The organism is Bacteroidales bacterium (genome assembly GCA_023228145.1).
Classification (GTDB): Bacteria; Bacteroidota; Bacteroidia; order Bacteroidales; family CAIWKO01; genus CAIWKO01.
This window is the reverse complement of record JALOBU010000014.1, coordinates 1-57,671: the sequence shown is the minus strand read 5'-3', so window position 1 is coordinate 57,671 and position 57,671 is coordinate 1. Positions and strand designations below refer to the sequence as shown.

At 37.2% G+C, this 57,671-nt stretch carries 53 protein-coding genes (1 of these 53 running past the window's edge); 31 read left to right on the top strand and 22 right to left on the bottom strand.

The genetic code is table 11. The annotated features are described in order from the left end of the window. Nucleotides 1–709, bottom strand: partial view of a sulfatase-like hydrolase/transferase gene (locus M0R16_08515; GenBank protein MCK9612930.1) — the start only. It extends 1,172 nt beyond the left edge of the window; 709 of the gene's 1,881 nt are visible here — the first part of the coding sequence; it begins with the start codon at nt 707–709; the stop codon falls past the left edge of the window. Nucleotides 710–823: 114 nt separating this feature from the next. Between M0R16_08515 and M0R16_08510 the strand changes: the two genes are divergently transcribed. Further along, nucleotides 824–4,024, top strand: coding sequence for a M4 family metallopeptidase (locus M0R16_08510; GenBank protein MCK9612929.1), 3,201 nt, complete (start codon nt 824–826; stop codon nt 4,022–4,024). Between the two features lie 3 nt (nt 4,025–4,027). On the opposite strand, the gene M0R16_08505 is transcribed toward M0R16_08510, so the two are convergent. After that, the gene (locus M0R16_08505; protein MCK9612928.1) at nt 4,028–4,435 is read right to left on the bottom strand and encodes a hypothetical protein; all 408 of its coding nucleotides are present in this window, start codon (nt 4,433–4,435) and stop codon (nt 4,028–4,030) included. Nucleotides 4,436–4,492: 57 nt separating this feature from the next. Next, on the bottom strand, nt 4,493–6,283 hold the full coding sequence (argS, locus tag M0R16_08500) for an arginine--tRNA ligase (GenBank protein ID MCK9612927.1): 1,791 nt from the start codon (nt 6,281–6,283) through the stop codon (nt 4,493–4,495). Between the two features lie 257 nt (nt 6,284–6,540). Between argS and M0R16_08495 the strand changes: the two genes are divergently transcribed. Next, nucleotides 6,541–8,019, top strand: coding sequence for an ankyrin repeat domain-containing protein (locus M0R16_08495; protein ID MCK9612926.1), 1,479 nt, complete (start codon nt 6,541–6,543; stop codon nt 8,017–8,019). A gap of 176 nt (nt 8,020–8,195) precedes the next feature. On the opposite strand, the gene M0R16_08490 is transcribed toward M0R16_08495, so the two are convergent. Continuing rightward, the gene (locus M0R16_08490; protein MCK9612925.1) at nt 8,196–9,602 is read right to left on the bottom strand and encodes an amidophosphoribosyltransferase; all 1,407 of its coding nucleotides are present in this window, start codon (nt 9,600–9,602) and stop codon (nt 8,196–8,198) included. A 430-nt stretch (nt 9,603–10,032) separates the two neighbouring features. On the opposite strand from M0R16_08490, the gene M0R16_08485 reads away from it, so the two are divergent. From M0R16_08485 to M0R16_08465, 5 genes are all read left to right on the top strand, one after another. Next, nucleotides 10,033–12,384 (top strand): tetratricopeptide repeat protein, encoded by a 2,352-nt coding sequence (locus M0R16_08485; protein MCK9612924.1) that lies wholly within the window; start codon nt 10,033–10,035, stop codon nt 12,382–12,384. Between the two features lie 243 nt (nt 12,385–12,627). Then, nucleotides 12,628–13,983 carry a cyclic 2,3-diphosphoglycerate synthase gene (locus tag M0R16_08480; GenBank protein MCK9612923.1) on the top strand — a complete coding sequence of 452 codons (1,356 nt, stop codon included), beginning with the start codon at nt 12,628–12,630 and terminating at the stop codon, nt 13,981–13,983. Nucleotides 13,984–14,072: 89 nt separating this feature from the next. After that, the gene (pyrB, locus tag M0R16_08475) at nt 14,073–14,978 is read left to right on the top strand and encodes an aspartate carbamoyltransferase (GenBank protein MCK9612922.1); all 906 of its coding nucleotides are present in this window, start codon (nt 14,073–14,075) and stop codon (nt 14,976–14,978) included. A gap of 4 nt (nt 14,979–14,982) precedes the next feature. Continuing rightward, nucleotides 14,983–15,453 (top strand): aspartate carbamoyltransferase regulatory subunit, encoded by a 471-nt coding sequence (gene pyrI, locus M0R16_08470; protein ID MCK9612921.1) that lies wholly within the window; start codon nt 14,983–14,985, stop codon nt 15,451–15,453. Between the two features lie 63 nt (nt 15,454–15,516). Further along, nucleotides 15,517–16,029 (top strand): hypothetical protein, encoded by a 513-nt coding sequence (locus M0R16_08465; GenBank protein ID MCK9612920.1) that lies wholly within the window; start codon nt 15,517–15,519, stop codon nt 16,027–16,029. 19 nt (nt 16,030–16,048) lie between these two features. On the opposite strand, the gene M0R16_08460 is transcribed toward M0R16_08465, so the two are convergent. Beyond that, the gene (locus tag M0R16_08460) at nt 16,049–18,865 is read right to left on the bottom strand and encodes a prolyl oligopeptidase family serine peptidase (GenBank protein ID MCK9612919.1); all 2,817 of its coding nucleotides are present in this window, start codon (nt 18,863–18,865) and stop codon (nt 16,049–16,051) included. Between the two features lie 52 nt (nt 18,866–18,917). Further along, complete coding sequence (locus M0R16_08455; protein ID MCK9612918.1) at nt 18,918–20,366, bottom strand: DUF5106 domain-containing protein; 1,449 nt, start codon at nt 20,364–20,366, stop codon at nt 18,918–18,920. Between the two features lie 395 nt (nt 20,367–20,761). Between M0R16_08455 and M0R16_08450 the strand changes: the two genes are divergently transcribed. The 5 genes from M0R16_08450 (at nt 20,762) to M0R16_08430 (ending at nt 25,752) form a co-directional block, all read left to right on the top strand. Continuing rightward, nucleotides 20,762–22,180, top strand: coding sequence for a T9SS type A sorting domain-containing protein (locus M0R16_08450; protein ID MCK9612917.1), 1,419 nt, complete (start codon nt 20,762–20,764; stop codon nt 22,178–22,180). A gap of 11 nt (nt 22,181–22,191) precedes the next feature. Then, on the top strand, nt 22,192–22,545 hold the full coding sequence (locus M0R16_08445) for a hypothetical protein (GenBank protein MCK9612916.1): 354 nt from the start codon (nt 22,192–22,194) through the stop codon (nt 22,543–22,545). A 23-nt stretch (nt 22,546–22,568) separates the two neighbouring features. Beyond that, complete coding sequence (locus M0R16_08440; protein ID MCK9612915.1) at nt 22,569–23,981, top strand: T9SS type A sorting domain-containing protein; 1,413 nt, start codon at nt 22,569–22,571, stop codon at nt 23,979–23,981. A 71-nt stretch (nt 23,982–24,052) separates the two neighbouring features. Continuing rightward, nucleotides 24,053–24,772, top strand: coding sequence for a sulfotransferase family protein (locus M0R16_08435; GenBank protein MCK9612914.1), 720 nt, complete (start codon nt 24,053–24,055; stop codon nt 24,770–24,772). Between the two features lie 146 nt (nt 24,773–24,918). Then, a complete protein-coding gene (locus M0R16_08430; GenBank protein MCK9612913.1) occupies nt 24,919–25,752 on the top strand; it encodes a PorT family protein in 834 nt (277 codons plus the stop codon). Nucleotides 25,753–25,783: 31 nt separating this feature from the next. Here the strand turns inward: M0R16_08430 and M0R16_08425 are convergent, their stop codons facing one another. Further along, nucleotides 25,784–26,803: an FAD:protein FMN transferase gene (locus M0R16_08425; GenBank protein MCK9612912.1), complete on the bottom strand. Its 1,020-nt coding sequence runs from the start codon at nt 26,801–26,803 to the stop codon at nt 25,784–25,786. A 105-nt stretch (nt 26,804–26,908) separates the two neighbouring features. On the opposite strand from M0R16_08425, the gene M0R16_08420 reads away from it, so the two are divergent. Further along, nucleotides 26,909–27,811, top strand: a complete 903-nt coding sequence (locus M0R16_08420; protein MCK9612911.1) for an SH3 domain-containing protein — start codon at nt 26,909–26,911, stop codon at nt 27,809–27,811. Nucleotides 27,812–27,824: 13 nt separating this feature from the next. Here the strand turns inward: M0R16_08420 and M0R16_08415 are convergent, their stop codons facing one another. Further along, nucleotides 27,825–28,289: a SoxR reducing system RseC family protein gene (locus M0R16_08415; protein ID MCK9612910.1), complete on the bottom strand. Its 465-nt coding sequence runs from the start codon at nt 28,287–28,289 to the stop codon at nt 27,825–27,827. A gap of 141 nt (nt 28,290–28,430) precedes the next feature. Here M0R16_08415 and M0R16_08410 point away from each other — a divergent pair, with 141 nt between their 5' ends. The 16 genes from M0R16_08410 (at nt 28,431) to M0R16_08335 (ending at nt 42,780) form a co-directional block, all read left to right on the top strand. Continuing rightward, nucleotides 28,431–29,417, top strand: coding sequence for a dihydroorotate dehydrogenase-like protein (locus M0R16_08410; GenBank protein MCK9612909.1), 987 nt, complete (start codon nt 28,431–28,433; stop codon nt 29,415–29,417). 29 nt (nt 29,418–29,446) lie between these two features. Continuing rightward, nucleotides 29,447–30,316: an RnfABCDGE type electron transport complex subunit B gene (locus tag M0R16_08405; protein MCK9612908.1), complete on the top strand. Its 870-nt coding sequence runs from the start codon at nt 29,447–29,449 to the stop codon at nt 30,314–30,316. Between the two features lie 81 nt (nt 30,317–30,397). Continuing rightward, on the top strand, nt 30,398–30,763 hold the full coding sequence (locus tag M0R16_08400) for a four helix bundle protein (protein ID MCK9612907.1): 366 nt from the start codon (nt 30,398–30,400) through the stop codon (nt 30,761–30,763). A gap of 111 nt (nt 30,764–30,874) precedes the next feature. Beyond that, nucleotides 30,875–32,203, top strand: coding sequence for an electron transport complex subunit RsxC (rsxC, locus tag M0R16_08395; GenBank protein ID MCK9612906.1), 1,329 nt, complete (start codon nt 30,875–30,877; stop codon nt 32,201–32,203). Nucleotides 32,204–32,209: 6 nt separating this feature from the next. After that, nucleotides 32,210–33,211: an RnfABCDGE type electron transport complex subunit D gene (locus tag M0R16_08390; GenBank protein ID MCK9612905.1), complete on the top strand. Its 1,002-nt coding sequence runs from the start codon at nt 32,210–32,212 to the stop codon at nt 33,209–33,211. Then, the gene (locus tag M0R16_08385; GenBank protein ID MCK9612904.1) at nt 33,204–33,779 is read left to right on the top strand and encodes an RnfABCDGE type electron transport complex subunit G; all 576 of its coding nucleotides are present in this window, start codon (nt 33,204–33,206) and stop codon (nt 33,777–33,779) included. The genes M0R16_08390 and M0R16_08385 overlap by 8 nt, the downstream gene beginning before the upstream one ends. Continuing rightward, entirely contained in the window at nt 33,776–34,366 is a 591-nt protein-coding gene (locus tag M0R16_08380; protein MCK9612903.1) for an electron transport complex subunit E, read from the top strand. The genes M0R16_08385 and M0R16_08380 overlap by 4 nt, the downstream gene beginning before the upstream one ends. A 13-nt stretch (nt 34,367–34,379) precedes the next feature. Then, the gene (locus M0R16_08375; GenBank protein ID MCK9612902.1) at nt 34,380–34,955 is read left to right on the top strand and encodes an RnfABCDGE type electron transport complex subunit A; all 576 of its coding nucleotides are present in this window, start codon (nt 34,380–34,382) and stop codon (nt 34,953–34,955) included. Between the two features lie 25 nt (nt 34,956–34,980). After that, on the top strand, nt 34,981–36,384 hold the full coding sequence (locus M0R16_08370) for a hypothetical protein (protein ID MCK9612901.1): 1,404 nt from the start codon (nt 34,981–34,983) through the stop codon (nt 36,382–36,384). Between the two features lie 51 nt (nt 36,385–36,435). Beyond that, a complete protein-coding gene (locus tag M0R16_08365; protein MCK9612900.1) occupies nt 36,436–36,864 on the top strand; it encodes a hypothetical protein in 429 nt (142 codons plus the stop codon). A 127-nt stretch (nt 36,865–36,991) separates the two neighbouring features. Further along, nucleotides 36,992–38,431, top strand: a complete 1,440-nt coding sequence (locus tag M0R16_08360) for a hypothetical protein (protein MCK9612899.1) — start codon at nt 36,992–36,994, stop codon at nt 38,429–38,431. Between the two features lie 67 nt (nt 38,432–38,498). Then, the gene (locus M0R16_08355) at nt 38,499–38,870 is read left to right on the top strand and encodes a hypothetical protein (protein MCK9612898.1); all 372 of its coding nucleotides are present in this window, start codon (nt 38,499–38,501) and stop codon (nt 38,868–38,870) included. A gap of 85 nt (nt 38,871–38,955) precedes the next feature. Further along, entirely contained in the window at nt 38,956–39,447 is a 492-nt protein-coding gene (locus M0R16_08350) for a hypothetical protein (GenBank protein MCK9612897.1), read from the top strand. A 423-nt stretch (nt 39,448–39,870) separates the two neighbouring features. Then, the gene (locus M0R16_08345; protein MCK9612896.1) at nt 39,871–40,521 is read left to right on the top strand and encodes an START domain-containing protein; all 651 of its coding nucleotides are present in this window, start codon (nt 39,871–39,873) and stop codon (nt 40,519–40,521) included. Nucleotides 40,522–40,805: 284 nt separating this feature from the next. Then, nucleotides 40,806–42,620 carry a sodium-dependent transporter gene (locus M0R16_08340; protein ID MCK9612895.1) on the top strand — a complete coding sequence of 605 codons (1,815 nt, stop codon included), beginning with the start codon at nt 40,806–40,808 and terminating at the stop codon, nt 42,618–42,620. A gap of 1 nt (nt 42,621) precedes the next feature. Then, nucleotides 42,622–42,780 carry a hypothetical protein gene (locus tag M0R16_08335; GenBank protein ID MCK9612894.1) on the top strand — a complete coding sequence of 53 codons (159 nt, stop codon included), beginning with the start codon at nt 42,622–42,624 and terminating at the stop codon, nt 42,778–42,780. A 154-nt stretch (nt 42,781–42,934) separates the two neighbouring features. Here the strand turns inward: M0R16_08335 and M0R16_08330 are convergent, their stop codons facing one another. From M0R16_08330 to M0R16_08290, 9 genes are all read right to left on the bottom strand, one after another. Next, on the bottom strand, nt 42,935–43,573 hold the full coding sequence (locus M0R16_08330) for a SagB/ThcOx family dehydrogenase (protein ID MCK9612893.1): 639 nt from the start codon (nt 43,571–43,573) through the stop codon (nt 42,935–42,937). Nucleotides 43,574–43,599: 26 nt separating this feature from the next. Further along, nucleotides 43,600–44,181 (bottom strand): dephospho-CoA kinase, encoded by a 582-nt coding sequence (gene coaE / locus M0R16_08325; GenBank protein ID MCK9612892.1) that lies wholly within the window; start codon nt 44,179–44,181, stop codon nt 43,600–43,602. Further along, entirely contained in the window at nt 44,178–45,191 is a 1,014-nt protein-coding gene (locus tag M0R16_08320; protein ID MCK9612891.1) for a CdaR family protein, read from the bottom strand. Before M0R16_08320 ends, coaE begins: the two co-directional genes overlap by 4 nt. 22 nt (nt 45,192–45,213) lie before the next feature. After that, the gene (gene yajC, locus M0R16_08315) at nt 45,214–45,537 is read right to left on the bottom strand and encodes a preprotein translocase subunit YajC (GenBank protein MCK9612890.1); all 324 of its coding nucleotides are present in this window, start codon (nt 45,535–45,537) and stop codon (nt 45,214–45,216) included. A 13-nt stretch (nt 45,538–45,550) separates the two neighbouring features. Next, nucleotides 45,551–45,994: a DUF1573 domain-containing protein gene (locus M0R16_08310; protein ID MCK9612889.1), complete on the bottom strand. Its 444-nt coding sequence runs from the start codon at nt 45,992–45,994 to the stop codon at nt 45,551–45,553. Nucleotides 45,995–46,040: 46 nt separating this feature from the next. Beyond that, nucleotides 46,041–47,003: a transcription antitermination factor NusB gene (gene nusB, locus M0R16_08305; GenBank protein ID MCK9612888.1), complete on the bottom strand. Its 963-nt coding sequence runs from the start codon at nt 47,001–47,003 to the stop codon at nt 46,041–46,043. Nucleotides 47,004–47,093: 90 nt separating this feature from the next. After that, the gene (locus M0R16_08300) at nt 47,094–48,359 is read right to left on the bottom strand and encodes an alkaline phosphatase (GenBank protein ID MCK9612887.1); all 1,266 of its coding nucleotides are present in this window, start codon (nt 48,357–48,359) and stop codon (nt 47,094–47,096) included. Between the two features lie 150 nt (nt 48,360–48,509). Next, nucleotides 48,510–48,839, bottom strand: coding sequence for a cupin domain-containing protein (locus M0R16_08295; protein ID MCK9612886.1), 330 nt, complete (start codon nt 48,837–48,839; stop codon nt 48,510–48,512). A gap of 3 nt (nt 48,840–48,842) precedes the next feature. Then, nucleotides 48,843–50,909 carry an oligopeptide transporter, OPT family gene (locus M0R16_08290; GenBank protein MCK9612885.1) on the bottom strand — a complete coding sequence of 689 codons (2,067 nt, stop codon included), beginning with the start codon at nt 50,907–50,909 and terminating at the stop codon, nt 48,843–48,845. 93 nt (nt 50,910–51,002) lie between these two features. Between M0R16_08290 and M0R16_08285 the strand changes: the two genes are divergently transcribed. Further along, nucleotides 51,003–52,232, top strand: a complete 1,230-nt coding sequence (locus M0R16_08285; protein ID MCK9612884.1) for a hypothetical protein — start codon at nt 51,003–51,005, stop codon at nt 52,230–52,232. A 97-nt stretch (nt 52,233–52,329) separates the two neighbouring features. Here the strand turns inward: M0R16_08285 and M0R16_08280 are convergent, their stop codons facing one another. The 4 genes from M0R16_08280 to M0R16_08265 are packed head-to-tail and all read right to left on the bottom strand — an operon-like array spanning nt 52,330 to nt 55,928. Continuing rightward, nucleotides 52,330–52,980, bottom strand: coding sequence for a hypothetical protein (locus M0R16_08280; GenBank protein MCK9612883.1), 651 nt, complete (start codon nt 52,978–52,980; stop codon nt 52,330–52,332). Between the two features lie 56 nt (nt 52,981–53,036). Then, nucleotides 53,037–54,329, bottom strand: coding sequence for an FKBP-type peptidyl-prolyl cis-trans isomerase (locus tag M0R16_08275; GenBank protein ID MCK9612882.1), 1,293 nt, complete (start codon nt 54,327–54,329; stop codon nt 53,037–53,039). 52 nt (nt 54,330–54,381) lie between these two features. Next, nucleotides 54,382–54,912 carry an FKBP-type peptidyl-prolyl cis-trans isomerase gene (locus M0R16_08270; protein MCK9612881.1) on the bottom strand — a complete coding sequence of 177 codons (531 nt, stop codon included), beginning with the start codon at nt 54,910–54,912 and terminating at the stop codon, nt 54,382–54,384. Nucleotides 54,913–54,914: 2 nt separating this feature from the next. Next, nucleotides 54,915–55,928, bottom strand: coding sequence for a DHH family phosphoesterase (locus M0R16_08265; protein MCK9612880.1), 1,014 nt, complete (start codon nt 55,926–55,928; stop codon nt 54,915–54,917). Nucleotides 55,929–56,011: 83 nt separating this feature from the next. Between M0R16_08265 and ndk the strand changes: the two genes are divergently transcribed. Then, on the top strand, nt 56,012–56,443 hold the full coding sequence (gene ndk / locus M0R16_08260; protein MCK9612879.1) for a nucleoside-diphosphate kinase: 432 nt from the start codon (nt 56,012–56,014) through the stop codon (nt 56,441–56,443). Here ndk and M0R16_08255 read toward each other — a convergent pair. Next, the gene (locus M0R16_08255) at nt 56,428–56,934 is read right to left on the bottom strand and encodes a helix-turn-helix domain-containing protein (GenBank protein MCK9612878.1); all 507 of its coding nucleotides are present in this window, start codon (nt 56,932–56,934) and stop codon (nt 56,428–56,430) included. The genes ndk and M0R16_08255 overlap by 16 nt on opposite strands. Nucleotides 56,935–57,671: the final 737 nt, after the last annotated feature.

Here is a 57,671-nt window from a genome sequence, read left to right as displayed (position 1 = left end):
GAATCAAATTGTAATTATCTATTATACTACGACCGAGATTCCATAAAGAATTTACGGAAATATTGTTTAATATTTCATGATGAGAATAATATGACTGGCTCTGGTTTATTGGTATCTGCTTCGCCCCTCCTCTTAAACCAAGAAATAATAAACCAGGCATAAGAATAATAAATAAAAAAGAAAAAAGGTGATTTTTTGTTGTGGCTTGAATTTTTTTATAAAAAACTTTCAAATAAAGTAAGTAAAACAATATTTGTTGAACAGGTAAGGCAATAGCAAATACAATAAGTTGCCAGGTTTGAGCTGTACCAATAATTTCTTTGGGATTTATCAGATACATCAATGCTTTATAATGAAGTTTGGTTTTCCATTCACCGTAAACTCCGCTTTCAGCAATTGCAATAAAAATCACCAAAAATAAAACAATAAATACATAAATTTTATTAAGTATCTCTATCCAACGTGTTTGATAAAAACTTTGTATAATAAGTATAATAAAAGGCAACCCCATAATATAACATATTGCAGAAATATCAAGAGGCAGAGAATGCCAAAAAACGCCAATGTATTCGATGAAAGTTACTCCTTTCAGAAAATTTATATTGTAGAAAGAAAAAATTACGCGTAAAATGTTAAAAATAACAAGCCAAAACAGGAACTGTTTCAGAAAAGAAATGATTATCTGCCGTTGTAAAGTCTTTTTAGGCATAGCTTCTGCAAAATTATAATATTACGTTATAAGTTAAAAATTTTTATGTAAAACAATTCTTCTTATTTTTGTAGTTATTCTTTTAATTAATATAAACTAAAAAATGATTTTATCATGAGAAAAATTTCTTTTGCTTTTATTATTTCGTTGTTTTTGGCCATCGTTACTGCCAGTGCTCAAATCAGTAAAAATATTACTAAAATAGCAACTATTACAGCACCTTCCGGATGGATACAATTTCATGAAGATAAAAACATTAATCCGTCAAATGTTTTTAATGTTTATAAAGGGGAGTTCGGCTTAACAAACAACGAACAGATGATTGCTGTCAGAACAGAAAGCGATAAACTTGGTTTTACACACCAACGTTATCAGCAATATTGTCAAAATATTCCTATTGAAGGAGCTGAATTTATTATTCACAGCAAAAATGGAAAAGCCGTTAGTGGAAATGGAAATATCATATATGGTATTAATACGGTATCCACCCCTTCATTATCTCCGCAAGATGCTATTAACAAGGCTATTTCTTTTACTAATGCAGAAACCTATATGTGGGAATCTCAGGAAAATGAAGCATTGATAAAAAGGGCAAAAAAAGACCCACAAGCCACATATTATCCCAAAGCCCAATTAGTTTATATTGATAAAAATTTCAGCAAAGATGCTTCCAAATATATATTAGCATATAAAGTAAATATTTACGCATCTCAACCCTTATCTCATAAATATGTTTATGTTGATGCGCTCAACGGAAATATTTACCACACTCTTGAACGTATCCATGTAACGGATGTTCCTGCTGTTGCTCACACTAAGTTCAGCGGAGTTCAGAATATAACAGTTGACTCTACAGGACCAGGCGCTTATCGCCTAAGAGAAACCAGCCGTAGTGGTGTTGAAACATATGACCTTAACACCGGGACAAACTACGGTGCAGCCGTTGATTTCACTCATCCTGATACTGATTGGGACCTTACTAATACAGAATTAGATGAAGTGGCTCTTGACGCACATTTTGGTGCAGAGCAAACTTACGATTATTACCAGAATATGCATGGCCGGAACAGCTATGATGATAATGGCTCCATACTATTAAGCTATGTGCATTATGATGAGGATTATGCTAATGCATTTTGGGATGGTACACGCATGACTTATGGAGATGGTGACGGGACATCACAAGGGCCTTTTACTGCATTGGATGTTTGTGCACATGAGCTTACACATGGAGTGACCGAATATACTGCCAACCTTGTTTATCAAAATGAGCCCGGTGCATTAAACGAGGCTTTCAGCGATATTTTTTCGGCTGCTGTTGAATTCTATGCCACACCTGCTCTGGCTGACTGGTTTGTTGGAGAAGATTTCGACCTTTCAGGAGGCAATGGCTTCAGAAACATGTCAGACCCCAACGAAGATGACCAGCCGGATACTTACCATGGCACACATTGGTATTCAGGCACCATGGATAATGGCGGAGTTCACTTAAATAACAGCATTGGCAATTTCTGGTTTTATTTGCTTACCGAAGGTGGAAGCGGAATTAATGACTTTGGTAATGCATATAATGTTCATGGCATCGGATTTGGAAAATCCGATTCTATTGCCTACAGAGCTCTTTCAGTATATCTGACAAGCACATCCGAGTTTTACGATGCCCGCCTTGCAACCATACAGGCTGCTATTGATATTTTTGGTAACTGCTCGGAAGAAATGATGCAAACAGCCAATGCTTGGTACGCAGTAGGATTGGGGATGATGGTAGCAGATAACGACCTGTATGCTAACCGAGTTACCCAACCCGTTACTGCCTGTGGAATGACAAACGAAACTGTCTCTGTAAGGACGATTTACAATGGCTGCATGTTACCTCTTTTGGCTAACGATACTGTATTTTTCGGGTATCAGGCTGATGGCGGTGTTCTTGTTAATGACACATTGATACTTACTGCTGACCTTAATGGAGGTGATACCCTAAATTTTACCTTTTCGGAACAAGCAGATGTTCATGTTATAGGAACGCATCACATTAAATGCTGGGTAAGTTATAAAAACGATACCATTAGCATGAATGATACTATTCAGGACTATTCATTTATTAATAAGATTTATCAAAACAGCGACGTAGGCGTTACAGGTATTCTTGAACCCGCTTCAAAATGTTTTATGTCAAATGATGAAGACCTAACCATTCAGGTTAGCTTTTTCGGATGTGAATTCCTGGGCGCTGGCAATGAAATACCTGTGGCATATACTGTTGATAACGGGGTTACCTGGGTAAATGATACAATTACTACTACCTACGACTTTTTCCCGGATTCTGTTATTTATCATACTTTTTCCACACCTGTAGATTTATCAGAACCTAATATTTATACCATCAGGGCAAAGACAAATTTTGAGATTGACAGTATGAACAACAACGACCTTTACAGTATGGCAAATATTAAAAATCCTTTTGCACTGGCCGACACCATGATAACTTTTGAAGAAGCAAACACCATCAGAAATTTTCTTGTTACACTCGGTTCACAAGCACATGCCGGTGTAGCTTCTGCAGCCAGTAACCCAAATTCCGGAACAAAAGGTTTCCGAATGACAGGTGGAAATGCGATGGAATACTATACCCTGCTTGAATTCCCCGATGGTGGAAACAACTGGGAAATAAATGAGTTCCTGTCTGCGAAAATAACTTTCTGTGTTGATGCTACTGCCTGGAGCCACGCATACCTTAACTTCGACCTGAAGCAGACTTTCGGGAAGACGGCCTATGAAATGTTTCTTGGCGATGGAATGGACTTTAGTATGGCAAGTAATTTCAGGGTGCTTGTTAATGACTCTATTCAAATAGGCGGGACATACAATCCCACTTCAGCAAGCACCGACCCATTTGTTACCTATTGGATTAACATGGATTCTTATGCGGGTACACAGTTTACCGTTACTTTTGAATCCCGCAATATTTCAAAAGACACACTTCTTTTTGTTATGGATAACGCTTATTTGGATAATGTTGGGTTCCATCAGCTTTCCTATGAAGGCTTCCAGGATATCAGCCTTGATAATTATATTAATGTATATCCCAATCCCGTAAGTGAGCAAGTTCATATTGACCTTTTCTCAAACACTGAACAACAGATTGCAATAGCACTTTTTGATATACAAGGAAAGTTGGTATCTATGAAAAACGAAAATGCAATAAACGGACAGAACCTTTACAAAATGAATCTTAAAGAGCTACCAGATGGATTATATTTTATAAGGGTAACAGCAGGGACGGGGATTTATAACAGCAAGGTAATAAAACAATAAAGTTTATTTCAACTTAATTATATCCCAAACTTTATTAAAAAAACTTATAACATCTTGGGGAGGTTCATAACCGGGGCCTCCCCATTTTATTTCATAAGTTTTTCCATCGCTTTCATATCGGATAAAAGAGGTCATATTCCCGGGATGTGAAATATTCTTTTCAGAAATATTTAAGTTGTTAAATTCATTAAATATTTCTGCTGTTACTTTTTTATTCATCTTTTTAATGAAATCTTTTGGATATTCTTTATTATACCTTAAGATTTCTCCATTTTTTTTTACTAGAAAAACATCATATTTCCCCGTAATGCCCCCTCCCTTGCCTATCGTAAAAGAATGTTGGGGATATGTCGTTTTGCAAGAATTTGAAACTAATAATACCATGATAATCAAAATATTAATTGTCTTCATTTATGGTTTTTGTTTAATATAATTAATTGATAAGTTTATTAATACTAAGATTACCACCTACATCCTTCGGGGTACTTCTATTCCGAGTAATTCCATTGAATTTTTAATAAGAATGCCTGAAAACAATGACAATGCAAGCCTAAAATTCTTCCTGTTTTCTTCTGTTTCTTTCAACACCGGAATACATTGATAAAACTGGTTGTACAGCTTTGCGAGCTCGTAAACATAATTTGCTATTAGCGCAGGGCTTAACTCTTCAGCAGCTAAAGTAAGAACCCGTTTGAAATCGTAGCATGATAATATAAGTTCACGTTCCTCTTCGAGCAAAATAGGTATTTCAGAATATTTGAACGTTTCTGATTTTCTTTCAGCTTTTCTCAGCAGAGATTGTATTCGTGCATAGGTATATTGAATAAAAGGCCCTGTATTTCCCTCAAAGTCAACAGATTCAGCGGGGTTATAAAGTATATTTTTAACAGGGTCCACTTTCAGAATAAAATATTTCAATCCGCCTAAACCTATTATTTTAAAGAGATTTTCAGCTTCTTCACTTTCAAAATTTTCAATTTTTCCAAGCTGCATAGTAATTTGCCTTGCTGTTTCAGTAACTTCATCTATCAAATCGTCAGCATCCACTACGGTTCCTTCACGTGATTTCATTTTTCCTTCGGGAAGTTCTACCATACCGTATGAAAAATGTATTATGTTTTCCGCCCAATTGTAGCCAGCTTTTAATAAAACTTTTTTCAATACTTCAAAATGATAGTTTTGCTCGTTTCCTACCACATAAATCATTCTTTCAGGAGCAAAATCATCATATCGCAAACAGGCAGTGCCCAGATCTTGTGTCATGTACACAGAAGTGCCATCGGCACGCAGCAAAAGTTTTTCATCCAATCCATCGCTGGTTAAATCAACCCAAACGGAGCCATCTTCTTTTTGTTTAAATACACCGGCAGCAAGCCCTTTATTCACAATTTCTTTTCCAAGAAGATAAGTTTGCGATTCGTAATAGGTTTTATCGAAAGCAATACCCAGCTGTTTATAAGTCTTTTTAAATCCCTCATATACCCATGAATTCATTTTCTTCCATACAGCTCTTACTACAATATCATTTTGCTCCCATTTTCTTAACATTTCCTGTGCTTCCAGCATCAGAGGTGCTTTTTTTTCAGCATCTTCTTCAGTGATGCCTTCACTTTTTAACTTCTCAATTTCAGATTTATAATGTTTATCGAACTCCACATAATACTTACCCACCAGTTTGTCACCTTTCAGCCCTGTGCTTTCCGGGGTTTCACCTCTGCCCCATTTCAACCATGCCAGCATAGATTTGCAAATATGAATGCCGCGGTCGTTAACCAGGTTAACTTGTACCACATTCTTCCCGTTGGCTTTCAGTATTCGTGAAACCGAATCACCTAAAAGATTGTTGCGTATATGTCCCAAGTGCAGTGGTTTATTTGTATTGGGCGATGAAAATTCAACAAGTACCGGGGGCATTGAAGCATCCGGTTGATTGATTCCGTATGAAGCATCACAATAATTATTTTTTAAAAAAACCTGCCAGTATATATCGCTTATTTTTATGTTTAAAAAACCTTTTACTACGCTGTAATTTTGAACAAAGTCTAGATGTGCTTTCAGGTAATCGCCTAAATCGTTAGCAGTCAGTTCTGGTGTTTTTTTTGAAAAGCGCACTAAAGGAAAAACCATGATGGTAAAGTCGGCCTGATTACGAAACTGAAGGTTAGTCCTCTGGACATTAATAGTAGATTTATCAATCTTTTGCCTGTAAAGAATTTCAATGGCATCAGTCGTAGTATTTATCAGTTTGTTTTCGAGCATCAATTTTTTTTAAGCAAACTTACATAAAATTTTTTTTAAAAAGCCATACTAAAAAATGAACATATCTGCATAGATAAAAATAAATAATCTTTTACTTGCATAAATTATTTTTAGCTGTTATTTTTGTCAAATAATTTTAAATATCATTAAAATAAGTGGAACCCAGAAACCACAAAAAACCACCTGCCCCGGCAGGATGAATCGGGGGGCATAAGTTGAAAAGCCAAAAGAGTAAACATCATTAAATTTTTTATTTTATGAAACAAGTAGTAAAATTTTTCTCGAGCGTTCTGCTGTTTTTTGCCATGATACAAATCAGTGTGGCAGGCCCTCAGGAAGACCTGATTACAGCATGCAAACAAGGCAATCTGGATGGCGTGAAGGCAGCCATCAGTGCGGGCGCCAATGTGAACCAGATGGATGCTGCCGGACAGGTTCCGATGGGATATGCCGTTATGTGGCCTGAAGTTGTTACCTATCTTCTTGACAACGGCGCCGACCCTAACCAGGGTAATACCAGTGCATTATACAATGCAGTAGTCTATTATTCCGTTGACGTTATTAAATTATTACTTGCCAAAGGGGCAGATGTCAATAAAGGGACTATCATCCCGGGTAATGCAGCTGTCAAAATTTACCAGAAACTGTTAGACGATGAAAAGGCAAAAGGCAAGAAAGCAAATAAACTGATGATAAAATCATACGAAGACCTCATTGCACAAGCAGGACCTGCAACACCGGATAAAACTGAAACACCATTGCAATATGCTGTTGCAAATTCTAATTGCGTGGAGTGCGTGAAATTATTGCTTGATGCAGGCGCAAAAACAGATGTTAAAGATGCCGAAAACGGCAACTTAATCTATTCGTTCGCATCTTCTGCCCAAGAACCGAAAGTGAGGATCGATGGTTGGAAATCACAACACCAGACCTTTGAAACTACTTATGGAATGAAATTGCCAGATTGGTTCAAAAACCTTGATGAAACACGCTGCGGAAAAGCTGAAGATATTTTAATGCTTATATTAAAAAAAGGATTAGATGTAAATGACGCAAATACTACATACGGGTTTAACGCTCTCGGAAGGGCATTATATTACAAGAAAATTTCCATTGCAAAAGTCCTTTTACAAAACGGAGCAGATCCAAAAATTCCAATTAAGTACCACTCCGGAGATAAATCTTTAGCCGAAATATTTCCTATTTGCCAGGCAGCAGAGGTAGGTAATCTGGAACTGATGAAATTGATTGTGGAAAAAGGTGCCGACATTAACACCAAGGCCAAAGGCATGTCATTGATGAATGTGCAAAACTTAACAGGAGGCGAAAACTACACACCTTTGAATCTCTCATTAGGAAATAAAAAACCTGACATTGCTGCCTATCTGATCGAAAAAGGCGCAGACATAAATATTGGAGTTGAGGGTTATGTTGCAGTAAGGCCACAAAACATTCCCGACAACGTGAATTTAAATTGCCTGGTTTCCGTTACAAAGAAAACACCAATATATTGGGCAATTGAAGCCGGCTCCATGGAGGTTGTGAAATTATTAGCCGAAAAAATGTTATGGAAATTTAACCCGGACTATACTGTTAAAACATTGGGTGGAAGTGTTACATCTGGGGCATTTACCTACGAATGTATAAAATACAAAGATCAATATAACCCTTCTGCATGGGCTTTGGAAGTCGGGCAAAAAGAAATAGCAGGATTTCTATTATCAAAGGGTATGTAATTGTTTCTTACAAAACTCTGTTCATTATCAGATAGAGAAGAGGCTATCTCAAAACCGAAACAGCCTCTTCTAATTTATTACTGAGAAAAAATTTGTTTTATATTATATCAAATAATTCAGTGTCTATCTGCAATTGTCCAATAGTGCGTTAAACTGTTTATTAAATCCCCAAGAAATTAAAAGTAACTGCTGCCGTCCCAGCAATGAGTACAAAGTTTCTCTTTTGGAAGGCCAATGGCATCAACAAGAGCATTGAGTTTCTGGAATGCAAGTGATGTGAATCCCATATTCCGCTTTATTTGCTCCACCATTGCTTTATAATCTTCGGTAGTGCAATTCGAAAATGCTGTCATATCCGTGTTTTCTTTCCCGAGCAATTGTTTTACGGCAGTATGTGTTGCCAGGTCAAGGTTGGAACGGGAACGGCTGAAATTCAAAAACAGGCAGGGGTATGTCAGCGGCGGGCAAGCGATGCGCATGTGCACTTCACTAATTCCTGCTATACATAAAGCACGTACATTATCTTTTAGTTGGGTACCCCTTACAATTGAATCATCCAGAAATACTCCTCCTTTCCCTTTAATTATAGAATTATTTGCAATAAGTTTCATTTTTGCTACAAGGTCTCTTGTAACTTGATTTTGTGGCATAAAACTACGCGGCCATGTGGGTGTATATTTGATGTACGGCCTCTTTAAGGGTAGTTGTCTTTGATTGCTGTAACCATAAGCATGGCCGATTCCAGAATCGGGTATTCCTGCAACAAAGTCGGCTTCCACAGTATCATCTTTTCCCAGCGCTTTCCCACAATTATAACGGCACTCATCAACATTGATGCCTTCGTAATACGAGGGAGGATAGCCATAATAGACCCATAAAAAAGAGCATACTTGCATTTTATCATTAGGTTTACGGAGTTGTTCACAACCTTCGGCAGTTATCTTAACAATTTCGCCCGGACCCAGATATTTATCTATTTCAAAACCTAGGTTCGGGAAAGCAATGGTCTCAAAACTGGCAGCAAAAGCGTTGTCCGTTTTTCCAATTACTATAGGTGTTCGGCCAAGTTTGTCCCTTGCCGCATAAATACCATCCGAAGTGATTATCAGCATGGAACAGGATCCTTTAACAGTTTCATACACATGTTCTATCCCTGACACAAAATCATCTTTATCAGCTATCAGCATAGCCACAAGTTCAGTTGAATTTATAGCTCCCTGGCTTATTTCAGTGAACAAACGGTGCTGCTTCATAAAACGCGCCTGCAGCTCATCGATATTCGCAATTTTGGCTACCGTAGCAACTGCAAACCATCCCAGATGTGAAGAAACTATTATTGGTTGCGACTCTGTATCACTGATGACACCAATTCCAATATTGCCTTTAAAATTTTTTAGATTTTCTTCAAATTTATTTCTGAAATAACCATCCTCAAGACTGTGAATGGCACGCTGAAAACCTTTTTCTTTAGAATAAAAAACCATCCCCGCTCTTTTTGTGCCGAGGTGACTGTGGTAATCAGTACCGTAATATACATCTTTAACACAATCTTCTTTTGAAACACATCCAAAAAAACCACTCATATTTTTTAATTTATAAATTGAGGTCAAAAATAATTATTATCCGTCTTTAAAAATAAGAAAGTTATTAGTTTTTTTTAACTCTTTTATAATGGCCTGTTTAAGATTTTTCCCTAAACTAGCAGATTATACATTATTAAAGACAAATTCCTCGGGCATAACTGTCATCAAATTACATAAATTGAAACTGCCCTAAAAGTTATCACAATAATAACTTTAAAGGCAGCCTCATTTTTAATTCGTTACACCTTATCAAGACTTCAAAGATAAATGTCAACAATGAGTCTTATTAATCTGCTATTTAACAATTATTTTGTAAAACATAAACATTGTTTCTGTTTGTAACTTAAGTGTGTAAATCCTGTATGCTTATATAAAACAACTTCTGTTAAAATTGCTATTTTTGCAATAGAAAACATTACAAAACCTTGATATGAAAATACGCATTTTACTGCTAATGCTCATTTGTTATTGCTTCAATGCAGGAGCACAAACACAGATATTATTCCAGTCGGATCAGACTAAGTCATACCTGCTTTCATATATCAATAATAACGAAGAAAGCCAACAGGTTATCAACGAGTTTATAGACGTTATCGCAAAATTTATCCCCAAACCCGTACATCAAACGAAGATAACTTTTACTATAGATGAAAATGTAAAAATAACCCGGGAAAAAAACACTGTAAAAATATTTGTTGAATATCAAAACATCCTGTTTAACGGCGATATTTTTTACAAAGGTTTTAACATGTCAGAGGTAGTGTTTCCTTCAAAATACGAATTTACTTCCACGCTGAGTCGTAAAAACGGCCCTGCCATCGCCGAGTTCACACAGCCCAGAACCAATTTCTCTCCTGCATATAACGAAACGGTATTGTTTTATAATGACTCCATTTTTGCAAACTCATATAACTTCCTTGTGCACACCACCAAGTTCTATTATGACAATGAGTCGCGCAACCGTTTTAGAACAAAAGCCGTGCTTGTGGACGAATATTATCTTGCAGACCTTGACCTTGATAATATAAGTAAGCAACTATCTACCATCAACTCCAATGATTTTGAGAATCTTGAAAAAACGCAAGCACTGATGAACAGCCTGAAAGCTAAAACAGACAATATCGCCGGCGCAGCTTTTTGGAAAGCACTTCATATTGAATCTTTCGACCCCCTGAAACTTAGTAGTAAACTTTTTGACATCGCTAAAAACCATCAGCAGATTCAAAGCCAGCTTGACTACACCAAATCTGTAATTCATGAAGCATATTACAATAAAGGAGTAAATTTATACAACAATAAAAAGATTCAGGAAGCAAAAAATGCTTTTGAAAAATCGTTGGCTTATAATCCTGTGTTTGGGCCATCACAATTTTATATAGCACTGATTGCATACGAAAACAATAAAGTGGAAGACGCCAAAAAAGAACTTCAGAAATTGTTTTCTTTTAAAAATTTTGACAATGCCACACTCCGTGCAGCATACGATCTGGCGAATGCCATACAGTGGTATGACATGAATATTGCTGCAGGGCTGCTGTTGGACAACAAATATACCGAGGCACTCACTGCTGTGGGTAAAGCAGAAACATTCTGCAACAGCATTTCATCCGTCACCTGTAATGATACCATTGAGCTAATCAAAAGGGACTGCCATAAAGGGATTTATGCGTCCTATATCACAACAGCCGAAAATCTTTTTAATAAAAAAAATTATGACGAAGCGGAATCCGAAACATCAAAGGCTTTAAATTACAAGCAAAAATATTCAACTTATATTACAGAGAATCAGGATGCACTGGAGCTGATGCAAAAAGTACGCATTGAACAATATTACCTTGCAATGCGAAGGGGAAAAGAAAAAATGATAGCCAAAAACTTTCGGGAAGCTTTTAAAGAGTTTTTATACGCAAAATCTATTGAAGATGAATACCCTGTAAAAAAAGACCGCCTGCTTCCCGAACTGCTTAAAAATTCAAAGAAGGAAGTGATGTTGCTCGACCTTGACATAGCAGAAAAAGATGTGACTGACAATAACCTCAAAAAAGCCAGAAATATATTAAAACAAGTGATTGATGAGCAAAAAAATTATGAGTTGCAGAACGATGAAACACTATCCCTGCGGATAGAAAACCTTAAAAAAGCCATATTCAGCCAGGAATGTGCGAATGCCCAAAAAGAATACGACACCAAAATTGCTTCGGCAATAAAAGATGAAAACGCCAACAATTACATTACAGCACTATCATTATATTCTGAAGCCCTTAAAGTCATTGAAAACAACCTTGATTGCGGCATCAGCGATATGCTTGCCAAAAAAGGCTTAGCTAATGCGGAAAAACCTGCAAATTATCAAATACAGTATAATCAATGTCATGAGTTTGTTAAAAACAATAATTATCTGAAAGCCATTGAAACATACAATAAGCTAACGGCTTATTTTAATGAAAATGAAATCAGTGATTATGGTATCTCTCATTTGCCGCTGCATCTGTACATTTCCAATTATGAATCTGCTTTTGTTTCTTATGGGCTCACATGGCTGACGGATAAGGGAGAAATTGAAAATGCCTTGTTTTTGCTTAAAATGCTGAAGCAACGTAATACTGTAAAATCAGCAACAAAATTTCAGCAAGTGGCGTTGGGAAATGCTTATGCCATCAGGGATTTTAAAGCCGGAAATACCTTAAATCCCAAACTTACTGTTGCCGAATATACCAACAACGACAAATGGTACAGCTTTTTTACCAAGGAATATCTGAAAAGAATAAAAAAGTTGAAATAAAATTCTTTGCATCTATAAATATAAATTATTTCTTTTAGAGAATAAATAAGGTATTAATCTAAATATCTAACAAATTTTTATTTTAAAATGATATTTTATTGATTATTACCTATACTTTGCCCCTGCTGACTTATAAGGTTTATTAACCGTTACAGAATAAAAAAATTTTCAATCTCTTTAATTTCTTAATACTTAAAGCTATATCTTTGCATAAAACATTATATACAAACCAAAAAAATATATATGAACCGAAAAAATGTTATTATTATTGGAGCTGCGGGTAGGGATTTTCATAATTTCAACACCTACTTCAGGGGAAACGAAGCATACAATGTTGTTGCCTTTACAGCCGCACAAATTCCTGACATTGCAGGAAGAAAGTATCCCAAAGAACTTGCCGGAAACCTCTATCCTGATGGCATTCCAATATATCTGGAAAATGATTTGCCCAAACTGATAAAAGAGCTCAATGCAGATATCTGCGTATTTGCATACAGCGATGTTACTTACCAGAAAGTTATGGGCATTAGCGCCATTGTAAATACTGCCGGCGCTGATTTTATGTTGCTTGGACCGAAACAAACTCAGGTAAAAAGCAGCAAACCTATGATTGCCGTTTGTGCTGTGCGCACAGGTTGTGGCAAAAGCCAGACATCACGCCGCGTTATTGAGATTTTGATGGATATGGGGCTTAAGGTTGTTGCCATTCGTCACCCCATGCCTTATGGAGACCTCAACGCACAAAAAGTACAACGTTTTGCCACAGTGGAAGACCTCAAAAAACACAAATGCACCATCGAAGAAATGGAAGAATACGAACCACATGTGGTCCGTGGTAATGTGATTTATTCCGGCGTTGATTACGAAGCCATTTTACGTGAAGCTGAAAAAGAAGCCGATGTGATATTATGGGATGGTGGCAACAATGATTTTTCATTTTACAAAACGGATTTATTCATCACTGTTGTTGACCCGCATCGTCCCGGGCATGAGTTAAAATATTATCCTGGTGAAACTACCCTACGCCTGTCTGACGTAGTTGTAATTAACAAAATGGACAGCGCAGCTCCCGAGAATATTCAAACTGTTCGCGAAAGCATCAGCAAGGTAAATCCAAAAGCTGTTGTAATTGACGGTGCCTCGCCACTGACGGTAGATAAGCCTGAACTGATTAAAGGTAAAAAAGTTCTTGTTGTAGAAGACGGCCCTACCCTCACCCACGGTGAAATGAAAATCGGTGCAGGCACAGTGGCAGCTATGAAATTCGGTGCTGCCGAACTGGTTGACCCAAGAGCCTATGCCGTTGGCAAACTGGCAGAAACATTTAAAATTTATCCCAACATTGGAACACTTTTGCCAGCCATGGGGTACGGTGAACAACAAATAGCAGACCTGGAAAAGACCATAGCCGCCACACCATGCGACGCTGTTGTGATTGCCACACCCATTGACCTGAACCGTATCGTAAAAATTAACAAACCTACGGTGAAAGTTGGTTATGACCTGCAGGAAATAGGACGCCCCAACCTCGAAGATGTTATCGGAGATTTTCTGGTAAAACACAACCTGGTTAAGAGCGGATGCTCATGCTGTCAGTAAAATTCAGGCGACGAAAGTCGCCTTTTTTTTTTATCTTTATATTAAAAAAAAGTATTTTTGAAAACCCACAATAACGTAAACACCAAATAATGAAAAACAGAAGCTTAATATCCATTGATGACTTCACCAAAGAAGATTACATTAATGTGCTCGACACAGCCGAGACCTTTGAACGTGAACCCGTTCAGAACATTCTCAACGGCAAAGTGGTCGCTACTTTATTCTTTGAACCCTCCACACGCACACGCCTAAGCTTTGAAAGCGCTGTGAATTACCTTGGCGGAAAAGTCATTGGTTTTTCTGATGCCTCCAGCTCAAGCGTTAAAAAAGGCGAATCCCTGAAAGACACTATTCTTACCGTTTGCAACTATTCCGACCTGATAGTAATGAGACACCCAAAGGAAGGCAGCGCCAGATATGCGAGCGAAGTAGGGTCCAAACCTATCATCAATGCTGGCGACGGAGCCAACCAGCACCCGACACAATGCCTGCTCGACCTTTATTCAATTCGAAAAACACAGGGCAAACTCGATAAGCTCGACATCGTGTTTGTTGGCGACCTGAAATATGGGCGCACTGTGCATTCTCTGGTTATTGCCATGACCAACTTCAATTGCCGTTATCATCTGGTTTCCCCGCTGGAACTGAAACTTCCCAGCTCGGTCAAAATGCACATCAAAGAAAAAAAACTGGAGTATTACCAATACACCGAACTGAGTGAAGCGATTCCTAAAGCTGATATTATTTATATGACGCGCATACAACGCGAACGTTTTTCCGACCCCATTGAATATGAAAAAGTTAAGAATTCTTATGTTTTAAGTAAAAGTCTGTTAACAGACACAAAACCAAATTTAAAAATACTGCATCCCCTGCCGCGTGTGAATGAAATAGATGAAGATGTGGACAAAATGCCACAGGCATATTATTTCCAGCAGGCATTAAACGGCTTGTTTGTACGCCAGGCATTGTTAAAATTAATCTTAGGAGTTTAAAAAAATGGAAGCAAATAATAAACCAAGAAAAGAGCTTGTGGTTTCTGCCATAGAAAACGGAACCGTTATTGACCACATCCCGACTCAGAGTGTTTTTCAGGTTATCAGAATCCTTAATCTTGACCTGATAGACCAGCAAATCCTTTTCGGCACCAACCTCGATAGTAGCAAATACGGAAAAAAAGGCATCATCAAAGTAAGCAATAAGTTTTTTGAACCCATTGAAATCAACAAAATAGCTCTGGTGGCCCCCTCTGCAACCCTCATTGTTATCAAAGACTATCATGTTGTTGAAAAAAAGAAAGTTGAAATTCCGGATGATATCAACGAATTTGTAAAATGTGTAAACCCTAACTGCATCACAAATGTTGAAGATGTCCCTACAAAATTTAAAGTGATAAATAAGGATGAATCCAAACTGAAATGCCATTATTGCGAGAAGATTACTGAGAAGAAAAATATGGTGTTTAAATAGTTAACAGTAAACAGTAAACAGTTAAGAGTTAGAGTTTTAAGTTTGGATAAAAAAACAAATAAGTTGCCTGATTTTGCTTCGGGTTTGTATGATTCGGGGAGAAATACAGCAGATATGGCTGTGGAAGCCGTAGGCAATAATCCCGAACATTTTGCTTTTGTGTTAAATCTCTGTTTTAATGAACCCTATCCCCTCTGCATGAGAGCTGCACGCGTGGTTCAATTGTGTTGTGAGAAAAATCCTTCATTGATTTTATCATACCTTGAGGAAGTAATTGAAAAAACTGTAAAGTCGGAAGTTGATGGCGTTAAAAGAAATTTTCTAAAGATAATTACAGAATTAATTGACTTCAACCTTGTAAAAGATAATGCAATGCTCTTACAGACATGTTTTGACTGGCTTATCTCCCCCAAAGAAGCAATTGCAATAAGGTATTACTGCATCGCTATTATTGAAAAGTTTTGTAAGTATGAGCCGGAGTTAAAACCAGAATTTAGAGCATCATTGGAGTTTAGCATGGACGAGGCTTCTGCTGGCTTTCGCAACAGGGCGATGAAAGCGCTCAAAAAGTTATAAAGACGAAATATTCTGTTCTTTAGTAACCAAGTGTTTTTCCTTTTTCCAAAGCAGGTATTCCGTTTTTCATCCACTCTGGCATAGGTTCTCCTTTAAGGTAATGGTCAAAAAATTGTTTCATTCTTATGCTTAGGTCAATACGGTTTGGCCACTTTTCGAGGTTGTGTGCATCGTTGTTATAATTGAGCATCCACACAGGCTTATCGAGGCGGCGCAGGGCGCTGAAAAATTCTATACCTTGATACCATGGCACAGCACCATCGTTGTCGTTGTTCATCATCAGCAAAGGCGTTGTCACTTTGTCGGCATAAAACAAAGGAGAATTCTGCATATATAATTCTGGTTTTTCCCAAAGGGTGGCCCCTATCCTGCTCTGAGATTCTTCATACTGAAACATGCGGCTCATGCCTGATTCCCAACGTATACCGCCATAGGCGCTGGTCATATTGGTAACGGCGGCGCCCGCCATGGCAGCTTTGTAAATATTTGTCTGCGTAACAAGGTATGCCACCTGATATCCCCCCCAGCTCTGGCCCTGTATGCCGATATTGTCTTTGTCAACAAAGCCGAAAGTTTTTATGTATTCGGAGCCGCTCACCACACAATCGTATGCCGAAGGCCCCGGGTATCCGGACTTGTACCTGATATCAGGCATAAAAACAACATACCCGTTACTGCAGTATATTGCAGGATTGATAATCGAACGGCTCGGCGATGGTATCCAATGTGAGTTAAGCTGGTCGGCATAGCGTTCATAAAAATATACGATAACGGGATATTTCTTAGTAGCATCAAAATTTTCGGGTTTGTATAATAAACCCTCCAGTGGAATACCGTTATAAGAAGTCCAATGAACAAGTTCCACACTTCCCCAGTAATAGTTTTGCTGCTGTGGATTGGCATCCGAAACCTGTATGGGTTTTGAAAAATCCATACCGCTATATAAAACATCAGGATATTGAATAAACGACTGTTTGCTGAAAAGCACCTTGTCGGCGTTTTTTACTTTGGCAATAAAATTCATCTGGAAGTCCCCGAATATTAGTTTTTGCGGTGCTTCGTTTTTTTTCAGATTAAGTGCTGCAAAACCGCTGCTACGCGTCTGTGTGTCGAACACACTCAGAAGCATTGGATTTTTTATATCAATAAATTCAGCATCTTTATCGGTGCGGACAAAACGGTATTCAAGTTTATTGCTCCTGCCGTTTTTTGTAATGTTGACAGGGGCAACAGCCATCAGCGGATCTATCTTCCAGATATCGTATTTGTCATAAATAAAAACACAGGCATCATTTTCCGCCCAACCTGCAACACCATAAGGAGAAGGCTCTTCAGGGGCATCATTTTCTTCATCATAAAAATTTACAGGAATATTTTTTGTGAGGCATGTATGCGTATTATTTTTCACCGAATAGGCATTCCATGTTGAATCATCACTATTATAATACAATAGGAAATTGCCGAAAGGTGAAATCATAACATCATACTGATGTTTTTTTAGTACTAGTTTTTTATTCCCGTTTGTTACATCTACGATATAATGGTCAGCATAAGAGGGTGTTTCCCACGAATAAAGTTTCTGATAAGGAATTCCTGCTGATGCGTGAGCAATGCCTGTATTTTTTTTCAAGATCCTGACTTTATCAATAAGGGAATCCGCCAGTTGCACCATAACAGCATCGCGTAATGAAAAAACGGCAAGATATGTTTTTTTCTTATCCTTATCGAGGCTTTTAAGCTGCTCTGTCTGCAGGCGCCCGTCTGTCCAACTCCATAAATCGAGTTTCACTTTTTCTTCTTCAAGCAGGGTGTCTTCCTGCTCCTGTATTGAATGTTGGGCTGTGCCAAAATAAATAAATTCACCGTCTTCCGAAAACCAGGGCTGCTGATTATCGCTCATATTCCAGTTTTGAGGGAAACTCTTATTTATGGTATCTATTATAGTTTTTGGGTGATTCAGCATGTGGTTCCAGTAATTCATCACGTATTGTTTCACCTTTCCTGTATCGGACGAATACTGAAAAACCATTTGTTTTCCCGCCTCATCGGAAGCAATGTTTTTAGCGATACCATTCATCTTAAAAACAGTATCAATCTTGTTTTTATCAGCAGTAAAAACAGAAACCGCCACACTGTCAACAGAATCTTTTTTAACGGAAATCATAGAGAGCAAAGCACCGTTTTTTGAAAAATCATACTCTGTTACTAATTTATTGGTTAAAATGATTTCGTTGTGAGGATGGTATATTAACAGGTCCGTGCCCGTTTGCTTAGGCGATTTTTTCTTTTCTTTTTTTATTTCTGTTTTTTTGTTTTGGGTGCTATCTGCGCTTTCTGTTGAGTCTTTTTGCGATTTTTTTTCTTTTTTCTCTTCAAGCAGTATGGCAATCCATCCACCTCCCTCTTTGCCTGTTTTATATGATTTTACATTATCGAATTTTTTCAGTGTTCTTGTTTTCATTATCCATACGCCTGCTGAATCTTTGGGAAGGTCTTCATCCTTGGTTTTCTTTAATTTCAGCTTTCTGATAGTGTCTTCCGGCTGTTTAATTTTAAATACGATAAAGTCGGAATTGTGAGACAAACGGGCATCACATCCGCGGCTTACAGAATCTTTTATGTTTTTTGAAGGATTGACAAAATAAAGCCATCCATCGCCTTTCAACGGGTTTATTTCATAACAAACCCACTTGCCGTCGTTTGAGATTTGGACATTTTTTAAGGTTTTCCATGAAGTGTAAACGGAATGGTCTAATGCCTTTTTGGGGTTATTCTGTGCCTTTAGAGTCAGGCAGCATAAAATAACGCAGAAGGTTACAAATGAATTTTTTTTCAAAATCTGATAATTTGATAGCTATAAAAAAACATAGAAAGTAAAACCTGCAAAATTATTTCTGACGGCTTTTAGCCTTCATATCATAGTGGATTATTTCCTCAACCTGTTCATAATCTATACGTTTGGCAACAATCTTCTTTTTGTCGTCGAGCAGGTATATTACAGGCGTACTGTAGATATCATAAGTTTCGGCAAAGTGCGGGGTAACGGCACGCGGGCCGTTTACATTGATAAAAGGCATGTTGTTTTTTCGTATGAATTTCTTCATCTCTGCCATGTTGGTATCTGTACAAACAGCAAATACCTCTATACCTAATTCCGATTTTTTTGTTTTATATAATTCAACAAGCTTGGGAATTTCAGTTTTACAATGCCCGCATTCATAGTCCCAGAACAATAATACGGTATATGCGGCTTTAATGGCATAAAGGGATTGCAACTGAAGGCTGGTGTCCTGCATAATCAGAGGAGGGGCTTCTTTGCCAAGTAATATGGGTTTAAATTTTTTTGCACGTTTTACAATATTTTCCAATGTGGTAGCCGACATCCAATAGCATTGGTTTGTCATATAATAGGTTTCGACCATGTGGACAAAAATAGCATCAAACCCCATGATCTTGGAAGTTTCATAAGTATAAGTAAGATACCACACCACATATTTAAACATTTCTTTATTGGCACGTGCTTTCTCAACAATTTTATCTGCTTCCGCAATAATGGTATCAGGATGCTGCATAATCAGGTTAGTAAAATAATTGTTGATGCGGTTATAGAATACGGGAGTTCTAAGTATTCTGTCATCACTAAAATCTATATTGTCCCAGTAATGATTTTTAAAGTAATAGTAACGAAAAACAGAATCCGGCCTTCCATTTGGAAGTATGGGTATCTCGGGAAGTTCCGGGTCGCGTGAAGCTATAAAAACCCTGGCAATAAATGTATCCGGATGTTTTTTTATAAAATCAATTTTATAATTTTTTACATCAGACTCAGCTTTTTCCATTTGTGTTTTAATTACTTCGAGTGAGTCTTTATGGTCTTTTAGCAATTCATACTTCTTCCTCAGATTGTTGAATATCTTTTGTCCTTCATTAGCATAATTAAGGTATTCATAAAATAATTGGTTTTCTTTCGAACCTTTTATCTTCATATTCTTAACCAAATCAGAAGTGTCTGTTTCAAGAGTCAATTCCTGCTCTGTATTGATAATAAACTCAAAAAATCTTTTTTTAGGAGTTACAATAAAATATATGCCTCCGGGGAGAGGTTCGGCACCCTCAAATAACAATTCCCCTTTAGAGTTGGCTTTAGCAGTATCGTCAATATATTGGTGTTGCCCGTAATAATGCCCGAGGTAGCAATTGCTGTCGGCCACACCGGTTATTTTTGCCCTTATTTTATATCCTGATTGTAGGTTGCTTATCTGGCTGGAAGGCTGATGTAATGCTATGTTGCCTGCAAAAAGTGTAGTAAGAATAATATTAGTAAGGAAATATATCATAATTGTAAAATTTTTACAAATTTAATGCTAAAGACAAAACGACAGAAATTTTATTTTATTTTTTTGAGAGTTATGAATACTAATACCAAAGTGAAATAGTACATGCTTGCTGAACCTGTCGAAGCAAAGACGTGCTACAAATCCATACTTTACTTGCTTTTTAATATTTCATATATTATATTTGCCCCATAAATATCTTATATACCTTGATTAATGGTAACAATTAATTTTATAATATTTCAAACCTCATATTTTTGTAAGTATTTGTATTATAAATGGTATAAAAAAACACATAAAATTATTTTTTGAATTTAAAATAAAACCATATTTACCTCATTTATTAACATTTAGTTTACATAACTAGGCACAATTAATATTTATAAAAAAATCACATTATGAAACCAAAAACCTTTTTACTTATTGTGACACTTTTGCTTTCGCAAATGGCGGGGGCGCAGATAAAGTTTCAGAGGTATTATGGCGGCCAATACGATGATGGAGGCAGCAGCGTATTACAAACAGATGATGGAGGATATATTATTGCCGGAAGAACTATGAGCTATGGTAATGGCTCAAATGATATTTATATTCTAAAAACCGATGCAAATGGAAATGAACTTTGGACAAAGACCTATGGGGGAAACGGGTGGGACGCCCCACTTGATATGAAAAAAACTCTTGATAATTGCTATGTAATTACAGGTGAGACATCCAGTTTTGGAGCGGGTGCATCAGATGCTTTTTTGATGAAGATTGACAGTAATGGAGACTCACTATGGTTTAAAACTTATGGAGGGGTGCAGGATGATGGAGCATCTGGAGTTGATGTTTGCAATGATAATAGCTACATAGTTACTGGTGGAACTATGAGTTATGGTATCGGGACAGGCAATATATATCTAATAAAAACTAATGGAACAGGAGATACTATTTGGACAAAAACTTATGGTGGAACTGCGTTTAACAATGGATATTCTGTTTTACAGACGATTGATGGCGGATTTATTATATCGGGATTTGATATGTCGAGTAGTAAGAACATGGTACTAATTAAAACCAATAATATGGGAGACTTGTTATGGGAAAAAAAATATGAATTTCGGATAGGATTATCTTATGGCTCAACAATTATTAGTACAATTGATGGAGGATATGCCGTATTGGGAACCTTTACAGAGGCAGGTAGTTTCTCAGATATTAAATTATTAAAAGTTGATGCAAACGGTGATTCACTTTTTACAAAAATATATGGTGGCACTAATAATGAAACTGGTGCAGATATATTACTTACTAATGAAAATGGCTTTATAATAGTAGGTTCAACACAAAGTTATGGTGCAGGAGGTGGGGATGTGTTTATTATAAAAACTGATGAAAATGGACTTGTTCAATGGACTAAAACATATGGAGGTATGGGTTATGATTGGGGCGGCTCTGTACAACAAACAAATGATAATGGTTACATCATCGCTGGTTATACAAAAAGTTTTAGCAATTATTATGATGTTTATTTAATTAAGACAGATGAGAATGGTGTTTCAGGATTTGAAAAAATAATATTGACAGGTAGTTCATTAAAAGTATATCCTAATCCTTCTGATGGATTATTTACAATACAATGGGAGGATATTGCCGATAAAAATTGTTCTGTACAAATCTTTAATTTGCAAGGGCAGGTAGTTTATAAGAATCATGTTAACACTGAAACTCAGGACAAGTTATTGATTGATTTATCAAAATGTCAAAAGGGTATATACTTTATTCGATTTACAGAAAAAAAGAAAATTGTTACTAATAAAATAATCATATATTAAATTTTAATACAATGAAATCTTTAGAAAAAATCAGGCATGCCAAAGGCATTTTATTTTTTGTTATCTGGTCAATTCAATGCGGATTATTTGCTCAAAATCAATCCATGCTATTACCCTTTTCAGGAGATACTTATCCTACTGCCACTGGTTCTAAAATGATTAATTTTATGAACCCTTCAAATCCTATAATAACAACTTTGCCGAAACATGATTTCGATTTTGGGAATAGCGATCCACATTTGGAATATGATTTACACGCCCCAGCAATCGATAACCCAGACAACCTTTATCTATTCAACGAAAAATACCTCGGCCAGCACCCGATGTATGCGCAGCGGGTGGTGCATGATGGGAAAATCAGTTAACAGTAAGCAGAAAAAAATAAATTATGAAAACAAAAATCATTTTATTAACCATTCTCCTGCTCGTAACACAGGCGGCAGATGCGCAGATAATGTTTCAGAGGCATTATGGCGGCCAATACGATGATGGAGGCAGCAGCGTATTGCAAACGGATGACGGCGGTTATATTATTGCCGGCAGAACTATGAGCTATGGAAATGGCTCAAATGATATTTATATTTTAAAAACCGATGCAAATGGGAATGAACTTTGGACAAAAACCTATGGGGGAAACGGATGGGATTTCCCTACTGACATAAAAAAGACACTTGACAATTGTTACATAATTGTAGGTGGAACTTCAAGTTTTGGAGCTGGCGCATCTGATGCATTTATGATGAAAATTGACAATAATGGAGATTCGCTTTGGTTTAAAACATATGGTGGAAGCTTAGATGACAAAGCTTTTGAGGTTGAAATATGTGAAGATTCTGGCTATATTATCTCTGGTGCAACCAGCAGTTTCGCTGTTGGATTTGCTGCAGCTTATTTAATTAGAACAAATTATTTAGGTGATACACTTTGGACAAAAACCTATGAAAAGAAAGATTTTAATGTTGCCAATAGCATTATTAAAACTAATATTGATAGCTTTATATTAGTTGGTGTAGCAGAAATCGGGGGCACGCCTGGTGCTGATGGATTAGTTATAAAAACAAATAGTATCGGCGATACCTTATGGATGAATACCTATGGGGGGGCATCATATGATGAATTTTACTCAATTTGCGAAGATAATGATGGAAATTACCTTTTATGTGGAACCACTTATAATTTGACAGCAGGAAGCTACGATGTATATCTGGTAAAGATTACAAATAGTGGCGGACTGATATGGGAGAAATCTATTGGTGGTATTAATGCTGATAATGCATATTCCATAATAAAAACAAGCGACAATAACTTTCTTGTTGTTGGTTCTACCGAAAGTTATGGCTCGGGCGGAAAAGATGTATATCTAATTAAATTTAACTCAAATGGTGATACTCTCTGGACAAGAACATTTGGCAGTTCCGGAGATGATATGGCAGGCTCCATAAGGGAAACTAATGATGGGGGCTATATCATTTCAGGAATCACAAATAGTTTTGGTAATAATTATGATATTTACCTGATTAAAACAGATGGCTCGGGAATATCAGGGATAAATAATAATGATATTGAAAACGGAGAATTTATTATTTACCCGAACCCGAGCAGCGGCACAGTATATTTAGAAATTCCAAAAACAATTGATGAGACCGTAAATTGTGAAATTTATAGTTTGCAAGGAGAATTAGTACAGAGTGAAAAAATAGAAACGAATACTATAAAAATTGATTTGCCTGAAAGCGGTATTTATTTTATCACGGTTACTGGCAAATCATTTAATGTTACAAGAAAGATTATTATTTACTAACATAATCTGATGTGAATGATGTTTTCTATCTTTGTAAAAAAGAAGTTTATAGCTTAATGTAAAGCCGAATTATGATCATCAATTTCGAGAGAAAGTTCGCCATATTTTTGCCATGGAAAACAGCCAGTTCCACCATGTTTACACGTATGGCATATTTCAACCAAAGTTCTTACAGCCGTTTTTATGATTTTAATGTGCATCTGAAAAGAATAGTTCATCAGCATATTACCGTTGCCGATTTCAAAGGTTTGCCAGAAAGCCTGCTCCCGCTGAAAAAAATTGCTTTTGTACGTAACCCTTATGACAGAGTATATTCCGGCTTCCTTCAGATTCAGAAAGACCTGAAAGAACAGCCTGACATGCCCTATCCTGAGCCATGGATAAAAAATCACGTGATGAAACAACTGGAGGCCAACGAGAAAAAATTGAGGCTGGCAGGCTACAACTTTGACAATTGGGTTGCACTGCTTCAACCTGAGGACGTTTTACAGATCGGAGGAAATTCCAGCTTCCCGCTTTACCCGGCGCATTATTGGACACACGATAATGATAAGCTTTTTGTTGACTTTATCGGCAAAGTGGAAACCTTTGAAGAAGATTTTAAGAAAATGCTGGAATTTCTCGATATTTCCGACTCATACAATCTTGAAAATGCCAATATCAACTTTTTAACCGATGAACAATCGGATTCAGATTATAAATACCTGGAAAAAATGTCGGAGGCATCCATACAAAAAATCAACTCGCTTTTCAGTAACGATTTCAAGCTCTTTGGATATAAGAAATTATAAACCATAATTTTGAAGATGTTATGTTTTATCCATGTGTCCTGAAGTATAAAAGCCATTATCACAGCTAATCAAAGTAATTTTTTAATCATGACGTAATTCTTTTATTGTTAAATAAATACACGATATAGCGCATAAAAACCCAAAATATGAAAAAACTATTCTTTCTGACAATAAGTGTTCTGTTATTAAATTCTTTGATTGCAAGCGGGCAAAAATACAACGTAGGGATAAAAGCAGGTATGAATATAATTCCTCTTGAAAAACATGAACTGAAAGGCAATCTTTTTAATCTGGGTTACCATTTCGGAGCCACCGCCGAATATAAAGTGAACAATTGGTTCTCCGTTTCAGCTGAACTGCTTTATACCACACGAAAAAAAACGTATTCATTGTACGACACGTCTTCCTTTATAGAAACACTGAGCACCAATCCGCTTATTACTATGATGGGCATGGATATTAATGACATTTTGGATTCTATAGGTGATATCAGTAATTATGTAAATGATGGAGTTTTTTCAACAACTTCAGGATATACAAACCTTGCTTACATCAAGATTCCTGTACTTGCTAAATTTAATTACAAATCTGTATATTTTTCCGTTGGCCCTTATGTTTCTTTTCTGGTTTCAGATAAAACCATAGAAGATTATTCGCAACACGTGCCATTGTTGGAATCAGTAACGGCTTTTGACACCATACCTTTTTTCGACTTGCTTGTCAGCGGCTCTTTCCCTGCATACAAACAAGCTATAAGAAAAGAAGTTAAAAACGACAAAAATATTCGAAATATTGATGTCGGTGTGATTGCCGATATTTCTTACCGTATTAATGGGAAATTTACAATAGGAGCAAGATACGTGCAAGGTTTACTCAATTACCGTTCTCCTGAAATCTATAAAAGGGATTATATTTCTTCTTTAAACTTCTATTTTGGTTACATTTTAGATTTTTCGAATAAAAACGAATCATTCTTCTAAGACAAACCTTCTTATTTTTAAAATCTAAACATCACTCTTGAGAACTCAAGGTGATAAAATTCTCCGTCTTGTAAGTATTCAATATTCCGGAATCTTCAGAGTAAATAAAATATGCCTCCATACCGGGATGATTTTTTAAAAAATCCTTTGCCTTTTCAACACCCATAACCATAAATGCTGTAGCATAAGCATCTGCTTCGGCACAATTGTCAGACATCACTGTAACACTAAGCAGCGAATGGCTCACGGGCAAGCCTGTATGGGGGTCAATGGTATGAGAGTATTTTATTCCATCCTTAATAAAATATTTTCTGTAATTACCTGAAGTTGACAGCGACATATTGTTCAATTCGACCTTCTCCTGAATTTCCTGTTCGGAATCACTGTTTTCAGCCGGTTTTTCAATTCCGACAATCCAGCTTTCTCCGCTTTCTTTTTTCCCTGACGCCCTCACTTCACCACCAATCTCGATAAGATAATCTTTCATGCCCTGATTATTGAAATATTCAGCCACAACGTCAGCGGTATATCCTTGTGCAATGGCATTAAAATCGAGCATAATTTCGGGATGTTCTTTTAATATGTGTCTTCCCGCAGATGTATTCACTATACGAATTTTGTTATATCCTACATAAGTTAAGAGGCTGTCAATATTTTCCTTGCTTAAATCCACACCCTTGCTTTTCCAAAACCCCCATGCTTTAACGAGAGGACCAACAGTTATGTCAAAATTTCCTTGCGTTGCATAAGAAACTTCCTGCGATTTATTGAAAAGTTTGATAAAATGATCGCTGAGTTCCGTTTCACGGTTGGCGTTGACCAATGATATTACCGAATTGCTGTCGAATACCGACGCTGTCTGATCCACAACTTTAAACAATGAATCTATGCCTGTTTTCAGTGAATTACTGTCAGCCCCGGCATAGAATTTTATCAGGAAAAAAGAGCCCTGAACATTTCCTTTGTATGTAATAAGATTTTTCTTCCCGTTGTTATTGCAGGCTATCACAAAAATCAACCATGCCAACATCCATAAAACAGATTTTTTCATGAAATCATTTTTTGCAAAATTAATTAAAAGTCAACGATTAAAAAACTCTGAGATTTATTCCACTATTTAATGTTTTGATTACCTTTGAATCATCAAACCAAAGATATGAGCCTGAAAAAATCCGGAATATTTTTTTGCATGATGTGCCTTGCTGTTTTCACCGCGATAGCCCAGACGGATACATGCGTCTATAATTATGGCAAATTCAATGACGGAGCAAAAGTTTTTCTTTTTGCGGATAAAGTAAATGTAAGGAAAGCCGATTCCCCCAATTCAGCTATAGTATGTAATCTGCCGATAGGAACTCCGATGACAATTATTTCCGCTTCTGAGAAATCTTTTGTATCGAATGGTATTTCTGCAAATTGGTATCATGTTGGTTTTTATATTGATGGGAAATATAATATGGGTTATGTCTGGGGAAACCTGATATCACATGCCAGCATACCGTTTTCGGAAAATGGTGAGAACTGCTTGTTTGTCTGTGCCCCGGTTTCAAGATCAGAGGCGGACGGATTAAAAATGACTGCAAAGATCATAAGTAACGGTAAAATAGTAAACTCATTAAGTTTTACGCCTATCTATACAGAAATGTCTGGTTCCGGAACATTTGAGTATTGTTTGTCGGGCAGCCGGCTTGATAAAACTGGATTCACAGGGGTGTCAAAAATATTTGCCGTCAGTTTTGAATATGGCGCATGCGGCTATGCCAACGGAGACATATTATTTTTCAGGGCCGGCAACGATCTTGTGGAGTTTGCCAAAGCCATCAGGGTTTCAGAGGCCGGTGTCTTTAATGTTTCTTACAACTATATTTTTCCGCAATATAAAGACGGTGATGACAATACATTATATATAGAGGAACGTCACGTTGAATATGACCTCGACAAGGAAGACATAACTATCACAAGCGATGTTACTTATAAACGCAAGATTTTCTGGGATGGAAAAAAAGGAATTGAATCGGAAAAACAGGAATTAAATAATCTGAAAGAAGCACCAAGATAACATTTCGGATATTTCAACGTTTTTTTATACTAAACGAAAATTTTCTGTTCAGTTTTTTGCGAAAAGTAAAAAGCGTAAAAAAATATGCAACCAGAAATAGTACCACCGACAATCCCATAACAGGTTCAGAAACGCCCGAGTAATATTCTGCTATCATCAGGGATATCATAACCACAAATGGAAGAATATATGCAAACAAAACAGCCATGGTTCCCATGGACTGGCTCATCATAACTTCTACATTTTCACCGGGTTCAAATTGCTGCAATGGTTTTCGCACTGTTATTATTTTCTCTTTGCTATCGGATACACCGCACAGATGTTTTGTCTTACATATCGAACAGGCCGACTCGCTGATTATCAATACATCAATGCTGTCCTGATGTATTTCTTTTATAATTCCGTGGTGTGAGATGTGATTTTGTGACATAGCAGCAGCAAAAGTAGCTTTTTTAGTATAAATTTTTAGTAAATACAATTCAATTTAGTCTTAAAGGTAAGAATATCTGTATTTTAGATAAATATTAAATGAGAAAAAAAAATCTATATTATTTTATTAAATGATAGAAGTTTTGTAAATAAAAATTCTAATTTTGCACCGGAAAATAAAATGAAAAATATGATAAATCTCACTACCAAATACATGGGTTTTCAATTAAAGAACCCTTTGATAGTAGCAAGCTCCGGATTGACTAAATCTCCTGAAAAAATCAAGGAATTTGAGGAAAAAGGCGCCGCAGCCGTTGTGCTGAAATCTCTTTTCGAAGAGCAGATCATGATGGATACCAACCATATCATGGATTACCCGGATTCCTACAATAATTATCCTGAGGCGCTTGATTATATCAAAAATTTTACTAAACACAATTCTGTTGAAGAATATCTGAAACTTATAAAAGACACAAAGAAAGAAGTCAGTATTCCTGTTTTTGCGAGTATCAACTGTGTTTCGCTCAACGAATGGATTAACATTGCCCGCGATATAGAAAAAGCAGGAGCCGATGCCTTGGAACTCAACATATTTATCATGCCCAGCGATTTAAATACCACAGGATCCGAACATGAGAAGATGTATTTTGATATTATCGAGAAAATCAGAAAAACGGTAAAGATCCCCGTTGCTTTAAAAATAGGTTACTATTTCAGCGGGCTAATCAACCTGCTTCAGAAGTTTTCATGGACGGGTATTTCCGCGCTGGTGCTTTTCAACAGGTTTTATACACCTGATATCAATATTGATTCACTGCGCCTGCAAGCCACCAATCTTTTAAGCACACCAGCCGAAATGGGAAATTCGTTGCGCTGGATCGCCTTGTTGTCTGATAAAGCCGGGTGCGATATTTCTGCATCAACAGGAATCCACGATGCAAGCGGTGTCATCAAACAATTGCTTGTCGGAGCCACTACCGCACAATTATGTTCTGCCTTGTACATGCATGGGGCTGACCGTATTCAGGAAATTCTTGAAGACCTGACTAAATGGATGGAACAGAAAAATTATAACAATATCAGCGATTTCAGAGGCAAACTCAGCCTTAAAAAAGCGGAAAACCCTATTCTGTATCACAGGGTTCAATATATGAAACATTTATCGGATACTGATTAACATTGTTTAACATTTAATAAATAACTCAAGTGAACATTGCAATTATTTTCGCAGTTATTACGCTAAGCGTCATTGGTATTTTGTCAGCGGTGATATTATATTTCATTGCACAAAAATTCAAAGTTATCGAAGATCCCAGAATTGATGAAGTGGCGGCTGCACTGCCTGGCGCTAATTGTGGCGGCTGCGGCTTTGCCGGTTGCAGAAACATGGCTGAAAGCATCGTTAAAAAAGAATCTACCGAAGGTTTTTTCTGCCCTCCCGGCGGTAATGCCACGATGAAAGCCATTGCAGGTATTTTCGGACAGGTTGCCGAAGATAAAGACCCGATGATTGCGGTTCTGCGATGCAACGGCACCAAAGTAAATGCCATAGCCAAAACCGAATACGACGGGCTGAATTCGTGTTTTTTTATTCATAACCTTTATTCCGGCTCCAACGGATGTCCTTATGGCTGTTTGGGCGGCGGCGACTGTGTGGATGCTTGTCAGTTTGATGCTATGTATATGGATAAAGAAACAGGGCTTCCTGTGATTATTCAGGACAAATGTATCGCTTGTGGCGCATGCGTAAAAGCCTGTCCACGGAAGATCATCGAACTGAGAAAAAAAGGCAAGAAAGACCGCAGGATTTTTGTCAGTTGTATTAACAGGGAAAAAGGCGCCGTGGCAAAGAAAAACTGCGAAGCTGCCTGTATTGGCTGCGGAAAATGTGTCAAAGAATGTAAATTCGAAGCGATCACACTCGAAAACAACCTGGCCTATATTGATTTTGAAAAATGCACCTTATGCAGAAAGTGTGTCGAATCCTGTCCCACACATTCTATATGGGAAGTCAATTTTCCGGAACGCAAAAAGAAAGAGGCCGATTCGCCTGCAGAAGAAATTGTGACTAATTAAAATGGAGGATAAAATGTTCAATATACAATGTTCAATGAACGATGTTCAATTGTTAATTGGGGAAGATAAATTTTTTTAATTATGCAAACAAAATTTGATTTAGAAGACCGGCTGGTGGATTTTACTTGCAGAATGATTGATATTGTTGAGGCATTACCAAGCACAAAAGCGGGAATTTACCTTGCAGGTCAGTTAATCAGAGCTTGTCATTCACCTGCTTTAAATTATGGAGAGACTCAAGCGGCGGAATCCAAAGCCGATTTCATTCATAAACTGGGAATTGTTCTTAAAGAATTGAAAGAATGCAGAGTCATTTTAAAAATAGTTAAAAAAAAGGAAATTATAAAGCCGGTTGGTCAACTATCAGAAATTTATAATGAAACGGAGGAGTTAATCGCAATTATTGGAAAAAGTATTAATACAGCAAAAAAGAATAACAGTAAATAAATATTTTATCAGGTAATAAATCCGCCACTTCGGATTAAAAATTGAAAATTGATAGTTGAGCATTGAAAATTGAAAATTATAAAAAAATAAAACATACAGGAGGATTCATATTTGAAAACTTTTAAATTAGGCGGTGTTCACCCGGAAGAAAACAAACATTCTGCCGGCATACCGATAAAAAGCATTGCACTGCCCAAAACGGTCGTGATACCCCTGGCTCAAAGCCTGGGAGCTGCTTCAGCTCCTTTGGTGAATAAAGGTGACAAGGTATTGGTAGGTCAGTTAATTGCTCAGGGCACATCGTTCATTTCTTCCAACATCCACTCCTCCGTTTCAGGAACGGTGGTAAAAATTGATGATGCCCCCGATGCCAGCGGTTACCGGAAAAAGTGCATCATTATTGATGTGGAGGGTGACGAATGGGTGGAAAGCATTGATAAAAGCCCTGAACTAAAGGCTGAGATCACGCTAAGCAAGGAAGATATTATCACCCGCATCAAAGAAGCAGGTATTGTCGGCCTTGGCGGCGCTACTTTCCCCACACATGTTAAATTGATGGTTCCTGAAGGAAAAAAAGCCGAGCATCTGATTATTAATGCAGTAGAATGTGAGCCTTACCTCACTTCCGATCACCGCATCATGCTCGAAAAAGGAGAAGAAGTGATTATTGGAACAAAAATCCTGATGAAGGCGCTTGGAGTAAACAAGGCATACATTGGCATTGAAAATAACAAACCTGATGCGATCGCACATCTCACAGAACTATCCAGGAAACATGACGGCATCAGCGTTTGTGCATTAAAAGTCAAATACCCGCAAGGCGGCGAAAAACAGCTCATTAAAGCCATTGTCAACCGCGAGGTGCCATCAGGCAAACTTCCCATTGAAGTTGGCTGTGTGGTTCAGAATGTTGGAACTGCTTTTGCTGTTTACGAAGCTGTGCAGAAAAACAAACCTTTGTTTGAACGTGTCGTAACAGTTACCGGAAAATCAGTTAAAAATCCCGGCAACCTGATGGCCCGCATCGGTACTCCTATCAGCGCACTTTTAGAAGAAGCCGGAGGCATCCCAGAAGAAACAGGAAAAATCATCAACGGCGGCCCCATGATGGGCAAGGCCGTAAATTCGCTTGAGATACCTGTTGTAAAAGGTATGTCCGGGCTGGTGCTGATGCCGGAAAATGAAGCCAAACGCACAAAAGCAGAAAACTGCATTCGTTGTGCAAAATGCGTTTCTGTATGCCCGATGGGACTTGCACCCTATCTCATCGCACAGACTTCAGAGATTGGTCAGGAAGAAATGGCGGAAGAACTAAAAGTAACGGACTGTATCGAATGCGGCTCCTGTGCTTTTACCTGCCCTTCGGGCCGGCCGCTGCTTGAAAACATCAGGATGGCAAAAAATAAAGTTGGACAAATTATCAGAAACAGAGCAAAATAATTATTTATGGCAAATTTATTAACAGTATCAGGGTCTCCGCATATTCACGGCGACCAGTCGGTAAAAAAGATCATGTGGGGCGTGGTCATCGCATTGATACCCGCCTTGCTGGTTTCTTTTTGGTATTTTGGTATTGGCGCGTTGTTACTGACATTAGTATCAGTCTTTACCTGCGTGGTGGTCGAATTTATCATTCAGAAATATATGCTGAAAGAACCCAATAGCATTGGCAACGGTTCCGCAGTAATTACCGGTATTTTGTTAGCGCTGAACGTTCCGAGCAACCTTCCGGTGTGGATGATCGTTGTAGGGGCCATTGTTTCTATAGCTGTTGCAAAGATGACTTTCGGCGGCCTTGGGAAAAACCCTTTCAACCCGGCACTTATAGGGCGTGTGTTCATGCTGATATCTTTCCCTGTCAACATGACTTCCTGGCCGCTGCCGCTTGTGAACCGCACCGTGCTTGTCGATGCTGTTACCGGCCCGACAAGTTTAGGGGTTGTTAAAGAAGGACTCGCCAAAGGAGATTCGATGACCGATGTGATGTCGAATGTACCTTCCTACGTTGATATGTTGCTTGGAAATATGGGCGGTTCGTTTGGCGAGGTTTCAGCCATCGCGCTGATCCTCGGAGGACTTTTTATGCTGATACGCAAGATCATCACCTGGCATATACCGGTAACTTTTATCGGAACTGTCTTTGCTTTCACAGGCCTGCTTTACCTGCTGGATCCCACCCAATATGTGGACCCGGTTTTCCATTTACTCGCCGGAGGCCTTATGTTAGGCGCCATCTTTATGGCAACCGACATGGTAACATCGCCTATGACAAAAACAGGAATGGTGATATTCGGTATCGGATGCGGGCTGCTCACGGTTCTTATCAGGGTATGGGGCGCATACCCGGAAGGCGTGTCGTTCGCCATATTAATAATGAATGCAATCGTGCCTTTGATCAATAAAGGTTTTAAACCAAAAAAATTCGGGGAGGTAGTAAAAAATGGCTAAGCTACAATCATCATTAAAAAACATGATATTATGCCTGTTCCTGATATCCCTTGTGATGTCGGCGGCATTAGGCGTTGTTTACAACGTTACAAAAGGGCCTATTGAGATTTCCTCAAAGAAAGCTGAAATAGATGCATTAAAAGCTGTTTTACCGGCTTTTGACAATGATCCTACCGCTGACGCAAAAGATATTGAAGGCCTGACTTATTATATCGGAAAAAAATCGGAAACCGTTGTGGGTTACGCTGTAAAAACATTTACGGATAAAGGATTCAGCGGACATTTTGAATTGATGGTCGGCCTTATGCCTGATGGCAGCATAAACAAAATAGCTGTCCTCAGTCAGAAAGAGACCCCGGGCCTTGGCGATAAAATGAAAACCAACTGGAAAGACCAGTTCAATGGTAAAAACCCGAAAGATTATAAACTGTTGGTTAAGAAAGACGGCGGCGATGTAGATGCCATCACAGCCTCTACGATCTCATCACGGGCATTCTGCGACGCCACCCAGAAAGCTTATGACGGATATATGAAAAATTTCAACAAAAGTGAAGGAGGTAATCAATGAACAATTTAAAACATTTTACAAACGGTATCTTCAGGGAAAACCCCACTTTTGTGCTTGTACTGGGAACATGCCCCACACTGGCTGTAACAACTGCCGCATTTAACGGCATTGGCATGGGCGCTGCTACTACATTTGTGCTGGTATTCTCTAACCTGTTTATCGCTTTACTAAAAAACTTCATTCCCGACAAGGTACGTATAGCTGCATTCATTGTTATTATTGCCACTTTTGTTACTATTGTCGATTTGGTCATGAAAGCCTATACCCCTGATCTTTATAAAACTCTGGGGATATTTATTCCACTGATTGTTGTAAACTGTATCATCCTTGGCCGTGCCGAAGCTTTTGCACAGAAAAGCAAGGTTTTACCGGCAATTTTAGACGGACTTGGAATGGGTATCGGGTTTACACTTGCTATAACAATAATGGGCTCTATAAGGGAATTATTAGGTAACGGTTCTATCTTTGACATTAAACTGGTTAGTGAAAATGCCAAAACTATTTTATTGTTCATACTTCCTCCGGGCGCTTTTTTGACCTATGGCTATCTTATTGCCGCATTCAACAAAATAAAAGCAAAATCATAAAATATAACATACTATGGAATTCATTAAAATAATCATTCTGGCACTCATTGTAAACAATGTTGTACTGGCTCAGTTTTTGGGAATATGCCCATTCCTTGGAGTTTCCAACAAGGTTTCCACTTCAATAGGTATGGGGGCAGCCGTTGTATTTGTGATGGCACTCGCCAATTTTGTAACTTACTTCATTCAATTTTATATTTTGGTTCCGCTGCATATCGAATTTATGCAGACCATTTGTTTTATTTTCATCATTGCTTTCCTTGTACAAATTGTCGAGATAATACTGAAAAAATCAGCTCCCAGCCTTTATCAGGCATTAGGGATTTACCTGCCTCTGATCACCACCAACTGTGCCGTACTCGGTATTGCCATATTAGCTGTTCAAAAAGATTACAACCTAATTCAAAGCGTGGTTTATGCTGCTGCTATTGCTGTCGGTTTTACCCTTGCCATGATATTGATGGCAGGTTTGCGCGAACAAATGGAAACGACAAGGTATCCGAAAGGCATGAAAGGCTTCCCGATCTCTCTGGTTACAGCCGGGCTGCTTTCACTTGCCTTTATGGGTTTCTCAGGTTTAGTAAAATAATTGTATAACATATAAACTAAAAACTATGTCTAAAAACATTTTAAAAGTGCTCTTTGTAATAATCGCGCTGGTGCTCCCATTCTGGGCTTTTGCCGAAGGCGGCTCTGCAGGAGCTTCTATCGGAGGTATCCGTATTGAATTTATTCTGTTTGCTCTGACACTGATCGGAGTGGCGGTTTTCCACAAACAGACCTTCTGGGTTGCTATTACGGGATTGACGGTCATAATCCTTTATAAAATATTTTTTATTTCCGGCTATCCTTTTGCAGAACATTTTTTTGGAGAAAATTCCTTTCTTGATCAACTGAAAGATAAAAGCATGCGTCAGGGCGAATGGGGTATTCTGCTGAACCTTTTAGGTTTACTGCTTGGTTTTGCTTTACTTGCCAAGATATTTGAAGAATCGGGCGTTCCTGACATTCTCCCTAAATATTTGCCCAACGACTGGAAAGGCCCTTTTGTGCTGCTTGTTTTTGTTTTTATTCTTTCATCATTTCTCGATAATATTGCTGCGGCCATGATCGGTGGAACTATTGCCCTGGTGGTGTTTAAAAACAAAGTACATGTCGGTTATATTGCGGGTATCGTTGCCGCAAGCAATGCGGGAGGATCCGGCAGCGTGGTAGGTGATACTACGACCACCATGATGTGGATTGACGGGGTTTCAGCCTTCAATGTACTCCATGCCTTTGTTGCTGCAGGTGTAGCACTATTAATAATAGCCTGGTTTGCAGCTCATCAGCAGGATAAATTTCAGCGTATTACTTCTGAAGCTAAAACCGGGGTGAAAATCGACTGGGTTCGCCTGTTGATTGTACTGATGATTCTGGTTGGAGCTATCTTATCGAATATTTATTACGATATGCCGGCCCTTGGCGTATGGATTGCCATTATTATCGGGGCATTCATGCGTAAAATGCCCTGGCACGAAGTCAGCGGGTCAATCAAGGGTTCCATTTTCCTTCTGTGCCTCGTTACGGCTGCTTCATTAATGCCGGTGGAAACCTTACCCTCTGCCTCATGGATGACTGCTTTCATACTCGGATTTGTTTCGGCCGTATTCGATAATATTCCTCTTACCAAACTCTGTCTCGAACAAGGTCACTACGACTGGGGGATGCTGGCATATTCTGTGGGGTTCGGCGGTTCGATGATATGGTTTGGATCTTCTGCCGGCGTTGCAATTACCAACAAGTTTCCGGATGCACGCAATGTTTTGCTATGGCTCAGAAAAGGCTGGCATGTAACGTTGGCTTATATTGTTGGTTTCTTTGTTTTGTTGTTTATTATGAATTGGGAACCGGCAGATAATAAAAGTCATAAAGAACCGGCAATAACCTGCCCTGCTAAAGAATGTAAAGCAAGGGATGAGGCCAGGATGCTTGAATTACAAAAAACAGGTGTCATCGATAGCTTACTTGTAAAATAAAAAAATAAAAGAGACTGGATTAATTCAGTCTCTTTTTTTAAAAGATTAATAATGAACGAGCGAAAATTTAATCTGTTCAATTGGCAGCCATTTTATATTTTGGTCGTTTTATTAATTTTTAGTGGGTACATCCAGCGTAATAAACTAATTCAACCAATTAATAATCAAAATAAGATAATCACGGCATCCCTTACCAATGATTTTGAATCTCCCAACGATCAAAATGATAATCAAAGTGTTGATCTTCACTCAAAGTTTTCTGATACAAATCCTTTTGATAATTTTCCGGGAAAGGAAAGTGTTAAAGATATCCGCCTGAATAATGTTGAAGCATTCAATTTTAATCAGACAGATAAGAACCTAATAAAAACAGCTTTCCGCTACACTGGAATCCATGAATTAAAAATGTGTTCGTTTATAGTTCCTCCTTCTGTTCAATACTTCACAGGAATCGAAACATTTTTCGTACTCCGGGTCTGAAAATATACCCAAAGCCGCTTATTAATAATCACTTTCTGAGCATCCTTATGCTCGGTCGGTTCTGTATATAATTGTTAATGCAGGACAATAATATTTTCAGTTAATTATTCATATAAAAATTAAATCTATGATACCCAATAAATCTTTTTTTCGTTCGGGAATTGTTGCCATTATCACCTTGTTCCTGTTTCTGATCCCATCTGTTTCTATGGCTGCCGATGGCAGTACGGATGGAATTTCTATAGGCAGCATTCCTTTGGAGTTTATTTTATTTGCCCTGATACTTGTGGGTGTGGCTGTATTCCACAAACAAACATTCTGGGTCGCGGTTATAGGATTGACCGTTGTATTTGCTTATAAGCTGATATTTGACCCGGACTTTCATGTATTTGAACATTTTTTTGGCTCCAATTCATTTGCCGACCAGCTTTTTGGCAAGGATGCCTCCGGCGAGTGGATGCGTCAGGGCGAATGGGGCACTTTGCTGAACCTGCTGGGCTTATTACTGGGCTTTGCAGTGCTCGCAAAAGTATTTGAAGAATCAGGCGTTCCGGACATTGTTCCGAAATACTTACCTAAAGGCTGGATGGGACCGTTTATACTTCTTGTTTTTGTTTGTTTTATCTCCTCATTTCTTGATAATATAGCGGCTGCCTTGATTGGCGGCACCATTGCACTGGTGGTCTTTAAAAATAAAGTACATGTTGGTTTTATCGCTGCTTTAGTAGCCGCAAGTAATGCCGGCGGCTCGGGAAGTGTGGTCGGCGACACCACCACTACCATGATGTGGATCGACGGGGTCAGTCCTTTAAATGTGTTTCATGCATTTATTGCCGCTATTGTTGCACTGGTTATTACGGGGTGGTTTGCGGCGCATCAGCAGCATAAATTCCAACCTATCGACAGAACCTCAGAAATAAAAGCAAAGGTCGACTGGAAAAAACTCCTGGTAGTATTATTAATTCTTGTCTGTGCCATCATTTCCAATTTTTTGTACGATATGCCTGCCTTAGGCGTGTGGGTAGCTTTGATCATCGGGATGACCTTCACAAAATTGCCATGGAAAGAAGTGCCGGGAGCTGTTAAAGGCACGATATTCCTGCTGTGTCTTGTTACCTGTGCATCCATGATGCCCGTTGAAAAATTACCTGAGGCTTCCTGGACGACCGCATTCATACTTGGCTTTGTTTCTGCCGTTTTTGATAATATTCCCCTTACCAAACTCTGTCTGGAACAGGGCCATTACGATTGGGGCATGCTGGCATATACCGTTGGTTTCGGCGGATCAATGATATGGTTCGGGTCTTCGGCGGGCGTGGCCATTACCAATAAATTTCCTGAAGCACGCAATGTAACATTATGGCTTCGTAAAGGCTGGCATGTAACTTTGGCATATATTGTCGGATTCTTTGTTCTATATTTGACCATAGGATGGGAACCTGCAGATAACAGGGTACATAAAGAGCCTGTTATCTCATGCCCCGCAAAGGAATGCGGAGCCAGAGAACATGCAAAAATGATAGAACTGCAGAAATCAGGAGTGTTGGACAGTCTGCAGGTAAAATAGTTTATCACTTGTGAAATTTTGACTGATTTCCACTGTGTGGAAAATGCCGCAAAACTTTATTACCACTATGCAAAAGGTTAAAAAGGTAACGGGAATACTTGTTATTATTTTGTTTTACTGTATCTCTGCAGGTTTCGTAAATACAAATTACGGCAACGCTGTTTTTGTGGATTTGACTAAAGCAGAAAGGGATTTTTATTCCTCCCTTGCTCTTGTTGACCTTCGTTGCCACACAGTACCAGGTAAAAATCAGGTTAAAAACATAAACTACCTGACAGCTAAAGTCATCAGGATAGTATTTTGCAAACTATCAGTAATTTATGAACATATACGCTGCGTCATAGGACGAAGATTTTGCAGGAATATCTTATATTCAATGGATTTTCTGATACAGCGCAAAAAAACAAATATCCTATTTCCCTTTCATAATTTCTGGTAATCAGGTGTCTGTCTGTTTTATTGAACATTATTAGGCGTTGCCTTTGCAGTGCTTTAGGATTTTATTAATTATAATATTTTAAATTATGAATACGACAACCATTATATCTTTAGTTATTGTTATTGCTTTAACTATTCTCCTGATATTATTTTTCAGGATCAGTAAAAAGAAAAAAATAAAAAAGAAACTGCGGGTATTGCAGGATTATGCATCTCAAAATAATTGTAACATCACCCAACATGAATTTTGTGGTGATCTGTTAATCGGCACAGATGAATCGTCTGATTTTGTTTTTTTTCTCCGCTTTGATGACGACAAAATTAGTCAACAACATATTAACCTTGAGGAAATAGCTGATTGCAGAGTATTAAACACCAGCCGTTCAGTCAATAGCGCCGTGGTAATTGATAAACTGGAGTTATGCTTTATCGCTAAGGAAAAAACAAGACCTCAGATAGTATGGGAATTCTATAATTCCGATAACAACCCCGCTTTGATAGGCGAACTTCAATACATCGAAAAATGGGCTGAAATCATTAAACGTAAAATAAAAATTAAACAGAATAGCAAAAAGTAAGATGTTATTGAATAAGTAAATTTTAAAAAGACTGAAGAAATTCAGTCTTTTTTACTTTCTTTGCCTTATTGATAAAGTTAGAATCATATACTATAATTTTAAATGAGCAGAATTAAAATTGAATCTGGGGTATTATGTCGTCCCGGGAATTATGTTGCTGATAGCCTTACTTATATTTATCTGGTTTCATAAAAAAAAGATTATTTAATACCGATTGCACATTCAATATTTTCCAATGTCGACTTTTTCATATTGGACTATTTTCATGTAGCATCGGTATTAACCATTTTAATTTATTTTTTGTCTTTGGACTTAAAAAATAAATACAATTGGTATAATCTAACTTTTTCAGTATGCGTATGGTACTAAATTTTTTTTTATTTTTGCTGAAATATATTATTCGTTATAGATAATTTGTAACTTATGAGAGTAGGAATTGCTTTATTTTATCTTTTATTTTTATCTTTCTTTACAACTACTGCATCCGCACAATCATGGGAACTCAAACTTGATCAGGATGGTATAAAAATATACACACGCAAAAAAACAGGTTCCGGGGTAAAGGAATTCAGAGGTGAAGTCATTGTAAACTCAAACCTAAGTACAATCCTTGCGCTGATAGATAGTATTCCTGCTTATCCAAAATGGATGTATAAGTGTACATATGCGGAACGCCTGAAAAAAATCAACCAGGCATCCGGATATTCATACAATATTATCAAAGCCCCCTGGCCTGTCTCTGACAGGGATGTCTGCACATATTATTATGTTAAGCAGGACACATCATCCAAAGTCGTAACTATCACCATGAAAGGGGTTAAAGATTACATTCCTGAAAAACCCGGGATAGTCAGGATGCCCAAGCTAATAGGATTCTGGGAGCTAACACCTATAAAAAAAGGCGTTACAAAAGTGATATATCAGCTCCATTGTGAGTCGGGAGGTTCCATACCAGAAGCTATTGTAAATGCATACATCACCGATACTCCATATAACAATCTTCTAAATCTGAAAAAAATTGTCGAATCTCCATATCACCCAAAAGCAAATATGAAACTCGTTAAAGAGTTGTAATAAAATTTTTTTAGAATTATATTTTTTTTCTTATAAGCGAGTATTTAACAATATTTTTGTATAAATCCACACTTCTCCTTTTTCAATTTTAAAACATCCATTAACCCAAAATCGGTCATTTGAGAACTTATTTCTAATAAAACCCTTGGTTAAAACATTTAGAAAATTTTTTTTCCGTCTAAAAAAATGTTTTAAAAACAAAAAAAAACTTTACTTATTATTTTATTTTTTATTATTGTAAAATGTTTATTTGAAAATAATTACAAAGTTTAAAGATTTAACTTATGGCAACAAACAACTTACAATGGGGTTCTCGTGTCGGGTTGATACTTGCCATGGCTGGAAATGCCGTGGGGCTGGGGAATTTTTTAAGATTTCCCGTGCAGGCTGTTCAAAATGGTGGCGGTGCATTCATAATCCCTTATCTTGTTTGCTTTTTACTTATGGGTATCCCATTGCTGTTTATTGAATGGTCGGTTGGCCGTTACGGAGGACAATTCGGGCATCATACAACACCATTTACATTTAACAGATTGTCTAAAATCTGGATATGGAAATATATCGGAGTTTTTGGCATTTTTTCAAATATCGCAATCGCAGCTTATTACTGTTACATAGAAAGCTGGACCATGTCATATGTTTACCATTCGGCTGTCGGTACTTTCAAAGGTATGGACCAGCATAGTGTGGCAGCCTTTTTCGACGATTATCTTAATGTTTTCACATCTACTACTGGTATTCCTTTTGAAGCTATCATTTTCTTCTTGCTCTGCCTTGCGCTTAACACATGGGTTTTAAGCCGCGGTTTGAGCGGAGGTGTAGAGAAAGTTGCAAAAATTGGAATGCCTTTGCTGTTAATTTTTGGTGTTTTTTTGGTCATTAAAGCTATTACGATGAAAGCTGGCCACCAGGGAGCAATTAATGACGGCACTGTCGGCTTGAATTTTTTATGGACTCCTCAGTTTCAATCTCTGACCAACCCCAAAGTATGGCTGGCAGCAGCCGGACAAATGTTTTTTACACTTTCATTAGGGCAAGGCTCTGTGCAATGTTATGCTGCCTATGTAAAAAAGAAAGATGATGTAGCTCTTAACGCAATGACAGCCGGTTGGATGAATGAATTTGTGGAAGTAGTGTTGGGAAGCGCCATTATCATACCCATATCCATTGGTTATCTTGGAATTGATAAAGTTATTGAACTGACTTCGGCTGGTGGTTTAGGCCTGGGATTCCGAACCCTTCCTTTCCTGTTTCAACAGTGGGGGCCGGTATTAGCTGCCGCTGCGGGTATTGCATTTTTCGGTTTGCTGTTTTTTGCAGGCATCACATCTTCTCTTGCCATGGGAACTCCTGTAATGTCATTTTTGATGGACGAATTTAAATGGCGACGTTCACGGGCAGCCATGGGATTTGGAGTTTCTGTTTTATTACTTGGATTACCAACAGTATTCTTTTTTCAAAAAGGAGTGTTCGATGAATACGATTACTGGGCGGGAACTGTATCGCTGGTAGTGTTTGCTATGTTTGAATCCATTCTTTTTGCATGGGTTTTCGGTATGAAAAAAGGCTGGGCTGAAATTACAGGAGGCGCAGATATCAAAATTCCAATAGTCTTTAAATATATCATCAAATTTGTAACACCAGTAATTCTCATTTTAGTCTTCTTCGGCTCACTTATACGTCCTGCAAATGATGACTGGAGTAGTATTGGTTTCAAAGGATGGGAATTGCATCACGAAAGTATCATCGCACAAATAACTAACAAAAATATTGGAACAAATAAAGAATATTTCGCAGATAAATTTTACTCAGAAACAGAAGGCATAGTTGATACTGTATTTTCCAGTGATGAGAAACATGTCCTTGTGATAAAAAAAGAAGACAATAATATTAAGAAATATGAAACTTCATTGAAAAATTCTGTACTTGTAAAAAAAGATGATTTTATTGTAAAAGGCGATGCTATTTTTGAAGGTAGTTTTATCAATAATATTTTTTATATCAATATGTCTCGGCTTTTACTGGTAAGCCTTTTTGCCACTATTGGCCTGCTGATATTTATCGCATACCGTAAACGAAAAAAAGAAGGGACTTTATAAGATGAATACAACTGCATTATTATTCATGATTATCACCGAAGGCATTATTACAGGTTTTATGCTGTATTTCTTCCTTAAGGTTTTATTTATGAAACCAAAGGTTGGCGTTAATGAAGATTCGTACCTTGATAACGATGAATCGGAAACATTCAGCAAGTAAACTGTGCTTGTTATGTATGGTCGAGGCCTGAATATTAATTAATGTCCTCAAATCTTCATATTTTTGAATTGCATTAATAATATGTTATGAAGTTGAAAAAAACATTGTTTTTTTTTGTATTGCATTAAGAACAATAATGCTTAAAACTTTTTCGCTATTTCGGGAACCCGACACATTGGGTTAAAATCACTTTTTGATTTTCATTCAGCTTTAAAACATCACTTATTTTATCTCTGTCGATAGCACCCAGCACTACGGTTGACATATCTTCAGAAGAGCAATACAGATAAACATTCTGGCTGATAAAACCCACATCCACTGCGGAATAGAAATCTTTTTTGTCTTTAGGAGTTGCGTCTCCCATTTTCGAATAATCGGCTACAAAAGCCAAAACAACGGCAGCATCCGCAGTAAAGCCCTGAATTCCCATATTTTTACGGGAATCGCCCACTATTTGAGCAATAAGTTCATTCTTTTTTGCATCATAAATGTAAATGCCTTCCTCCAAACACACATAAATTGTTGTTTCCTGCCAGTTCACTGCTGATGGAGCTGTTCTTTTTCCGCTTTCAGGGCGATTTATACCGAAAGCCGCCCAAAGCAAATCTGAAAGCTGCTGCATGCTGAGCTTCTGAGTGCTGAAACTTCTTGCAGTCTGACGTCCGTTCAATGCTTCCATCAAGGGTTTCCCCCCACTCTGATTTGGCGATGGAAGAGATATGTTTTTTAATTCTTGTGAAAAACAAGAAAATGAAAAAACAACTGTTAATGTTATCAGAAATAATTTTTTCATAATTGCATGGATTGAGTTTTGTTGTATTAATTTATTGAAAGTGTATTGTGAATGTCAATTATCTGCGGAATAATAAGTGCCTGGTCATCATTAATGATAACAAAATCAGAAAGTGCAGCTTTCTTTTCATCAGGGAGTTGATTGTTTATACGTTTTACTACATCATCTCTCGAAACATTGTCTCTCTTAATAATCCTGCTGATGCATACTTCCAAGGGAGCAGAAACGGTGATTATTTTATCGAAAAGGGCTTGGTAGCCCGATTCAAAAAGTACTGCAGATTCCATAATCACATAGTTACAATCTTTATGGTTATTACACCAACCATCAAAATTTCTGAAAACAAAAGGATGTATGAGCCCGTTAAGGATTTTGAGTTTTTCTTTATCAGAAAAAACAATACCTGCTAATTTTTTTGTGTCAAGGTTATTGTCTTTAAAAATATCTTCTCCGAAATGTTGCTTAACCTTTTCATTTATAACCGTATCGCTGTATGCTTTTTTCGCTTCAGTGTCTGCATTGAACACCGGAATTCCAAGTATTGAAAAAACCTGGGCAACCACACTCTTGCCTGCTCCTATACCTCCCGTTAAGCCTGTTTTTTTCATTTTTTTCTAATCAGAAATTCAACATTCTCAGGTTCAATGCGCTGGAATCTGACAAACGAGGGGTACTTTTTAATTTCAACCCTGGCAATATTGCTTTCTAATTCCAGAAGCTTCAGTTCATTAAAGCCTACCTTAAAAGAATCGGAAACAACTTTTTCATAGTCAGGAATACTGACATTGAAGTAAACACTTACTTTTTCGGGATAAGTTATTAATTGGTAGCTTTCCGGCAATGTATCCAGTGTAATAGGTACTTCAACATGGTTTTCTGTAAATTTTGCAACAGGTATAAATACCCTGACATTTTCATGCGATATTCTCAGGCTGTTTTTGTTTAGTGGGTTTATTAGTTTCAAAGTGAGGCTGTAATTGGATGCAATCTCAGAAAGGATTTTGCTTTCAGTTCTCACTTTCATTATTGTGTCAATAACACGGCTACTGCCTGTAATAATTACTGTATCAGGATAAATATGTATTTTATTATATAAATCATGCTGCTTTGCAAAGCTAATTTTTATGTCAGCTTCGACAGGGACTTTTTTAAAATGTGCTTTTCCTAATCTGACTTTGAGGGTTGCTGGCGATATTGATTTAACTTTCACTTTATTTTTAAAAAGCCGCAAAATTTCATTTTCAAGAGAAAATGTTGTAATACCAATTTCAAAATAATCTTTTACCAGCTTCTGCTGGTATTTCGAAATGTCAATTTCAACATGGTAATTATTATGAAAAAGGCGGTTATAAATGATATTATACCCAGATGCCTGATAGTTCACAAAAAGTGTGGTGTCGGTATTCGGCAGTAAAACACTATTGTTTTTAATGCCTTTATAAAACACCGAAAAGCGTATTGTCTGGGTATAATCTCTTGAAAGCCTTATCATGAGCCACATAACCATTGAGATAGCCAGGCATATAATAAAACCTTTCAGCCATGACCTGTGGCCTTTCCCTATAGATTTCTGATCGTCAAGATAATCATTATTAGCACTTCCTGATGTCAATGCCATAATTAAATATATCTATACTGCTTTATTCTCCTCCGGATATAGAAGATGCTATGGATGCCTTTTCTACTTTCAGCCTCCCCTGCCCTTCGGTTTCAATAATCACCGAGGTTTCAGCAACTTCAAGAACTCTTCCGTGTATGCCGCCTGCAGTAATAACCTTATCGCCTTTTTTCAGACCTTCCCTGAATCTTTTCAATTCTTTGTTTTTCTTTGATTGAGGGCGGATAAAGAAAAGATAAAATACCGCAACGATTAAAACCATCATGATAATGGTGCTGACAGCGCTGCCGCCACCCTGGCCGGTGCCGCCACCGCCCATCATTAATAAAATGTTCAGTAAATTCATTTTGTCGTGTTTTTTAATTTGATATATAATTCACTACTTCTGCTTTTATGGTAAGAACCTTGGTATTCGGCTGAGTGTTTGCTACCAATGTGATCGTTTTGTTTTGTATTCCTTTTCTTCCTTCACTTGCAAAAGAAACACCAATAAGGCCTGACTCACCTGGTTTTATTGGCACTCGGGGATAATCAGCCACAGTACAGCCGCAAGAAGCTTTGGCATCCGAAATGATAAGGTTGGATTTGCCGGTATTTTTAAATTTAAAACTATAAGAAACTTTTTCTCCTTCCACAATTCTGCCAAAGTCATGCTCTTCAGATTCAAAACTGAAAATAGGCAAAGAGCTCATATCCCCCTGGCCTGAAGCTGTATTAGGATTATTAACCTCAATTGTATTGTTGTTGCCACATGAAAATAAAAATACCAACATTACCAAAAATAAATATCTTAAGCCTTTCATATTATTTTATTACAGTTTGTGCAAAAGTACAAAAAAACATGATTCATCACCCTATCAATCCCCTGCCTGTTTTATTAATTTTCTTTTTCTCCAGCAAATCAAATAACAACTTATCAAGTATGCCATTGATGAATATCTTACTCTTGGGCGTGCTGTAAAACTTGGATATCTCAATGTATTCATTGATAGTCACTTTAGTAGGGATAGTAGGGAAACAGGTAAACTCGCACAAGGCCATTTTCAAAAGTAGCATATCCATCATAGCAATACGGTCAATTTCCCAGTTGTCGGTCTTAGCTTCTATCATATCATCAAATTCATTGCTATGTAATATAGTCTTACAAAAAAGGTCTCTGATAAAATCAACCTCCTCTTTTTCATCATCAACAGTACGGTTACCAAAAAGTTTTGGAAGGCTTTTATCTTTATTTCCAGGGAGGGAAATGTATTTAAGCGTTTTAATAACCATATAGCACGCCACGTCGTAATCGTCAGCCCAGTATATGTTCAAGTCTTCATAATATTGCTGCAGTTCTTCATTAACAGCAATGTAATCATCCATTATATCTTCGAGCACCTTTACATCCTCTTCGGCACCGCTCTTTTCCGAGGTCATATATTTTTTATAGTTCTCCGATTCCTTTATCTGCAGAAACAATCTTCGGACAAGGTCTTTTTGTTCTGACCAGTTAATATGCAGATTTGAAAACTTTTTCTTATAATCTGAATTGTTTTCAATATAGCTTATTACCAAATTATCAATAAACCTTGTGTTAGGATTGGCTTCTTCTTCTGTAGGGAAAAACTTATTTTTGGAGATTTCAATAGTTTCCCGGGCAAATTCTATAATCTCAATAAGAAATGAGAGCTGATAAATGTAAAGGTCATAGATGGCATAGATGTTTTTCAACAGCTTTTCATTGTGTTGTTCCACACGGTCATCCTCACTTTGAAAGAACGCATAAAGGGCTTGCATCACCTTTATCCGTAATACTCTCCGGTTTAGCATTGTATAAAATTTCAATCGGTAATTCGTGCACGAAAATAAACATAATTTGTGATTAATGAACAAAACCCATGAGATAATGCACGTAGTTTACTAATCTAACAGTTCAAGAATTTTCCCTTTTATGTCCGAATTTTTCATAATGCCGGCGAACTTTTCTTTTCCTTTTCCCATAGCCCATACTCCAACGGGGGCAGAAGTATGCTCATGAGTTACCCACCCTACCTGCGCTTCATCCTGAATTTTCTGAATCACAATACGATTTGTATAAACGTTGGATTTGCTTTGTTGTTTGAGTTTTTGCAAATATAAGGAATAACTATTTATATCAAGTTTATTATCATTACCTGAGCCCATAGCCATACCCCCCGTTTCATGGTCAGCCGTAATAATTATCAACGTATTTTCAGGGTGCTGAAGGTAAAAATCATATGCTTTTGTGATGGCTTCATTAAAGGCATTTATTTCGTATATTGTGCTAAGAGCATCGTTTCCATGGCATGCCCAGTCAATCTTTCCACCTTCCACCATAATGAAGAAACCCGTGTCGTTCATCAGAAAATCCTGCGCAAAGGTGGTATATTCTGCCAACTGCTGTTTATATTTAGGAAAATCCAATGCATAAGGAAGTGCATTTATCTCGTCTATTTCTGTGTCTTTAAACTGCATTTGCTCGTTACGCAAAGCCGTATCAATAAGTATTACATTTTTGTTTTTGTAATTTTTCAAGGTGCTCATCAAAGAGTCGTTGAGTAACAGGCAGTATTTTTTTTCTTCCAATTTACGAATAACCTCATCAAAGTTTTTGTAAATATTTTTCAGTGTATCATCGTTGCCAAGCAAGAAGCCGCCACCGGCAAAGAATTCAAAATTACTTTGAATAAGGTCATCAATAAGGTTGTCAAAATTATCTCGAACTTCTTCATGACCATAAAAACATGAAGGAGTGGCATGATTTATTGGAACTGATGTAATGATTCCAACTTTATAATTTTTCTTTCTATGAAGATACTCAGCAATACTTTCCAGTTCATTCCCCTGATACTCGCCGATACTTGCGTATGAAGTCTTCTTCCCACAAGCAATGGCTGTTCCTCCTGCGCCGGAGTCAGTTATTTTATTGCTGTCGGCACATTCGGTAGTGGAAAGTCCGAAGGTCCAGTCATTATTCATAAAAACCAGTGGCTGAACTCCGTTTAATTCATTAAACTTTTCGGTAACAAAAACCTGATTTACTCCCATCCCATCGCCTATAAACAGAAATATGTATTTTAGTTTATTGGTATTTTGGGCAAAAGAAAAAGAAGAAATTAAAGTTGCAAAAAAAATAATATGAATTATGTACGATATTTTTTTCATAAAATAATTACTTAATCAATTCAAATTTATTGCTTTTCTTCCAGTCACAATGTATTTTTCGATTAATTACAAGCTATACCTTGTGGAGAAAATTTAATATTACAGATTCCCAAACCTAATTTACATTAGAAAAAGATGAAGACGGCTTAATCAACTTTTAATCATCACCAGCACCATTTTAAATTTCTCTAATGCCTTTACTGCATGAGGAATATTTGCTGGCATTATGATGAATTGCCCCGCATTCAACACATTGGATTTGCCGTTAATAATAATATCGGCATTGCCGTCCGCAATAATCACCAGGGCATCAAAAGGAGCAGTATGTTCGCTGAGACCTTCTCCTTTATCGAAGGCAAATACCGTTACATTACCTGTTTGTTTTTTAATGATGGCACGGCTAACCACTGCGCCATTCGCGTATTCCACTATTTCAGGAAACGTAAAGGATTTTCCGCGTTCCAGTTCGTTATTTTCCATTTTTTAAAGTTTTTTGTTTTTTCCAAGAGGTGCTTTAATCAGTATAAAACCAATAATCAATATTGCAATAACACTACCAATAAAAGAAGGATTTTCAAAGATACCAAAGGTTTTGATTTCGGCAAAAGCAAGAGCAGCAAATAAAAGGCCTATCAGCGCCTCTCCAGCAATAAGGCCCGAAGATATCAGCACGCCTTTATTACTTATTTTTTCTTTTTGTGTATCATCATAACCACGCTTTTTTATGTAATAATCAGTAATGCCCTTCATCAGGCCTCCGATAAAAATAGCAAAGGATGTGTCTATGGGCAGGTACATCCCGACACTTATCAGCATGGGGCTTTTCACCTGCATTAAGATGAGGGCAATTCCCATAAATATTCCGACCATAATTAATATCAGCTCCATTTTCACATCAACAATACCTTTTGCAACCACTGCCATCAGGCTGGCTTGTGGTGCCGGAAGCTTTTCCCCGCCAAAACCCGCATTAGTACCGAGAATATCATTTTGTTTCTCGGGAGCCATAGCTTTTATATCAGCAATGGTATATGTAGTTCCTGCCAAAGAAGGCTTCTCGCCCTGGTATTCAATGGTCGTAATATTTTCTTTTTCCAGTTTAGTAATTTTTTTATTTACTACATCTTTTATATCTCCTATATGCAACAAAGTGAGTATCAGAAACATAATTGAGGAAGCCGCAATCACGCCAAACACATCGCCCAATTGCATACGCCAGGGTGTACAACCTAAAATATGGCCTGCTTTGAGGTCCTGCATCATCTCTCCGGCTACGGAAACCGATGTACATGTAAATGCTGCAATGCCAAGAACTGCAGCAAGGCCTGCATCGCCTTTCATTCCCAGAGCAACCATCAGCAATGCGGCAATGATAAGCACCGAAACCGTCAATCCGCTAGTTGGGTTGTTACTGACTCCAATAATGCCAACAAGGTATCCGGAAACAGCGGCGAAGACAAAGCCCATAATAAGCATTACCACAGTAGCTACCCCGGCAGCAAAAAAATCTCTGGCAAAATAGTTAAAAATTACAAACATAATAAACATGATAGCGCCAATCACTATCAGAGCCCATCGCATATTGATATCTTTGTCGGTTCTTAATAAAGAACTGCCCGCCTGCGCTGATTTTTTCAGGTTTGCAAAAGAACGTTGTATCCCTCCAAATAAACTGTGCCGCATTTTATAAAGTGTGTAGAAAGAGCCTACCAACATACCTCCAATTGCAATATAACGCACATAAGCTTTCCATACCCTTGTTATTTCCGCTGCCCAATCGCTGACAGAGGCGGCATCATCGTAGTTAATAAAATATGCTATAACAGGCGCCATTAAGCCCCAGGCTAAAAGTCCACCACTAAAATTTATTGCGCCCAGTTTTGGACCAATAATATATCCCACTCCAAAATATGCGGGAGCCATGCCCGGAGAACGCAATAAAACAGCTCCTTTGGTAAAAGAAACCACTTTTTGCCATGTAGCAGCAATAAACTTAAACTCCACTATAGCAGTAAAAAATGCTCCAATACCCATTCCCCACAAGAGAAACTTCGAGCCTCCCGAACCAGCTCTGCCCGACTTGTGTATTTCTGATGCTGCAACCGATTCCGGAAAGGGAAGGTCGGCATCCTCTACCAGCACACGCCTCAGCAGTGTTGTAAACATAATGCCAAGGATGCCAGCAGACGCTAAAATAACAATAGCAAGGATGTAATGCTTGGCAGAATAAAATGGATCCCATACCGAAGCAATAAAAAATGCCGGTAAAGTAAAAATAGCTCCTGTTGCAATATTGCCGCCAATGGAACCAATGGTTCTGGCTGTATTTTCTTCAAGTATTGAACCTTTTACAGCTTTTAGAATAGCCATCCCCAGAACAGCCGTGGTATATGTGGCCGCAATAGTCATACCGGCCTTGAGTCCCAAATAAGCGTTGGCAGCGCCCATAATCATCGCCATGACGATGCCCAGCAGTACAGCCCGCAGGGTAAACTCCTTCATGTTAGTTTCTGAAGAAACAAAAGGAACAAACTTTTTGTTTTCGCTCATAAATTTTTAATTTTATGTAATGCAAGTATAATCATTTTGTAAAAAATAACAGCGATTTGATGACTCTCGCAAATATTTTTTTTCTTTGTTATCATGAAAACCCAAAAACCGGTACTATTTTTTGCCATACCTGTTATGGATGAATATGATACCCTCCCGCTATGCCTTGAATGTATTGAAAAACAGACGTATCCCCAAATAAAAATTGTTGTTTGTGTAAACCAGCCTGAAAGTTTACGGGAAAATGAAGAAAAAAAATATATATGTGAAAATAATACTAAAAGCTTGAATTTTTTAAAAAAATATAAAACCCTTCCCCATACTGTTATTGACAAATCTTCAGAAGGCAAAGGCTGGCAGGGGAAAAAACACGGTGTCGGCTGGGCACGGAAAGTAGTAATGGACCATATCTCATCGGTTGCAGACAGCAAAGACATAATTATCAGCATGGATGCCGATACACTTTTTAACCCAAATTTCTGCGAAACTATTGTTGAAAGTTTTCAAAAATATAATAATGCCACTGCACTTGCACTACCCTATTATCATAATCTTACCGGTGATGTCATGATTGACCGTGTCCTGTTACGCTATGAAATATACATGAGATATTATGCCATAAACCTTTGGCGGATAAAAAATCCCTACTGTTTTACAGCTATTGGCTCATCCATGGCAATTCCTGTCAGTGCTTACCATGCGGTAAAAGGTATAGCTCCAAAACTTAGCGGTGAAGATTTCTATTTTATGCAGAAATTACGCAAGTACGGAAGTATAATCGTTTGGAATGAAGAGCGTACCTATCCGGCAACCCGTTATTCCGACAGGGTTTTTTTTGGCACCGGGCCGGCGCTTATTAAAGGCGTGCAGCACGACTGGGACAGCTACCCCATGTATTCGTACCATATTTTCAATGAAGTTAAAGAAACATTTGATTTATTTGGAGAGCTTTATACAAAAGATGTTGATACCCCTATGACAGATTTTCTTGAGCAGACCTTCCTAGCCAAAAATTTATGGCAGCCGCTGCGTAAAAATTTTATCACAAAAGAAAAATTTGTAAAGGCCTGTACCGAAAAAGTAGATGGTCTGAGAATATTGCAATATTTAAAGTCGAAGCAATGTGTTTCAGATAATGATGCAGTATTTCTTACCGAATACATGAACATGTTCCATCAAAGAGAATTAATTGAAAACAGTATCAATGTTAGCACATTGCATTTCGACAAATCATCTATTTCTGAACTAAATAATGTAAGAGATTTACTTTTTTCCATTGAAAATAGTTACAGAAAAAAATACGGAATTATTGACTGGTGGTAATTAACCAATATAATAATTCTTACTAATACGTATTAAAAGGAACTTTACACATTTTAATAATACTGAATCAACTTGTTTTAATGAGTTTATTTTGCTTTTAAAACTCATATCCCAAAATCAGCCTGTAATTGTTTTCTTTAATTGATTCATTGGCTTTTTTGCTGATATCAACCAGACCCAGCCAGGCTTCTGCAGCAATTGTGAAATGCTTATATTTGAAACGAAACTGAAACCCTGCATTGTAACTGAAAGGTTTTATATCTGCTTTAATATCCCTGGGGGGTTCAGGATTCTCTCTTACAAAGCGTTTGGTGGATAAAACAACGTATTGAGCTTTAAAAAGCGGACTGAGCTGAAACATTTCGATAAAATCTAAGCTAAGCCCTGCCCCGGCCTCAATTGATGATAAAGTTATTACATCAATCAGCCCGGCACCACCGTATTTTATTTTTCCGCCAAAAGCATAATAACCAAGAAAGGTTTTTATTTTTAAGCTGTTTGACTTTCCAAAATCTTTTACACGGATATCATAGTGCAAACGAAAACAGGGCTGAATAAACAAGCAGTTATACTTAACCGTAGAATCACTGCCATCATCTTTTTCAATTGTTTCATTCATAGTATTGTAGCCTAAACCAAGGTCAATACCTAAGCCAACCGGTGTTTTCTTGGCTTCCTGAGCAAAAAGTATGCTCTGGATTGAGAACATAAAAATAAAAGATGTCAGTATTCTTTGTTTTAAATTCATAAAGAAGGTTATTTCAAAAATATTTTTTTCAACGGATTGATATTCATTGTTGTTAGCTATTTCACTTCCAGCAATTCAATTTCAAATAACAGCGGTGTGTAAGGAGGAATAACACCTGTATAGGTATCACCATAGGCAAGGTTTGAAGGGATTATCAGCCTTACTATGCTGCCTGCACGCATTTTGGACAATGCCAGTTCCCATCCAGGGATAACTTCCCCCTGCCCTGCCGTAAATGCAAGCAACTTGCCGCCATGGTTGTCGAACACCTTGCCACTTAACAACATACCACTGTATTTTACTTTAACTCTCTTTCCTTTATCAACCAAGGGACCCGTTCCTTTTTTAAGTTCAATAAAGTACATCCCATAAGTATCCGGTAAAACAGAAATCTGATTTGCTTCAACATACTGAGATATTTCTTTTTGTTCCTTATCCTTCATCAGTTTTTCAAATTGAATCTTATTCATAACCACTTTCAATTCAACATCAAAAAGTAAAGGAGTGCATGGTGGCACTAAGTCTTCTATTCCCTGTTCTCCGTAAGCTAAATCAGAGGGCACCAGCAAATGGGCCCTGCTGCCTTCACACATCAACATCAAGGCTTCCTCTATGCCTCTGATTTCAAAGTTTTTTCCCAGCTCAAAATAAACAAGTTCATTATTTTCCTTTTGTGAGTCATAGAGCGTGTCGCTATTAAGAAAATAAGCAATATAATTAATCCCAACAAAATTACCGGCAATTGGTTTTACGCCATAACCTATGCGCCGAACCATATAATATAAGCCAGATGGTGTTTTTCTGTAATGGATTTTATTAGAAATATAATTCTCAATGTCTTGTTTTTCCAAAGCTTTAAGCTCCTGAATGTATGCGGCTTGTTGTTGCTTTAAAATTTTTACTTCTTTATCAAAATCAGCTTTCTTTTGGAAATCTATAAGTTTAACATCAAAAAATAACATACCACCATCCTGAATATCCTCTAATTCTTCAAAACGCTTGAGGGAATCGGCACAGATAATGAATGTTGCACTATCGCCAACAGACATCATAGCAAGGCCTTCAAAAATATCTCCGGCAAAGGAAGATGAATCAAGCGGAAACCGGAAAGGCGCATCCAGATTTTTACTATCAAAAATTACCGAATCTCCAAGGCGATAAATTATATGGACATTGAGTATATCACCTATTTCGGGTTTTGCTCCATCTTTGTCCTGTAAATAAAACTTATAATACAGGCCGGTTTCTGTCTGTCTGAAACCGGGGTATGGGGAATTATTACAACTGTCAAATCCAGCAATCACTAATATGCTGATTCCTATTAAAAAAAATATCTTTTTGTTTTTCATCAGGAGATCTAATATCTATATTCTTTTACCTTGTCAAATCAGGAATAAATTATTATTTAATTTCGAGCAATTCAACATCATAAATAAGGGTGGCGCGTTTGGGTATTTTATTTTCGTCTCCCAGCAGTCCAAAAGCAAGGTGCGAAGGAATTATAAGTTTGGCTTTATCCCCAACATGCATTAGTTTGATGCCTTCTTCCAAACCACTTTCAACCTCTGCTCTGCCAAGTTCAAACAATTTTAATCCGTCATTTTTTGAATTGTAACATTCAATGCCATTAATCAGATTTACTATAAAGCTTATTACCACCTTATCTTTCTCAACAGGTATTTTGCCGTTACCTTTTTTATATATCTGATATCTAAGCCCGGTGCCGGTTTTCTGCATATCCCAGCCATGCCTTTCTATGTAATCTTCTATCTCACGATTTTCTTTTTCGGCAAGTTTCTTATTAACATTTTCAAGATTTTCTTTATAAACTTTTGGGTCAATCACATCATTATTTGCATTCTTATTGCCATTACCGCATGAAAATGTTAATAAACATAAAAACACTATGCTGATTTTTTGCAAAAACTTCATAATTATTCTTCAGTAAGATAATTTTTATATAACGGCAGCAATGAAATAAATTGTGCGATAGCTTTGTCAAGAGGCTTATAAATGTTAGCGCCGGCAGCATTTTTATGCCCCGCTCCGCCAAAATGCTCTCTTGCCAATTTGTCCACATCCATTTCTCCCGAAGAACGCAAAGAAAGCTTCACATATTCTTTAGTTTCAGAAAACAAAGCAGTAAGCCTCACTCCTTTAATGGTAAGTCCATAATTCACTATGCCTTCGCCATCGCCAATTTGAAAATTAAAACGTTTTTTTTCTTCCAGGGATATAGAAATATATGATGTGGCATATTCGTTAAGAATATTCAATTTCTCACTCAAACAATAACCTAAAAGCCGCAGGCGGCTTTCAGAAAAATTCCCAAATACCAGCCGCTGTATTTCTGCAGCATCAATGTTTTTTTCGAAAAGGCGGGAAACCGCCAGGTAAGTCTTTGGGAAATTGCAGCTGTGGCTGAAAGAGCCGGTGTCAGTAATGATGCCAACATAAATAGTTACGGCAATTTCATAATCAATCAATTCGGCATCTCCCATGGCAACAATAAAATCATATACCAACTCTGCTGTAGATGATGTTTTAAGTTGAGAAAAGGCTGTTTTAAATATGGGAGAAGGACATAAATGGTGGTCAATCAGAATTTTTTCTCCTTTTGTGTTTGCAAGTGTTTCATTAAGAAACCCAACCCGCTCGGGTGTATTAAAATCAAGACAGAAAATTAGGTCAGCTTTTGTTAGAATTTCCAGTGACAGTTCTTTGTTTTTTTCTCCTATAATGATACTGTCAACACCGGGCATCCATTTATAAAAGTCAGGGAAATCGTTAGGGGTGATGACCGTTACCTTGTACTTTTTTTTAAGATAAAACCACAAGGCCAGCGAAGAGCCTATTGCATCTCCGTCTGGATTATGATGAGTAAGAATAACAATCTGTCCGGATTTTTTTAGCAATGAAGCTACTCGATTTATAAATGTATTATCCAAAATAATTTTTTTACAAAAATATCAAAATAAATACTGATAGCTGAAAATTCATATATTTACACTGATATTTATAAATCCATACTATGGCAGGTAGTATAACTTTAGCAATAATAAAACCTGAAGCATTTTCCAAAAACAAATCCGGTAAAATACTTGCACGCATTACCGAAGCAGGTTTTATGCCCATAAGTGTAAAAACTATGAAACTAAGCCTTGAACATGCAGCTAGGTTTTATGAAGTACATAAAAATAAAGATTTTTATGAAGGTTTGGTTGAGTTTATGTGCTCCGGGCCAATTATGGCAGTTATGTTGCAAAAAGAAAATGCAGTGGAAGATTTTCGCAAACTAATAGGCAAAACCAACCCCGTTGACGCTGCTGAAGGCACTATCAGACATGATTTCGGTACTACGTTAAGGGCTAATGCTATTCACGGCTCTGATTCTGACGAAAATGCATTAAAAGAGTGCAACTTTTTCTTTGCAGAACATGAGCGTTTTTACTTAGAAGGGTAGTATTCCTTATAAGTATTGTTTTTATAAAAAATCACAATTTTTTCAGTTTCGAGGTTTATTTCAAAGGCGCTATTTGAAATACTGAGTTTATTGTTAAATGTTGGCTCATTTTTACGCAAGTGTGGCTCATTTTTATCATTTTGCAATGAACCCTCATGTTTCTCCTGCAATATTTCATGAGATTGAGTAAGTATATTCTCATTATCAGACGTTTGAAAATTGTTGGATGTTTCATTGCTTTCGCTTTTCGTCTCCCAGTCGTCAAATAAATTAATTTGCGCTGTTTTTAACATTTGGCCTTGCCCCATCAGAAGCCAATCAGGGCTAATGTCCTTAAAGTTGTTCAGAATTTTCATAACCAAATCCAAACTCGGTTGATTTCTCTCGGACATAATATGTGACATACTTGACCTTTGAATTCCAATTTGGTCAGCAAATTTTGATGGACTTAAATTTTTGATTTTTAATAGTAATAAAATTCGTTCAAGCATTTTTACAATATTAAAATAAGTTTACAAAAATAACAAAATAATAAATTACATTCGTAATATTTTATAATTTAATATTGTAAACTTGAAATTTTATACGATTTTAATAAATTATTTAATCAATTTATGCTATATTATTTATTGATTAATAGTTTATTATAATAATTAATTCATTAAGACAATTTTTAATGTATTTTTTTAATAAATATTTAATCTGATAATTTAAATAGATTCATTAAAATATTGATTTAGATTAGTTTATATTTTAATTTGGTTGTTTTATTTATCTAATTTGCATTATTACAATAATAAATTATAATTATTTACTATTGTAATTATTGTTTAACGATTTCACATTTGTAATTATATTTATTACTAATTTGGTTTATAGTGTTTTATGCTTATTACTTGAAGTTGTCATTTTACACTTGTAATTTTGTATATAATACTAAATTTTCATAGAGATTTTAATTAAAAATAGTATATGAGTTTGTATCAGCTAATAAGGTTTTACATTGTTATAGTTATCATCTAATATTAAATAAAAATTGCTCAAGTAAATTATTACTGTAGTTTAATTCTTTAAACTCCCCTATTATCACTTGAATAAAATGATATATAGGCCAAAAATAGTTGGTAAGAAGTTCTAAAATCGTTTACCACGTAGTTTTAAAAGAAAGTTATATGAAAGTCGTTTCATATAACTTTTTTTGTATTTAAAAACATGTCAAAAAAAGCGA

Bases quoted from the DNA above. Each gene is read 5' to 3' on its own strand.
- M0R16_08510 (MCK9612929.1), top strand. From the start codon at position 824: ATGAGAAAAATTTCTTTTGCTTTTATTATTTCGTTGTTTTTGGCCATC.
- M0R16_08505 (MCK9612928.1), bottom strand. From the start codon at position 4,435: ATGAAGACAATTAATATTTTGATTATCATGGTATTATTAGTTTCAAAT.
- argS (MCK9612927.1), bottom strand. From the start codon at position 6,283: ATGCTCGAAAACAAACTGATAAATACTACGACTGATGCCATTGAAATT.
- M0R16_08495 (MCK9612926.1), top strand. From the start codon at position 6,541: ATGAAACAAGTAGTAAAATTTTTCTCGAGCGTTCTGCTGTTTTTTGCC.
- M0R16_08490 (MCK9612925.1), bottom strand. From the start codon at position 9,602: ATGAGTGGTTTTTTTGGATGTGTTTCAAAAGAAGATTGTGTTAAAGAT.
- M0R16_08485 (MCK9612924.1), top strand. From the start codon at position 10,033: ATGAAAATACGCATTTTACTGCTAATGCTCATTTGTTATTGCTTCAAT.
- M0R16_08480 (MCK9612923.1), top strand. From the start codon at position 12,628: ATGAACCGAAAAAATGTTATTATTATTGGAGCTGCGGGTAGGGATTTT.
- pyrB (MCK9612922.1), top strand. From the start codon at position 14,073: ATGAAAAACAGAAGCTTAATATCCATTGATGACTTCACCAAAGAAGAT.
- pyrI (MCK9612921.1), top strand. From the start codon at position 14,983: ATGGAAGCAAATAATAAACCAAGAAAAGAGCTTGTGGTTTCTGCCATA.
- M0R16_08455 (MCK9612918.1), bottom strand. From the start codon at position 20,366: ATGATATATTTCCTTACTAATATTATTCTTACTACACTTTTTGCAGGC.
- M0R16_08450 (MCK9612917.1), top strand. From the start codon at position 20,762: ATGAAACCAAAAACCTTTTTACTTATTGTGACACTTTTGCTTTCGCAA.
- M0R16_08445 (MCK9612916.1), top strand. From the start codon at position 22,192: ATGAAATCTTTAGAAAAAATCAGGCATGCCAAAGGCATTTTATTTTTT.
- M0R16_08440 (MCK9612915.1), top strand. From the start codon at position 22,569: ATGAAAACAAAAATCATTTTATTAACCATTCTCCTGCTCGTAACACAG.
- M0R16_08435 (MCK9612914.1), top strand. From the start codon at position 24,053: ATGATCATCAATTTCGAGAGAAAGTTCGCCATATTTTTGCCATGGAAA.
- M0R16_08430 (MCK9612913.1), top strand. From the start codon at position 24,919: ATGAAAAAACTATTCTTTCTGACAATAAGTGTTCTGTTATTAAATTCT.
- M0R16_08425 (MCK9612912.1), bottom strand. From the start codon at position 26,803: ATGAAAAAATCTGTTTTATGGATGTTGGCATGGTTGATTTTTGTGATA.
- M0R16_08420 (MCK9612911.1), top strand. From the start codon at position 26,909: ATGAGCCTGAAAAAATCCGGAATATTTTTTTGCATGATGTGCCTTGCT.
- M0R16_08410 (MCK9612909.1), top strand. From the start codon at position 28,431: ATGATAAATCTCACTACCAAATACATGGGTTTTCAATTAAAGAACCCT.
- M0R16_08400 (MCK9612907.1), top strand. From the start codon at position 30,398: ATGCAAACAAAATTTGATTTAGAAGACCGGCTGGTGGATTTTACTTGC.
- M0R16_08390 (MCK9612905.1), top strand. From the start codon at position 32,210: ATGGCAAATTTATTAACAGTATCAGGGTCTCCGCATATTCACGGCGAC.
- M0R16_08385 (MCK9612904.1), top strand. From the start codon at position 33,204: ATGGCTAAGCTACAATCATCATTAAAAAACATGATATTATGCCTGTTC.
- M0R16_08380 (MCK9612903.1), top strand. From the start codon at position 33,776: ATGAACAATTTAAAACATTTTACAAACGGTATCTTCAGGGAAAACCCC.
- M0R16_08375 (MCK9612902.1), top strand. From the start codon at position 34,380: ATGGAATTCATTAAAATAATCATTCTGGCACTCATTGTAAACAATGTT.
- M0R16_08370 (MCK9612901.1), top strand. From the start codon at position 34,981: ATGTCTAAAAACATTTTAAAAGTGCTCTTTGTAATAATCGCGCTGGTG.
- M0R16_08365 (MCK9612900.1), top strand. From the start codon at position 36,436: ATGAACGAGCGAAAATTTAATCTGTTCAATTGGCAGCCATTTTATATT.
- M0R16_08360 (MCK9612899.1), top strand. From the start codon at position 36,992: ATGATACCCAATAAATCTTTTTTTCGTTCGGGAATTGTTGCCATTATC.
- M0R16_08355 (MCK9612898.1), top strand. From the start codon at position 38,499: ATGCAAAAGGTTAAAAAGGTAACGGGAATACTTGTTATTATTTTGTTT.
- M0R16_08350 (MCK9612897.1), top strand. From the start codon at position 38,956: ATGAATACGACAACCATTATATCTTTAGTTATTGTTATTGCTTTAACT.
- M0R16_08345 (MCK9612896.1), top strand. From the start codon at position 39,871: ATGAGAGTAGGAATTGCTTTATTTTATCTTTTATTTTTATCTTTCTTT.
- M0R16_08340 (MCK9612895.1), top strand. From the start codon at position 40,806: ATGGCAACAAACAACTTACAATGGGGTTCTCGTGTCGGGTTGATACTT.
- M0R16_08335 (MCK9612894.1), top strand. From the start codon at position 42,622: ATGAATACAACTGCATTATTATTCATGATTATCACCGAAGGCATTATT.
- M0R16_08330 (MCK9612893.1), bottom strand. From the start codon at position 43,573: ATGAAAAAATTATTTCTGATAACATTAACAGTTGTTTTTTCATTTTCT.
- coaE (MCK9612892.1), bottom strand. From the start codon at position 44,181: ATGAAAAAAACAGGCTTAACGGGAGGTATAGGAGCAGGCAAGAGTGTG.
- M0R16_08320 (MCK9612891.1), bottom strand. From the start codon at position 45,191: ATGGCATTGACATCAGGAAGTGCTAATAATGATTATCTTGACGATCAG.
- yajC (MCK9612890.1), bottom strand. From the start codon at position 45,537: ATGAATTTACTGAACATTTTATTAATGATGGGCGGTGGCGGCACCGGC.
- M0R16_08310 (MCK9612889.1), bottom strand. From the start codon at position 45,994: ATGAAAGGCTTAAGATATTTATTTTTGGTAATGTTGGTATTTTTATTT.
- nusB (MCK9612888.1), bottom strand. From the start codon at position 47,003: ATGCTAAACCGGAGAGTATTACGGATAAAGGTGATGCAAGCCCTTTAT.
- M0R16_08300 (MCK9612887.1), bottom strand. From the start codon at position 48,359: ATGAAAAAAATATCGTACATAATTCATATTATTTTTTTTGCAACTTTA.
- M0R16_08295 (MCK9612886.1), bottom strand. From the start codon at position 48,839: ATGGAAAATAACGAACTGGAACGCGGAAAATCCTTTACGTTTCCTGAA.
- M0R16_08290 (MCK9612885.1), bottom strand. From the start codon at position 50,909: ATGAGCGAAAACAAAAAGTTTGTTCCTTTTGTTTCTTCAGAAACTAAC.
- M0R16_08285 (MCK9612884.1), top strand. From the start codon at position 51,003: ATGAAAACCCAAAAACCGGTACTATTTTTTGCCATACCTGTTATGGAT.
- M0R16_08280 (MCK9612883.1), bottom strand. From the start codon at position 52,980: ATGAATTTAAAACAAAGAATACTGACATCTTTTATTTTTATGTTCTCA.
- M0R16_08275 (MCK9612882.1), bottom strand. From the start codon at position 54,329: ATGAAAAACAAAAAGATATTTTTTTTAATAGGAATCAGCATATTAGTG.
- M0R16_08270 (MCK9612881.1), bottom strand. From the start codon at position 54,912: ATGAAGTTTTTGCAAAAAATCAGCATAGTGTTTTTATGTTTATTAACA.
- ndk (MCK9612879.1), top strand. From the start codon at position 56,012: ATGGCAGGTAGTATAACTTTAGCAATAATAAAACCTGAAGCATTTTCC.
- M0R16_08255 (MCK9612878.1), bottom strand. From the start codon at position 56,934: ATGCTTGAACGAATTTTATTACTATTAAAAATCAAAAATTTAAGTCCA.